The sequence below is a fragment of the Actinoplanes sp. GCM10030250 genome, assembly GCF_042666575.1.
Classification (GTDB): Bacteria; Actinomycetota; Actinomycetes; order Mycobacteriales; family Micromonosporaceae; genus Actinoplanes.
Genome location: NZ_JBHTDO010000001.1, coordinates 283422 through 340651, shown reverse-complemented (window position 1 = coordinate 340651; position 57230 = coordinate 283422). Strand labels below are relative to the sequence as shown.

Sequence of the window (57230 nt, the reverse complement as noted above, 5' to 3'; positions counted from 1 at the left end):
GGATGAACAGGCGCACCATCTTGGGGCTCAGGCGCCAGGAGAACGGCTTCGGCCCGTCGTCGATCGACTCGAGCCAGTCCAGCTCCTCCGCGTACTTGGTTTCGGCGGGGGCACGCAGCATGTCACTCATGGGGAAATGTCTCCTAGAAGGCGAGGAAGTTCTTGAGCTCGGTGACGAGCTTCTTGATACGGCCGGAGAGAACCGGGGTGCCCTGGTCCTTGAATCGCTGGCGGAACCACGGGTTGACGCTCTGCTGGCCGCCGCTGCTCACGGAGCCGACCGGGATGAAGCGGGCGCCGGAGCGGTGGATCGCGGCCATCCCGTCGAAGACCGCCTGCTCCTGCCACTCGTAGAAGTCGGAGATCCAGACGACGACGGTGTTGCGCGGGTCGGTGATCTTCGGCCGGGCCAGGTCGAGGGCGACGGTCCCGTCCGTACCGCCGCCGAGCTTGGTGCGCAGCAGGACCTCGAAGGGGTCGTGCACCCACGGGGTCAGGTCGAGTGCCCGTGTGTCGTACGCGACGAGGTGCACGTCCACCTTGGGCAGTCCGGTGAAGATGGAGGCGAGGATCGTGCAGTTGACCATCGCGTCGACCATGGAGCCGGACTGGTCCACCACCACGATCAGCTTGGCCGGGGTGATCCTTTTGGCGGTCTGCCGGTAGTAGAGCCGGTCGACGTAGAGCCGCTCGTCCTCGGGGTTCCAGTTGGGCAGGTTCTTCCAGATCGTGCGGTCGAGGTCGAGGTTGCGGAACACCCGTTTCGGCGGGATGGACCGGTCGATGGTGCCGGCACTGGCCTGCGCCACCTGGGTCCGCAGCACCTCGGCGACCTCGTCGACGAACCGGCGGATCAGCGCTTTCGCGTTGGCGAGCGCCACACCGTCCAGGTTGTCCTTGTCCCGCAGCAGCTGCTCGATCAGCGACATGCTGGGCGTTAGCTGCTTGGCGAGCCGGTTGTCGGCGAGCACCTCCCGCAGCCGCATCCGCTTGACCAGGTCACCCTCGATCCCGGCCAGCACCGGCCCGAGGTCGGCCGACAACCCGCTGCCCGGCCCGAGGTCGACGGAGAACCCGTTGCCCTGCCCGAGCCCGACACCACCCGCGGAGCCGGCACCCGTGCCGGTGCCGCTACCCGCCCCGGCGGCACCCGGGCTTCCCGAACCGGTGCCACCGACGCCGGCCGCCGCGGCCCGGCCACGCAGCTGACCGGGCGCGCAGCCGAGCGCACGTTCGAACCAGCCGGCGTCGGCCTGCCAGCGGGCCAGCTGCCCGGCGGTGACGTTGCCGGACCCGGTGGCGAAGACGTTGAGCAGCAACTTCGACACCAGCGCCGCCCGCCGAACCTCACCCTCCCGATCAACAGACGAATCCGACGCGGAAGCGGAATCCGCCGGCGAAGCGGAATCCGCCGGCGAAGCGGAATCCGCCGGCGAAGCGGAATCCATGACGGGAGCGGAAGCGGACCCACTCATCAACCCGTCGAACTCCGCCTCCAACTGCGGGAACCGCTGCACCACGGTGTCGATCGAAACCGCCGGATCAAGCAGCGCCGCGGGCAACCCCAGATCCCCGACGATCGCCATGCTCCCCGACTCCAGCGCCGCCTGCTCCTCCGGATCGAAGAGCCGGGCCAGCAACCGCCAGTACAGAACCTGCCGCCTGTTCTCCGCGGTGCTCATTTGCGCAGCAGCCTTCCCGCGCGCTCCCGCAGCACGTCGACAGCCGTCCCCGCTGTCGCCTCCGCCTTCGCCGCTTTCGCCTCGGTGGGGCCGAGTGCCCAGTCACCCGTGTGCACGGCGACCGGCTTGCGCTTCACCGTGGCCTGCACGGCGAGCGGCTGCACCGACCACCGCCCGTCCCAGCGCAGCAGCCCCAGGCACGCCGTCGAGCCGGCCACCAGCGCCGGAGTCAACGGCCCGGCCTCCGGAATCCGGTCCACCTCGACAGCGAGAGTGGCGCCGCCCAGGTCGAACGACTCGGCACCGGCCTGATAGCCCTCGAGCAGCACCGGTTCGGCGATCATCATCGGGTGCCTGTCCAGCGGCGGCGCGGACGGGACCGTAGCCGCATCGAGCAGGACCCGGGCCGTCGCGAACGGGTCCGCCGGCTCGCCCACCACGGCCCCGGCCTCGTCCCAGATCAGGTCGCCACCGGCAGTCAGCAGCATGCCTGTCACCTCGACGGACCGGTGCTCCGCCACCGCCGAGCGGAACACCTGGAACCCGGCGAGCATCCGCCACGCGGACGGCCCGCTGATCGTGTCCACCTTGGCAGCGGCCACGCTCGTACGCACCAGCCGCACGCCCGCGGAGGTCTCCAGCAGGCCGTGCGCCTGGGCTCGGAACACCGTCGGGTGCTCGTGCAGGTCGACCCCGAGGATCAGCAGCCTGCCGTCGACCGGGGCGCTTGCGGGCACCGGGAAGCCGTCCTGGGAGAGCAGCAGCGCGCGGGTCCAGAGGTCGGCCCAGCGGCGCACCGGAATCCGGTCGAGGGTGGCGACCGGCGCGGCGGCCCGCAGCTCGGCGGCGAACCCGTCGAGCAGCACGGCGAGGCGGCGGGACGGCGGATCGTCGAGCAGCGCCTGAACGGTCTGCGCGCCGCCACCGGCCAGCTCGTGGTCCACACCGCGCCAGCCGGCGATCGCCAGCTCACGCAGCCAGGAGCGGCTGCCCGCGGTCAGGTGGATCGCCTCAGCCGCGCCGGCCGGCGCGGGCCAGGCCTCGCGCACCCGGCCGAGCGCGGTGTCCACCCCGCCGAGCAGGGCGTCGTGGGCGGCACCGAGCAGCGCGACCCGGGCACCGGCGAGCACGGCCAGGTGCTCGTCGGTCACCGCCCCCGCGAGGATCTTGCCGATCGAGTCGTCGATCCGGTCGCCGAGAGGCGTCCCGGAGAGGGCCGCGGCCAGCGACTCGAGGGCCTCGGCCCGGTCGTCGTCGATGCGGGCGAGACCGTGGACCAGGGCGTCGTCAAGCCCGTCCACCAGGGTGAGAGCCTCGTCGAGGCCGGGCGGGAGGGCGCGCAACGCGTCGGCGAGCATCAGCGCACCGCCCCGGCAGCCGGGAACCACTGCAGCTCGGGCAGCGGGTCGGCGGTCGGCGGCACCTCGAGATAGGCCAGGTGGCGCAGGAAGCTGCTGAACACCTCGGCCGCCCGGCTGGGCGCGGTGGTGGGGTGCAGGCCGGCCCAGAGGTCCTCCTCGCCCTCGGCCAGCTCGGCCTTCAGGTAGCGGGCGACACGCTCCGATCCGTACTGAGCGACGGCGGCGTCGAGCAGCACGCGGATGTGGTTGCACGCATAGGAGCCGCTCAGGCCGCCGCACGGCCGGTTGTTGTTGGTGTTGCAACTGAGCCCGTGATCCCCCGTGGTGATCGACGAGACGTAGACCCGCGAAACGTCCGAACCGCTGGACACCACGCCTTGCAGGCGCCCCTCGGAGAGCTCGACGAAGGGCACCTTCGCCAGCTTCCTCGACCGCACGGGCGCGATCACCCGCGCCCCGCCGCGCCGCTCATGGGCGACGCCATCACTGGTCACAACCAGACCTCCTCACGAACAGGTGCGGTAGTTCTATCGGAGGGGTCCGACAAAAAAGTGCCGCCCGCCCACGCGTACGAAAAAGACCGCCTGCGGAAACAGCCTCGGCCCGCCTGGAGACCAGGCGGGCCGAGAATCTTCTCAGTTGGTGACCGGCTCACCCGGCACCGTGAACAGCGGTGCCCACGGGTCGTCCGGGCTGATCGGGTACTCCGTGGACGGAGCGTCCCCGGTCGTCGACCAGCGCGACTGGTACGGCAGCCCGTTGAACAGCACCCGATCGCCACGGGCGTACACGGTCTCCGGGTTCCACTGATCGGTCACCCCGGTAGCAATCGGGTTGGGCGGCGGCGCCGTCTCGTTCGGACCGACCGGCCCGATCACCGACCACGGATTCGGGCCGGCGGCGTCGCCCGCCGCGGTGGGGTCGGCACCCTGGCTCGCCCACTTCGCCTCGTAGACCACACCGTGCCAGACGACCTTGTAGCCCCGCACGTACTGGGCGGTCAGACGCCACACCGGGTACGGGCTGGTAGCCGGATCGTCAGCGGTGGCCGCCTGCGCCGGGATGACCACCGAGTCACGGCCGGAGTCGCCGACCGAACCGCCGGGCAGGCCGACGAAGACCTGCGAGAAGGCCAGCGCCTCCTGGGAGACACCGCTACAGGTGTTGGAGTGGACGACGACGTTGGTGAAGGTGCTGCGGCACGGTGCGTCCCGGTTGAGGGACCACATCGACACCCGGCCGAGGCCCTTGTCGACGGCGAACTCGGCGAGTCCCCGCGCGTCGGCGACGGAGAACCGCTCGGCGTCCACGTCGTTCTGGCCGATCATCGGGGTGGCGCCGATCCGGGACCAGACCTGCGGTGACGTCAGCTGGACGCCGAGACGCAGGTACAGGTCGGTCAGCTGCTTGTGGGTGGCGTTCAGCGCACGGGTGGAGAGCTCCAGCATGTCCGGGTCGGAGCCACTCTCCGTACCGTAATCCATTGTCATCACGTTGACGCCACGCAGCGAGACCCCGCCCTCCAGGGTGGTTCGCACCGCGGTCAGGCCGTCAGCGGTCAGGCCGTCCGGGCTCACCGGCAGGGTCAGCCACACGTCCAGCGTCTTGCCGGCCGCCTTCTGCTCGGCCTGGAGCTCCTTGAGCGCTGCCGCACGCCGCTTCAGCGACGGCTGGTCCGCGACGGCCGTACCCTCGATGTCGAGGTCCAGGGTCTCCAGCTCGTAACGCTTGACCAGCTGCCGGTAGGCGTCGGTCAGCCGCGCCTGGTCGGTGCAGGCCACCGCGAGCTCGGTGTTGATCAGCCCGCCGACGCTGAGCATGATGTCGCCGCCGGCCGCGCGCAGCTGGCTGATCCGGCGGTCCAGCTCCAGGGAGGCCGCTGCCTCGTCCGGGGTGTAGGCGCCGCCCCAGCTGGGCGCGCAGCCGTCCTGCGGGTCGGCGACGACGAAGGCGAGCGCCACGTCGTTGGCCGGGTTCACCGCCGGGTCCTGGAACTCGAAGGTCGGTGTCAGCGTGACGTCGACATACGGTACGGCCCACGACTTGGCGGTCGGGCCGGCCGTGTCCCGCAGGTGCGTGACCCCGGCGGTTCCGCCGGCGCCGACCGCTGCCACCACCAGGACCAGGAAGCCGAGCCGCAGCCACGACAGCTTCTGCGCCGGTGCCTCCGGTTCCTGCCAGTCAGGATCCGCCAACGGGTCGTCCATGGGGTCGTACTCCCGCGAGTTCTGCGGGTTGGCACGGTCGGTCAGCATGACGGCCTCTCGGTTGCGGGTCCTCTGGCCTTCCGAATCGGCAGGGACGCTGCCGACTGAAGGGTCCGCCGGAAACCTTCAAGCGAGGTCGTCCTCCCGCCGATGGTGACGGTTGATCGGACCGGCGACCAGGAGGGGCACAATTCATGCAGCGCAATCCGGGGGAGCCGCGGAAACCGGACGGTCCGCGCCAATGGGGGGCCGACCGGCGGTCCGAACCCCACCCTCTCGTGGCCCCGCCCATCTCCGAAGGCCGTATCGCCCGGGGACGGCTCGCCATCGTGCTGACCATCGCCGTCTGGGCCTGTTACATCGCCTACACGGTGTTCGAGCAGTTCATCGTCGGCCACGCGAGCAGCGCCCGGCTGGTGGTCGAGGCGATCGTCTACATGCTGGTGGTCACCGCGCTGATGGGCTCGGCGATGGCCTACCTGATCACCCGGATCGGCTTCTTCTACCGCAGCCGGGGACATCACCGGGCACCCCGGATCGCGCTGGACCCGTTCCTGGCCGGCGAGACCCCGTCGGTGACCGTCCTGGTGCCGTCGTACCAGGAGGACGCCCGGGTCATCCGGACCACGCTGCTCTCGGCGGCGCTCCAGGAGTACCCCGGCCTGCGAGTGGTCCTGCTGATCGACGACCCGCAGCACCCGCGTACCCGGGCCGCCCGGGACCTGCTCCTGTCCGCCCGGTCCCTGCCGGGTGAGATCGAGGCCGAGCTGGGTGTCCCGTTCACCCGGGTGCAGGCGGCGTACGACCGGTTCGAGGCCGCACTCGACGATCGTGACCGGCGCACCACCACGATCGAGGACATGCGTGACCTCGCCGGCGAGTACCGGTTCGCCGTCGGCTGGCTCTACGGCCTCGGCCACCGCCAGGAGATGACCGACCACACCGACACGTTCTTCGTCGAGCACATCGTCAACCGCCTCGCCGACGACCTGAGCACGATCGCCGAGGCCCTCGAGCGGGGCGCCGAGGAGAACGCCGCGCTGCCGGCCGGGCGTCTCGTCCAGCTGTACCGCCGCCTGCTGGCGATCTTCGACGCGACGATGACGAGCTTCGAGCGCAAGAGGTACGTCTCGCTGTCGAGCGAGCCGAACAAGGCGATGAACCTCAACAGCTACATCGGGTTGATGGGCGGCAGCTACCAGGAGGTCAGCACGCCGCTGGGTATCGCCCTGGTGTCGGCCGGCCCCGGCCGCGCCCAGCTGACCATCCCGAACCCCGACTACGTGCTGACCCTCGACGCCGACAGCGTGCTGCTGCCGGAGTACTGCCTGCGGCTGGTCCACCTGCTCGAGCAGGGTGCGCACGCCCAGGACGCGGTGGCGCAGACGCCGTACAGCGCGTTCCCCGGTGCGGCGACCCGTATCGAGCGCATCTCCGGCGCCACCACCGACATCCAGCACATCGTGCACCAGGGCATGACCCACTACGACGCGACGTTCTGGGTCGGCGCCAACGCCGTACTGCGCAAGAAGGCTCTCGACGACATCTGCGAGGTCGCCTACGAGGGTGACTGGGAGATCCGCCGTTACATCCAGGACCGGACCGTCATCGAGGACACCGAGTCGACGATCGACCTCGGTGTGCACGGGTGGACGCTCTACAACTACCCGGAGCGCCTGGCCTACAGCGCCACGCCGCCGGACTTCGGCTCGCTCTGCATTCAGCGTCAGCGCTGGGCCAACGGCGGCCTGCTCATCCTGTCGCGCCTGAAGGACCAGTTCCGGGCGAAGGCGGCGCGGGGACAGAAGAACCGGTTCGGCGAGCTCTTCCTGCGGGTCAACTACATGGCCTCCATCTTCTGGAGCAGCCTGTGCCTGGTGATCATGCTGGCGTACCCGTTCAACGCGGACCTGCTCAACCCGGTCCTGCTGCTGGTGTCGGTGCCGTACTTCCTGATGATGGCCGCCGACCTGAAGTACTGCGGGTACAAGCGGATCGACATCCTGCGGATCTACGGCTTCAACCTGATCCTGCTCCCGGTCAACCTCTCCGGCAGCTTCGCCTCGATCCTCCAGTTGCTGACCGGAGAAAAGAGCGCATTCAAGCGTACGCCAAAGGTGCGCAACCGAACGACTGCCGCAACCTCCTACCTCCTGGCCCCCCTCGCCCTGATCGCGCTCTGTGCCTACACCGCGGTCCGTGACATCCAGCTGCACCAGTGGGCCAACCTGGTCTTCGCCGGAATCAACCTGGTGCTCGCGTCGTACGCGATGATCGCCTACGTCGGCGTCGGCAACACCCTCGTCGACTTCTTCACCCACCTGCGGTCCTGGCTCTACCGCCCGGCGCAGCCGAAGAAGCGTGCTCGCGGCGCGGACAAGACCGCCTCGCAGCAGACCCGGACCGGTCATGCCGAGGGTCGCGCGCTCGCCTCGGCCGGCGTCATCGGCGACTGGGCGTCGGTACTGCACTACGGCCCGGATCGCGGCGCCGCCGGCCTCGTCGCCGTGCGTTCCACGCCGACCGCCCGCAGCACCCGCGGTCCGCAGACCGCACAGTCCCGGCCCAGCTCGTTCGAGGAGTTCACCTTCTTCACGGTCTTCCAGCCGATCTTCGACCTGGAGTCCGGTGAGGTCGCCGGATACGAGGCCCTGACCCGCTTCGCCGACGGCAGCAGCCCGCAGCGTGGCCTGGAGGCCGCGCAGGCACAGGGCCTGCACATCGACCTCGACGCCGCACTCATCCGCGCCGCCCTGGCCTCCGCCAACGCCCTCCCCGAGGGCACCTGGCTCTCCGTCAACGTCTCGCCCGACCTGCTGCGCCGTCCCCGCGAGCTGGAGCTCCTGCTCGCCGACACCACCCGCCCGATCGTCCTCGAGGTCTCCGACGCCGACCCCGCCGAACTGGCGGACCTGTCCGACCTCCCCGCCAACGTCCGGATCGCCGTCGACGACGCCGGCGCGGGCTACGACACCCTGGCCCGCATGGAGTCGCTGAAGCCGGGCTTCCTCAAGCTGGGCTCCGCCTCCCTGAACGGCATCGAGACCGAGAGCGCCCGGCGCGCCTCGATCCGCTCGCTGGTCGAGTTCGCCCGCGAGCACGACTGCACCCTCATCGCCGAGGGCATCGAGTCGGCCCAGCAACGGGACGCCCTGATCGAGTGCGGTGTACCGCTGGGGCAGGGCTTCTACCTGGGCCGCCCGGTCCCGGTAGAGCGGGCCCTCGCCGACGCCAGCCGCTGACAATGACATGACGCCCCGGTCCGCAGCGGACCGGGGCGTCATGCCGTGCTGGTTCAGCAGTAGAGGTTGCCGCCCGGGGTCACGCCCAGGATGCCGGCGAACCGGTTGTACGCGTCGATCCGGCTCTGCACCTGGCCGGGATTCCCGCCGTTGCACTCGAGCGAACCGTTGATGCTGCGGATCGTCTCACCGAAGCCGCGGCTGTTGACCATGGCGTCGTGCGGGGTCATCGTGCCCGGGCCACGCTGCGTCATCCAGTACCAGACCGCGGTCTGGTAGGCGACCGACGACTCGTTCTTGACCCGGTCCGGGTTGTTCAGCAGGTCGATGCCGAGCGCGTCACCGGCCGCCTTGTAGTTGAAGTTCCAGCTCAGCTGGATCGGACCGCGACCGTGGTACGCGCTCTGCCCGGCCGGGCACCCGTAGGACTGGCTGCGGTCGCAGTAGAGCGGCCAGTTCGCCTGGTTGATCTCCTCGACGTAGACCAGGCCGCCGGACTCGTGGTTGACGTTCGCCAGGAACGCCGCGGCCTCCTGCTTCTTGACCGTGTCGCTGCCGGTCTTGGTGAACGCCGGGAACTTCTTGATCGCGTCGATCAGGCCGGCGTACGAGTAGAACCCGATCCGGTTCGGGAACATCTGGTTGAACTGCGCCTCACTGACCGGGAACCCGCCGTTGCCGGTGGGCGGCGGCGGTGTGGTGGTGCCACCACCGGTGCAGGAGTACGGCGACCAGTACCAGGTGCTGATGACCGGGTCGTAGCCCGGGTTCTCGTTCGTGGCCCGGTAGTACTGCCCGTTGGTGTACCGCACGATCGAGCCGGCCGGGTAGAACTGCCCGGCGACCCAGTTCGGGTGGTTGCAGTTCGTGTTCGGCGGCGGGTTGGTGGTGGTGCCGCCGCCACAGGCGCCGTTGTCGCCCCACACACCGGAGCCTCCGGTACTGGGCGTCTCGCCCTGGGTCCACCACTTGGCGGTCCAGTTCCGGCCGTTGTACGAGGCACGCTGGCCGCCGGTGTAGACGGCCGAGTTGTTGTACGCGGCGACGCAGGCCTCAGCCGCGTTCGACGCCGTCATGGGCAGAATCGCCGCGGCCGCACCGGCCACAGCGACGCTGACTGCGGCCAAAATCGACAGGAGCCGTCTTTTGGGCATGGCTCACCTTCCGTACGTCGGGGACGTACTGGCGCGAGGGGGATGAGAGGTACATCGACTCAACTAGATGCCGCGACCTCGCGTCAAGGGTATCTGTAAAGAAACCTCAGAAATCATGGACCCCGCGGTCAGATGCTGGCGAGCGCCTCCGTCGGCGACAGCCGGGCGGCCCTCTAGGAGCGTTGCCGAAAGCATCCCTGGGCAGAGCCTTGTAGGCGTTTCCCGCCGCCGTCAGGGCAGCCGCGAACCGGTGTTGTTGAACGTCCAGTCCTGCCAGTACGGTGCCGGGCCGCCCGGGTTGGCCATGGCGGGGTCGATCGCACAATCCACGTCGGATCGAGGGGTCCACGCCGTGCTCAACCGGCTCAGCGGATCGGTGCGGAAGGGCAGGCTAACGGCCGTAGTGATAGCGGCAGGACATGATCTCGACCTGGTCCCGGGCCTCCACGACGCGGTACACCAGCCGATGCTCTTCGTTTATCCGTCGTGACGCCCAGCCCGACAGGTCGCCCCTGAGGAGTTCCGGCTTTCCGATGCCACCGTCCTCACCTCGCTGAATATCTTTGATGAGGGCATTGATCCGCTTAAGAATCTTGCGATCCTCTGACTGCCAGCCCACATACTCGTCCCACGCATCTGGATGCCAGACAAGCTTCACGCAGAGCCCTCAGCCTCAAGAGCGATCAGCTCGTGCTGGACCAGCTCACCCGATTCCATCTCGGCTCGCCGGCGGCGCAGCTCGCGTCCATTGACCCCCCGCGACAGGTACTCCGTTTCCCGCCACGCGTCATAGTCGCTTTTCAGCATGACGACCAGCGGCTCGTGCCCACTGCGGGTAACCACGAGATGTTCAGCGTCATTCTCGATGGCGTCGAACTCGTTCGCGAGGTTCGCCCGCAAGTCCGACGCAGTGATGACCTTCATAATTCCTCCAGAGTTGTACGTTATACTGTACAACGCCTCGGCCTCGCCGAACCACAGCAAGCCAGGCCCAGTGGGCCATACGTGGCAGAAACAGTGGGTCAAGCACCGCCCCCCGGACCACATAACTGCAGGTCGGACGACTCTGACACAAAAGCCGGATGCCCAAATCGGGCATCCGGCTTCATAAAGGTATTGGTGGGCGATACTGGGATCGAACCAGTGACCTCTTCCGTGTCAAGGAAGCGCGCTCCCGCTGCGCCAATCGCCCCGCAAATACGAGGTGGAGACGGGATTTGAACCCGTGTACACGGCTTTGCAGGCCGTTGCCTCGCCTCTCGGCCACTCCACCGAGCAGGCCGATGCATGCAGCTCGCAGCAGCCTCTCCGAGCGGACGACGGGATTCGAACCCGCGACCCTCACCTTGGCAAGGTGATGCGCTACCAGCTGCGCTACGTCCGCGTTACCCACCGGGTTTCCCCGGCAACGGATGAAACCTTAGCCGAGTCCCGCCACCGATGACAAAGCGGGGTCAGTCAGACTCGCCCAGGAGCCGGCGCACCTGGGCCACGAGTTCGGCCTGGAAGGCCGCCACGCTGCCGTCGACGACGCCGACGCGGTAGTCCGGACCGGTCTCCGGGTGGTCGGCGCGGACCTGGTCCTGATGGCCGGCCACGCCGTCGGCGTGGCCACTGTTGTACGCCTGAAACGATTCCTCGAGCACGCGCGACAATCTCGCACGTCCCGCGGTGCCCGGCGTATCACCCGTTAGGGCAGGTCACACGGTCCGCGGGTTGATAGCCGGTGCTCAAGCTCGGCACAGAGTCCGCATAAGTGGCGTACGCATGCAGGGCGGCGGTGTGCCCGACGGTTACCTGCCGGACGATTCCGACACCGGAACGGGCAGCGGAACAGGAACCGGCACCTGACGGTTGGGCCGAGTGGTGGTGCGTATCCGCAGTGGGCGGCGGGTACGCACCATTCCTACTTCTCCAGCCCCAGAGGGCCCACATCGGTCGCCAGACCCCGAATCCGCTCAACGGGGTCCGCCACCAGCCGCCGGGTGGACCGGTCGAGCAGCCCGACAACGCCGGTCACCCGTGCGATCGCCACGCCGTCCGTACGGATGTAGTCCTGCTCCACCCGGAACGTCTTGCCGTCTCCCCACAGGAACCGGCAGTCGACGTCCACCTCGTCACCGGCCCGCAGCTCCCTCAGGTAGCGGATCGTGGTCTCCAGCACCACCGGGCCCACTCCCGCACCCACAAGGACCTCCGGGGTCAGCCCCGCGGCCAGGAAACACTGCCAGCGGGCATGCTCGCCGTACTGCAGGTAGACGGCCTGATTGACGTGACCCTGGAGGTCGAGCTCGTACCCCCGCACCGCGATCCGCACCTGGAACAAGTCAGCCATCGTCCGATCCTGGCACGCGCGGGCCCCGCAGCCCGGCCTACTTCTCGGTCGGATGCCCGTCGGTAGGTTCCGCAACTGCCGGCGTCACGCCATCAGCCTTGGTGGCCGCATGAGAGACACTGTCCGCCGGGGCGGCGGCGTCCGTGTGGGCGGCGGCGTCAGCGTGCGAGGCAGTGTCCGCGTGGGAGGCAGTGTCCGCGTGGGAGGCAGTGTCCGGGTGCGCGGCAGCGTCCGCCTTCGGCTTGCGCATCTTGAGGACCATCGTCACGACAGCCACGATCAGACCGCCCACGATCAGACCGATGATCGCACTGGCCACCGTGTTGACGAGCCACCCCACGATGCCACCGAACGCGCCCGTGCCGTCGTGAGCCGCCTCCTCCATGTGGTGCACGAACTCGTAGAGCGGGTGGAACCCGAGCTCGTCCGTGCCGATCAGCAGGATGTGGCCGCCGACCCAGAGCATGGCAGCGGTACCGATGACGCTGAGGGCGGACAGCACCTTCGGCATGGCCTTCACCAGCCCGCGGCCGAAGCTCGCCGTACCCTTGTTCGGCAGCTGGGAGAGGCGGAGCCCGACGTCGTCCATCTTCACGATGAGGCCGACCGCGCCGTACACGAGCACCGTCATGACCACCGCTACGACGGCCAGGATCGCCAGACGGGACCAGAACGTCTCATTGGCCACCTCGTTCAGCGAGATGACCATGATCTCCGCCGACAGGATGAGGTCGGTCCGGATAGCGCCCGCCACGAGCGTCTTCTCGTCGACCCGCGCTTCGTCCCCGTCGCCGTGCGCGTCGTGGTGGGCGACCTTCTCCCACACCTTCTCCGCACCCTCGAAACAGAGGTACGCGCCACCGATCATGAGCAGCGGCGTCAGCAGGAACGGCAGGAACTCACTGAGCAGCAGGATCACCGGCAGAATGATCAGGAACTTGTTCCGCAGCGACCCGATCGCGATGCGCTTGACGATCGGCAACTCCCGCTCGGCCGCCAGCCCTCGCACATACTGCGGGGTGACCGCCGCGTCATCGATCACCACACCCGCGGCCTTCGCGCCGGCCTTGGCCGCGGCCACGCCCACGTCGTCCACCGACGCCGCGGCGGCACGAGCCAGCACCGCCACGTCATCCAGCAGGGCTGCCAGTCCAGCGCTCAAGAGAGTCCCTCTCCTCCAACATCCACCCAGCCGGTCCCAGCCCGGGGAGATCACGGTAACCGGACCCACCCATACCGACGAACCCGACGGTCCCCTTTCCTACCCTCCCGAAGCGAACCTTTAACGCCCCCGACAGGAAGCCAGGACGGGGAGAAAAGTCTGGAAGGAAGGGGTACGGGCTGAACGGCGCCGCTGCTAGGAGGCGAGCGGGAACTCGGCACGCATGCTCGTACCGGTGATCTTGATATCCAGCTCGCCTTCCAGGGCACTTGCCAGGCGATGCAGCAGAGGAAGCGTCGGCGTGACCGCGCCGCCCTCCAGCCGTGAGATCACCGTCTGCGTGGTACCGGCCCGGGCGGCAAGCTCAGCCTGGCTGATACCGAGGACCATCCGCCGGTCATAGACGGCCTGACCAAGGGCGATCCGGGTACCCGCCTCGACATACTCGGGGCTTTCCCGATGCTCGTCCGGAACAGTCCACTTGGTGTGGTAACCCTTCATCGCTCAACCCCTTCGCGGTCGTAGAGATGGGTCGCCGCCCGATGCTCTTTCTCACACACTTTCTGAGCGGCGATGGCGCGCTCGACCTCGCTCGCCTCCCGGCTGCGGGTCTTGCGGAAGACCGTCAGCAGCACGATCCGACGTTGCGGCGCGAGCCAGTAAGTGATCCGCCAGGCTGCCCGGCCCAGATGGAGGCGCAGCTCACGGACTCCGCCCCGCAGATGTTTACTGTAAGGCTCGCCGAGCGTGGTCGGTGAGGCGGCGAGCCTGTCCGCGTGGAATTCAACTGTCCGGTATGCGGGAATCGACAACGTGTCCAGCCACGTTCGAACCTCGGGTTCCAGCTCGACGTCGAACCGACCCATCATATACGCGAGCATATAGCGGATCGGCGGCCACTGCCAGCACGACGGCTGGGATCAGCCTGCGTAAACGCGAGTGCCCCGGTCCGCGAAAGCGCGGACCGGGGCACTCGTACTCGTTGCCGAACGTGGAGCGAATCAGCGGTTGCTGCTGATCCAGGTCTTCAGGGTGCCGAACGCGGGCTTCTCCGACCCGTTGACGCGGAGCAGGCCGAAAGCGTCCTCCCGGTTGGTGCCGCCGTTGTCGGTGAGCGTGTAGTAGAAGAGCGGGCCGTGGTGCGGCAGGGCGTTCCAGCGGTCGTACAGCTTGGGGATCACGGCTGCCTGGGCCGACTCGGTGATCGAGTAGGCGCCGGCCGTTGGCACGCCGGTCTCGGTGCCCCAGATCAGCTTGGTGGCGTCGCCGTTCGCGTCCATGACCTTGCGGATCTCGAAGGACTGGGCCATCTCGCCGACGTCCACGCGGTCGCTGTGCGGCCAGGGGTGCACGGCCACGCCATCGATCATCGACCGCAAGCCGCCGGCGTAGAGGGCGCGGTACCACGGCAGCGGCTCGAGGGCCTTCTCGCCGGGCTCGCTGGGGCCGGTGCCGCCGGAGATCACGTCGGCGTCCGGGTCGGCGCTCCTGATGCCGGCGGAGGTCGTCGACAGCAGGCTCAGGTACGCGGCCGGTGACGGCTGCGGGTTCCAGGAGCCGCCGAGGTTCGGCTCGTTCCAGATCTCGTACGCGGCGACCTTGCCCCGGTAGCGGGTGGCCGCCTCGACGGCGAACGCGCGGAACGTCGCCCGCCCGGCCTCGTCGACCGGGCCGTGGTTCCAGTCGGTGCCCGCCGGCCGGGCCCACGACGGAGTCGTACCGATGGCCAGCAGCACCTTCAGGCCGCGGTCCCGCGCGGCCTGAACCAACCGGTCGAGCCCGGACCATTTGATGGTGCCGCGCTCCGGTGACATCTCGGCGAACGCGGCGTCGAACCGGACCCAGCCGGCGCCCAGCGCTGTCGTACGGTCGAGCATGGATTCGGCAACGGCTGCCGGCTTGTACAGGATGCCGGACCCGGGGAAGGCCAGCCCGGCGACGGTCGACCCGGCCGGGACCGCCGAATCCTGTTCGGCCGCCCTCGCCGGCTGGAGACCCCCGGTCATCGCGGCGGCGGCGAGCACGAACGCGAAGGCCGGGGCGAGCCGGCGCGTTCGGGTACGCCGGTCATGAACCCGGGCAGTGGACGAGTGAAACAACGTTGCCTCCGTGGCGTTGCGGACGGTGCGGGCCGGGCGTACGTCTATCGGGTCAACAGGAAGGCGTGCCGTTCCCCGGGCCGCAGCTCACTGGCCACCCGCAGTCCGCACGACTCGAACAGCTCCACCAGGCGGTCGCGGGACCGGCGTACCCGGCGGATCCCCTTGCGCCAAGGCCGGGGCAGCACCGCGTCCGGCAGCCGGCTGACCGCGAGGTACGGCAGCGAGACCGCCCGGGTGTCGAACTGCACCCAGCACACGCCGCCCGGCGCGAGGCAGGAGCCGATCCGGGTGAAGTACTCGACGATGGCGCTCCAGTCGGCGATGTGCTGGAAGACGATGAGGCTGTACACGAAGTCGACCGGCCCCTGCGTGTCCCAGGGCTCGTGGGACAGGAAGCCGCGGACGTTGTCCCGCCCGGCCCGCTGCGCGTTGTCGGCCAGCTTGCGCAGCATCGTCGGCGCGATGTCCACGGCCAGCACCTCGGTGAACCGCTCGGACACCGGCATGGTCAGCCGCCCGACCCCGCAGCCGATCTCCAGCGCCCGGCCGCGCCCGGTCAGGCGTGGACCGGCCTCGGCGAGGATCTGCGCCGCGTCCTCCCGGCCGGATCGGTCGAAGAACGACCGGCCCTCCGCCGTGGTGAAATCAACGTCCGGCGCGGTGTAGATGTACCACTCCGCGTTTTCCCGGGCGAAGGTCTCCCAGCGATTTTCGAGCACCGCTTCCCCTTTGCAATCAGCAATCGGCCGGACCGCCCGTACGGCCGGTCCGGCCGTCCCAAGTTATCCGGGTACCCCGGCCGCCGTGACGGATTTCTCGAAAGGGTTACGGGCCCATTCCGTGAGCGGAACTCGCTTTTCAGCGTGTCAGTAGCCGACGAGTGACGCCGCCGAGCGGATGAACCACCCCTACGGTGAATAAATTAGACTCGCTTACCCATTTCGCAGCTATATCAACCTCTTTGCTCGACGCATGGTGTTCACTTCTCTGCGCATGGTCCAGATAAGCGCCTTGGAGCCAGGAAATGCACAAGCTGTCCACCTTGTCGATCGTTATCCCGGCTCTCAACGAGCAGGAGAACATCCCTCAGACCATGCGAGCGATACCAGTCGATCGACTCAACAAGATGGGCTTCGAAGTCGAAGTACTCGTAGTAGACAACGGTTCCGACGACAGCACCGCGGAACTGGCGCGAAAAAGTGGCGCGAAAGTCATCGTGCAACCGGTGCGCGGTTACGGCAACGCATACAAGGCCGGGTTCGCCAACTGCTCGGGTGATGTCATCGCGACCGGCGACGCAGACCTGACGTATCCCTTCTCGACGCTTCCAGACACCCTGAGCGTGCTGCTCCGCGATGAGCTGGACTTCCTGTCTACGGACCGCCTGGACTGCCTCACACCAGGCTCGATGAGCGCCTCTCACAAATGGGCGAACCACGCGCTGAGCATGATGTGCCGCACGCTTTTCCGGTCACCGTTCCGCGATTCCCAGTCAGGGATGTGGATCTTTCGCCGGCGCGTTCTCGACGGCCTGCGGATGCGCGCCGGCGGCATGGCCTTCTCCCAGGAACTCAAGCTCGAGGTGTTCCGCAGCGGCTACCGCTGCGGCGAGCTGCCGATCGACTACCTGCCCCGGGGCGGCCAGACCAAGATGCGCGGCCTGCGGGACGGCAGCATGGTCGCCTTCCACATGCTGGCCCACCGCCTGCGCACCTTCGGCCGGGTCGGCGGAATGCCGCCCGTCCCCGAGCTGGAGGCAGCCGAGCTGGAGGCAGCCGGACTGGAGGCAGCCGGGCTGGAGGCAGCCGGGCTGGAGGCAGCCGGGCTGGAAGCGGAGGGACTGCCGGCCGTTCCCGAGCGGAAAGCCGCCGGCGCCGCCTGGCAGGACGAAAAAGTTGCCGAGCGCGTGGTCGTGTGACGCGAGATATGGCGTGAAGTGCGTGTTCTGATCGTCTCGAGCTACTTCCCGCCGCACGTCGGCGGCGTCGAGGTGGTGGCCGAGCGCCAGGCCCGGCTGCTGGCCGCGGCGGGTCACCACGTGGTCGTGGCCACCGGCCGGCACGACCGGTCGCTTCCGGCCACGGAGATCCGCGACGGGTACGACCTGCGCCGGCTGCCGATGACCAACGTGATCGAGAGACGTTTCGGCATCCCCTACCCGGTGATCGGGCCGGGGGCCGTACGCGGCCTGCGCCGCCTGGTGACCGGCAGCGATCTCGTCCACCTGCACGACGTGCTCTACCAGCTGCCGCAGACCGCCGCCCTGCTGGCCACGGCGGCGGGCCGGCCCCTGTACCTGACCCAGCACGTGGGCGCGCGGGCACACGCCAACGGCCTGGTGAACCGGGTGGAACACCTGGTCGACCGGTACGCGGGCGCCTGGGTGAGGCCCCGGGTCAGCCGGTTCGTCTGCTACCACGCGCTGTCCGAGCAGCACCTGCGGTCGTCCGGAGTGCCGGCCGAGCGGATCGTCCGCGGCCGCATCGGTGTCGAGACCGACGTCTTCACCCCGGCCGGAGTGGCGCCGGGCGGCGAGCCGATCGTTCTCTTCGTCGGCCGGATCGCCGACAACAAGGGCTACCGGCACGTGCTGAACCTGGCCCGTCCGGGTCGGCAGATCGTGCTGGCCGGTCCGGGTCGCCCGGCTGAGCCGTTGCCGGCCGGCGTGACACACCTCGGCCCGCTGACCCGGGAGCAGCTCGTCGACCTCTACCGGGCGGCCGCCGTCTTCGTCCTGCCGTCCGAGGGGGAGACCTTCCCGCTCGCCGCGCAGGAGGCGATGGCCTGCGGTACGCCCGTGGTGCTGAGCGACGGGCCGGGCTACACGGGGTTCGACGTGGACCGCCGGCTGCTGCGGCTGGTCCCCCCGGAGGCGGCCGTGCTGGACCGGACCGTCGACGAGATCCTCGGCGACGCGGAGCTGCGCCGCCGGATGGGTGCCTACGCGCGGCACCTCGCGGTGACCCACTTCGACGCCGCGGCGGGCCGCCGCTCGTTGATCGACCTGTACGACCCCATCCACATCTCCGCGAAGGGAAGCCGGTGGACATCACCGTTGTGGTCCTGACCTACAACAGCGCCGCCACCCTCCGAGCGTGCCTCGACTCCCTGGTCGCCCAGGAGCACCAGCCGGCCGAGGTGCTGATCGTGGACGACGACTCCACCGACGCGTCCCGGGAGCTGGCCGGCGGGTACCTCGGCCGGTTGCCGATCCGGATCCTGCGCAACGGCAGCCACAACATCTCGCGCGGGCGCAACCTGGGCATCGCGGCGGCCGGCCACCCGGTGGTGGCCTTTCTCGACTCCGACGCGTGGGCGGAGCCGGGCTGGACCGCCGCGGTGCTCGCCGCGTTCGCCGCGGACACCGGCGCGGCGGTCGTCGGCGGCGCGGTGCTGGCCGACCACGCCGGGCAGCTGGCGGCCGCCATCGCGGTCAACGACGACACCGTGCGCCGCATCGCCGCCTCGGGAAACCTGCTTGTCGGTGGCTGCAACATGGCGGTGCACACCGGGCGCACCTCGGAGCTGTTCGACGAGCGCTGGGTGCACGCCGAGGACATCGAGTTCACCGGCCGGGTGGGCCGCTGGTCGGTCGCGCCGGCCGCCCGGGTGTGGCACGAGAGCCGCCCGACGGTCACCGGCTATTTCCGGCAGATGTATCGGTACGGGCTGTGGAAGGTTCGCTACACGCTGCACACCGGGGACGCCCGCCTCGTCGACTACTCACCGGCGGTGGCGATGATCGGCAGCGCCGCGCTGGCGTACGTCTCGCCCTGGCTCTTTCTGATCTATCCCGCGCTGTGCGTGGCCGAGACGGTCGTCGTGGCCCTGCTGGCCCGCCCGGCTCAGCGCCTGCTGCCGCTGATGCTGCTCGGCTGGCTGGTGAAGAACACCGGCTGGGGCCTGGGCGTGCTGCACGCTCTGCTCCAGCAGGTCACCGGCCGCTCGCGGATCCCGGCCGGGCCGCGCCCGCGGGTGGCGTGAGGTGGAGATCGTCCAGGTGGCAGGCCTGTTCCCGCCGCATCTCGGCGGCGAGGAACTGGTCGCCCAGCAGCTTGCGACCATGCAGGCCCGGCGGCACAACGTCACCGTCTACACCTCCGACATCGACGCCCGCACGATGCCGCGGCGGCAGCAGGACGGCCGGTTGCAGGTCTTCCGCGACCGCGCCTGGCGGGTGGGCAACACACCCGTGCTCCCCCGGCTGACCGGGCGCCTGCTGCGGCACGAGCCACGGCCGGACGTGGTGCACGTCCACGTCGGGCAGGCGCTGCTGCCGGAGATGGTGCGGTTCGGCGCCGGGTGGCGCGGCGTGCCGTACGTCGCCCACGTCCACCTCATGGTGCGTCCCTCCTCGACCGCCGGCAGGCTGTTGCTCCCGCTCTACCAGCGCACCCTGTACGCGCATTTCCTGCGCCGGGCGGCCCTGGTCATCTGCCTGACCGAGGCCATGCGCCGCACGGTCGTCGCCCGGTTCGGGCTTAATCCGGAGCGGGTGGCGGTGGTGCCCAATGGCGTCGACGGTGAGGTGTTCACGCCGGGCCCGTTCGCCGGCCGGGCGCCGCGTGAGCTGCTGATCGCCGGCCGGCTGACCGCCCAGAAGAACGTGGCCGCCGCGGTCGGGGCGATGGCCCACCTGCCCCGGGACGTGACGCTGCGTGTCGTCGGCGACGGCGAGGACGGGGCCGCGCTGCGGGCGCAGGTGGCCCGGCTCGGCCTGACCGGCGTGCGGTTCGAGGGGCGGCTCGCACCCGCGGAGCTGGCGGCCGCCTATCAGCGGGCGACGCTCGTACTGATGCCGTCCACTCATGAGGGCCAGCCGCTGGTGCTGCTCGAGGCGATGGCGACCGGCGCGCCGGTGGTCTGCTCGGCGCTGCCGGAGCTGGTGGAGACGGCCGGCGACGCCGCGTTGCCGGTCGAGGAGCCGACGCCGGCCGCGCTGGGCGCCGCGATCCGTGCGCTGCTGGACGATCCGGCCCGGCGGCGGCGCATGGCCGACGCCGCGCTCCGCCGTGCCGCGACCTATACCTGGCCGGCGGTCGCCTCGGCGGTCGACGAGCTGTACGACCGCGTCCGCGCGGGCCGCGGATGACCGCTGCGGCGGTGGGCGGGCGCGGTGGGGGCCGTGTCCCGTACCACCACCGTGACTTGCTGACCGTCGTGCTGCCGCCGACCGCTTTGATGATCACCAACGTGCTGGTGCTGACCGGTGCCGGCGGCCCGCGCGCGGCGATCGGGCTGCCGGTGGCCCTGATCCTGCCGGGCGCCCTGACCCTGCGGTTGCTGGGGATCTCCCGCCGCGGCTGGGAGTGGCTGCTGCACGCGGTGGCGTTCTCCCTCGTCGCGCTGATGGTCGCCGCCCTCCCGCTCGCCCTGATCGGTGGGCGGGCACTCAGCCCGGCCGGCTGCCTGGCCGCCCTGGACACGCTGATCCTGCTGCTCGCTGTCGCGGCAGTCCGGCGCCCGGCGCACCGCTTCGCCGACGGCCGGACCTGGCGTCTGCCCGGCCTGTCCGGCGCGGCGCCGATCGCCTGCGGTGCCGCGGCCGTGGCACTGGCGGTGGCCGGCGCGCGGCGGCTCAACGAGGGAGGCGGCCCGGCGCTCACCGAGATGGCGTTCGGCCTGGCGGCGGCGGCCCTGCTCGCGGCGGCCGGGTCCGCACGCCGGGGCCGGCCCGGTGCCGCGGCGGCCGGGTTGTACCTGGCGGCCCTCACGGTGCTGTTCGCCACCTCGTTGCGGGGCGCCGGTGTCTCGGGCCACGACATCAAGATCGAATACCGGGTTCTGGTGGACGTGCTCCGGCAGGATGCCTGGCGGCCCGGCGGGCCCTTCAGCGGCTTCAACTCCTGCCTGAGCCTGACCGTGCTGCCGGCGTTCCTGTCGCGGCTGCTGGGTGTGGCGGCCCTGGACGTCTACCGGGTCTGCTTCCAGACCGTCTTCGCGCTGGTACCGGTCGCGACCTTCCTCTACGCCCGGCGCCTGCTGCCGGCCGGCGGTGCGGTTCTGGCCGGCGGCGTCTTCGTGGCCTTCCCCGCGTTCGTCAACGACATGCCGATGATCAACCGGCAGGAGATCGCGCTGGTGTTCCTCTCGGTCGCGGCCCTGAACCTGCGGTGCACGCGGGACGGGTACCGGCGCCGGGCCACGGTCCTGGCCGTGATGGGCGCGGGTATGACGGTCTCCCACTACACGACCACCTACGTGGCCATCGCCCTGCTGGTCACGGCGTGGAGCATCCGCCGGGTGCGCCGCCGGTGGATCCCGCCCGGCAGGGCAGCCGGCTGGGGCCGCCCGGCTCTGGCGCTGGTGGCGATGGCCGTCGCCTGGGCGGTGCTGACCGGCAGCGCGCCGGCCTTCGCGGCCAGCCTCGGCGAGGCCGCCACCTCGGTCACCTCCGGCCGGAGTGCCCAGACCGGCGCGAACCAGTACGCCCCGGTCGCCGCCGGTCGCGCGGCGACCGACGAGGAGGTGTTCGCCCGGTACGTCGGCATGGTCCGCCGGAGCAGCAGCATCTATGCGGTGTCCGCGGCGCCGCCCGGATGCCGGGCGCGGGTCCAGCCGAGCGAGACGGCCCGGCTGACCGCCGCCGGGGCGACCATGGCGCGGCTGGGCGTCGAGCCGGGCGCGTTCAACCGTCAACTGCGGCTGCTGCTCTCGTCCGGGTTGTTCCAGGGCGGCGCGGTGCTGGGGTGCGCCCTGCTCTGGTGGTGGCTGTACCGCTCGCGCCGGCCGCGGCCGACAGCGGGTGTCCACGCCGAGCTGTCCGCCGCCGGCCTGGTCGTCCTGTCGGCACTGCTCGTCGCACCCCAACTCGGCGACAGCTACGGACTGCTCCGGCTCTACCAGCAGATCCTGCTGCCGTTCGCGCCGCTGATCATCCTCGCGCTCACCTGGCCGGCCACCCGCCTCACCGGCCGGGCCCGGGCCGCCGCCGGAGCGGCCGTCCACGTCGTGGTGCTCGGCTGCCTGCTCGCCATGGTCGGCCTGGTGCCGCAGCTCACCGGCGGGTACGTGCCGCAGCTGAACCTCAACAACACCGGCCCCTACTACCGCGCCGCGTACGCCTCGTCCTCCGACGTGGCGACCATGGCCTGGGTACGCCGAACCCTCCCCCGCGCCAGCTGGGTGGTGTCCGACGACCCCGGCACCTCCAACCTGCGCGCCATGACGGCACTGTTCCCGGAGGAGGGCCTGGTCCCCGGCGCCCTGCCGGCCGCCGCCAACCTCGTCCTGCTGTCGGTACACGGCAACGAGGCCGACGCCGTGACGCTCGCCGGCGACCGGGTGCTGAACTACCGCTTCCCCCTGCACTGCGTCACCGCGGGCCGGCCCCTGCTGTACGCGAACGGACCCAGCCGCGTCTACGGCCCCGAGGTGAACCCGTGACCATGACGGCGGACGAGGACACGACGCGGCTGGCGGTCGACGGCCCGCGGCGGATCCTGCACGTGATCAATCTGGGCACCTTGGCCGGCGGCGCCGAACGGCAGCTCGCCAACCTGGCCGGTCTGCAACGGGCGGCCGGCCACGAGGTGCGGGTGCTCTCCAGCGACCTGGACGGCGCCGGCGCCCGGTTCAGCGACATCACCTGGGAGCAACAGCGGCGCACCGGCCCGCTCGCCCGGCTCGCCGGTCAGCTGACCAACGCGGCGGCCCGGGACACGCTCGCGCGGGTCGTCGAGGATTGGCGGCCCGACGTCGTGCACCTGCACACCGTGGGCCTGCTGTCTCCGGCCGCGCTGGACGTGCTGGCCGGCACTCCGACGGTGCTGACCGTGCACGGGCCGGAGCTGTACGTCCGCACCACCGCGCGGTGGTGCCTGCCGGACCACTACTTCACGACGACGCCCGCCGGCCGCCGCCGGATCACCTGGCGGGGACGAGCGGCCATGCTTCTCGGCGCCGGTCTGCTGGGCCGCCGGTGGCGGCAACGGCTGCGGGTGGTGGACGTCTTCCTGGCGCCCAGCCGGTTCCTGGCCGACCAGCTGGCCCGCGACTTCGCACCGACCCGGGTGGCGCCGAACGGCCGGGCGGCAGCCCACCGCGGCGCGCGGAAACCCGGTTCCGGGACGGCGTCGCGGCTCCTGTTCGTCGGACGGCTCGAGCACTTCAAGGGAGTCGAGATCGCGATCGACGCCCTGGCCGTGGTGGCGCGCGACCACCCCGGCGTGACGTTGACGATCGTCGGCTCCGGGCCGGCCGAGGGGAAGCTGCGGCAGCAGATCGCTGAGCGAGGCCTCGCTGGACGCGTCGAGCTGGCCGGCTGGCTGGACCCCGCCGAGGTGGAGCGGGAACTGGCCGCGGCGGACGTGGTGATCGTCCCGTCACGGTGCCCGGAGGCGTTCGGGCTGGTCTGCCTGGAGGCGTTCGCGGCCGGTACACCGGTGATCGCCTCCGCCGTCGGTGGTCTGCCCGAGATCGTCCGCCACGAGGAGACCGGGCTGCTCGTGCCGCCCGGCGACGTGGCCGGGCTGGCGGCGGCCGTCGACCGGATGCTCAGCGATCACGGGTTGCGCCACCGGCTGGCCGAGGCCGGAGCCGGCCTGGCCGGCGAGTTCAGCCTGGAGGCGCACGCGCGGGCGGTGGGCGACGGATATCGCGAGGCCGTCGATCGGCATCGCGACCGTACGAGCTCGCCGGCCCCGTCGATCGTGCGGACCCTGACGGAGCGCTGCCGGACCGCCCTGGCCGACAGCCTGCTCCGCAACTCGATGCTGCTGCTGCTCGCCACGATCCAGCTGGCGGGGGGCGGCTTCCTCTTCTGGCAGCTCGTGGCGCACCTGTTCAGCCCGGCCGACGTCGGGCGGGCCAGCGCCGCGATCTCCGCCACGACCCTGATCGCCAACCTGGCACTGCTCGGCATGAACAACGCGGCGATCCGGTACCTGCCGCAGACGTCGGATCCCCGCCGGCTCGTCAACACCGGCCTGAGTGTGGTGGCAGGCGCGGCCCTGATCGGCGCAGGGGCCTATGCGCTGCTCCATACGGGTATGCCGAGCCTGACGGAATCGGGCCGGGTGGGCGAAGGGCTGGCGCTGATCGCGCTGACCACGCTCGGTGCCGTCAGCCTCTTCTACGACAACGTCTTCGTCGCCATGCGCCGCAGCGGCCAGGTGCTCATCCGGAACACCGTCGTCGTCACCGCCCGGCTGGCCGCTCCGCTGCTGCTCGTCAGCCTGGGCGGGCTCGGTGTCTTCGTCGCCTACTGGGCGGCCGCCGCGGTGGCGCTGCCGGTCTACCTGATCTCGCTGTGCCGGATGGGTCTGGCGCCGCGCTTCGCGGCCAGCCGCAGCAGGCTTCGGGAGATGTGGCGGTACGCGGCCGGCAACTACGTGGCCACCGCGATCCTGATCACTCCGGGGCTGCTGATGCCGGTGCTGGTCGCCGCCCGGCTGGGCCCGGTCAGCGCGGCTCACTACTACATCGCCTCCCTGGTCGCGAACGTGCTGCTGTTCGTGCCGCAGGCGCTCGGGCGCAGCCTGTTCGCCGAGTTGGCCCACGACCCCGCCGGCGCCCGGCAGCACGTCAAGCGAGTGCTGCGGCTGAGCGCCGTGACGCAGGTGCCGATGCTGGCCGTGATGGTTCTGCTCGGGCGCCCGCTGCTGGGCCTGTTCGGCGGCCCGTACACCGAGGGCTACCCGCTGCTGATCCTGGTCGCCTCGGCGGCGGCGCTGAGCTCCGTCGGCTACGTCGGCAGCACGTTGCTGCTGGCCACCGGACAGATCCGGCTGCTCTGCCTGCTGTCCGTCGGGGCCTACAGCACGTGCGTGGTCGCCGCCCTGATGCTGGCCGGCCGAGGCGTGAACGCCATCGGTGCCGCGCTGCTCGCCGGGGAGGTCCTGCTGGCGCTCGGCTACCTGCCGATCCTGGCGCGTGCCCTGCGCGACCCGGCGAACACACCGAAACCGAGAGAGGGGCTCACCGAGTGAGGCAGTCAGTCCGGCGGCGGGGCCGCCAGTTGCTGGCAGTGAGCGGCCGGCAGTGGCGTCGTGCGGTCACCGCCCGAGCGGAGCGAGCAGTCGGCGCGCTGGCCGACCGGTCCCTGATGGTGATCGCGCCCCACGCGGACGACGAGACCCTCGGCTGTGGCGCCCTGATCGCCCGGGCCCGGGCCCGCGGCGTTCCGGTGACCGTGGTGGTGGCCACCGACGGGCGGCACAGCACCGAGTCGTCGGTGCTGTCTCCGGACCAGCTGGCGGCGTTGCGCACCGCGGAACTGGCCGCGGCGTGCACCCGGCTCGGCGTGCCGGATCAGGACGTCCGGCAGCTCGGCTTCGCCGACACCACGCTGACGAGGAACGCCGCGCCTCTCACCGAGGCGATCGCCGCGTTGCACGCCGAGCGGCGTCCCGAGGTGGCCCTGGTCCCCGCGGTTCAGGATGACCATCCGGACCACCGTGCCGTGCATCACGCCACGCTGCGCGCCCTCGACGCGGCCGGGCACCGGTGCCTGGTGCTGGCGTACCCCGTCTGGGCCTGGCACTCCGGCCCGTGGTTCCTCGACACGCCCGCCGCCGAACGACCCGCACTGTGTGCGTGGGCGGTCCGGCAGGCGGTCCGGGGCGGCTGGTGGCGGGTGCCGTGCGGTCCGTACCTGCGGGACAAGGAGGCGGCGATCCGGGCCTACGCGAGCCAGACCACCAACCTGACCGGCGAGCCGTCGTGGAGCTACCTCGACGCCGACTTCCTGGCCGCGTTCCGCGAGCCGGAAGAGCTGTTCCTCCCGGTGCGCACGCCGGGACGCCGAAAACGGCGGTGACGGGCCGTGGCCCATCACCGCCGTCTCATCAGCTATCGGGTCATGCGTGACTTCAGTGCGGCGTACGCCAATTTGGCGCTGCCGTCCGCCCGGAGCACACCGAAGTGCTGCTCACGGTCGGTGCTCGACGTGCCGGAGTCGCGCGCGGAATACCAGAACAGCGGGCCGGCGAACGGCTTGGCGTACCAGGTGTCGAAGACGCTGTTGAGGTAGTCGACCTGCGTCTGCTCGCTCACCGAGGCGTCGCCGCCGGTGGGCATGCCGTACTCGGTCGCCCAGATCTTCTTGTCGCCGTCGCCCTGCGCCACCATGAGGTTGTACAGCTGCGCCGACACGTCGTTCACGTTGCGGCTGCTCCGGGCCAGGTCACCGCCGGAGTACGGGTGCCAGCCCATCGCGTCGAACTTGCCCTTGGCCCCGTTGGCGTACGCGTCCTTGATGAAGGTCGCCGGGTCCGTGCCGCCGGTCCACTCGGTCGGCGCCACGGAGCCGAACACGATCGTGATCTTCGCGCCGAGCTCGGCCTGAGCCTTGCGGAGACCGGTGACGCACGGCGTGAGGTAGCTCTTGGCGTACGTGGCGCCGCTGGTCGCCCAGCCCGGGTGCGGCAGGTTGATCTCGTTGCCGATCTCGTACTCGGTGACGCCCATCGGGATGTAGTGCTTGGCGGTCTGGTAGCAGTAGTTGGTCATCAGGCTGAGGTCACTGGGCATCCCGTAGTCGCCGACATTGCCGTTGGCCCAGCTCGGAACGGTGTGCAGGACGGCCAGGTAACGCATGTTGTTCGCCTTGGTGTCGGCGATCACCTGGTCGAAGTAGTTCCAGCGCCAGTCGCCCTTGATCGGCTCGAGGTAGGCCCAGCCCAGGTCGCTGCGGATCCAGGTCGAGTTCGCCGCGCCCATCGCGGCGTAGTCAGCGGCCCGGCGGGTGTTCCACGGCTGATTGGCACCGACGGCCACGCCACCGACGTACCGGCCGTTGGCAGCGGGCGCGGCGGGCGTCGTGGGCGCCGGCGTCGTGGTGGTCGGCTTGGGGGCCGGCGTCGTGGTGGTCGGCTTGGGTGCCGGCGTCGTGGTGGTGGGGGCCGGGGCGGTGGAGCCGCTGGTGGCCGCCGCGTAGTGGTTGGCCACCTGGCCGGCGGTCAGCGCGGAGCCGTAGAACGCCAGCCCGTCGACGCTGAGCTTGCCCGGGTTCACCGCCGAGCCGTTGAGGGCCTGCATGGCGCCGATCAGCAGCGGCCCTGTCTCGGTGTCGGTGCCGGCCAGCCCGGACAGCACCCCGGTGGTGTCCCGGGTGCCGTCGAAGTACCAGGTCCACCGCTTGGCGGCGCTGTCATAGGTGAACGCGAGGTGGTGGAAGCGGGCCGAGTCGAGGCCACGCGAGGTCAGCACGTCGGTGCCGTTGCGCTTGAACGCGACCTGGTGCTTGGCGTCGGAGGAGACCCACATCGCCGTGCCGTAGTGCTTCGCGTCGACGCGGCCGCGGTTGAAGATGGTCGGCCACCCGGTGGTCTGCGGCTCGCTCGGCAGCTTCGCCCAGACCTCGGCGGTGAAGGAGGCCGGCAGCCGCATCGAGGCCGAGTAGGGCACCTGAACCCGCTGACCGTTGCCGTCGAAGGCGACCGCCTTGCCGGCTGCGCCGTCCACCCCGAGCGTGCCACCGGCCATGGTGGACGCACCGGCGGTGCCGGTCAGGTCGCGAACGGGTCCGCTCGCCTCGTCCAGAGACCAGTACAGTCGCGGCTTGTCGGCCAGCACGGCGGCGTTGTAAGCGTCGGCAGTGGTGGACACCGCGGCGCTCACCGGTGCGGAAGCGAGCCCGCCGACAAGCGCGGTGCACGCGATGGTCGCCGATCCAGCAGCAGTGATCCAGGCACGGAAAGCCAAGACGAGGTCCCCTCGGGTCAGCTGCGACGAGTTCCGTTGTGGACGGCCGTGATGAGAGCCGTTCGTCGCGTTGCAAGACCTGTCGGCCTGGTCCCGAGGGCTGGAAGTGCGAAATGGTTGACGCTCCGGTGCCGAATGGTCACAAGGACCGATCAGCACCGGTACAGTTGCCGGCCGGCTGCCGTCCGGTGGCGTGCCGGGTGCAGCCGTGCCTGGATGCCGGGTTGACTGGATGCCGGGTTGAGAAGGTTCGTGGCAAAAACAGGGACGGGGCCCGGCAGCAAACGCTGCCGAGCCCCGTCCGTTACCGCCTAGTTCAACTAATGAGCACTACGCTTCCGGGGAGGCGTGGGCTTGGCGATCGGCTTGGGCACGGGCTTCGGCTTGGGCTTGGGCTTGACCGCGGCCGGCCGAGCGGCACAGCCGAGCATGGCCTGAGCGGCCTTGCGCACCGTTCCCACCGGCAGGACATCGTCGCAGGTGATGGTGCCCTCTTCGACATATCCATAGGTGGAGTAGGTCCCACTGCCCTGGTTCGAATACCTGGGCAGCCCTAAGCCGACGTTGCAGGTGGCCCGGGTGAAGGTCCCGCTGACGCGCCTGGTGCCCTTGTAGAGGCCGTAGTAGCCGGGCTTGTTGAACGACCACTTGACCGACGTCTCCTCGGTGTCGGTGGTCGCGTTCTCCGTCTGCACGGCGAATCCCGCCGAGCGACTCACCAGCCCGAACAGTGATTGCGACGCTTCCTCGTGACCGTTGATCGTGGTGCTGACGTTGTTCACCACGTTCAGGTTGTAAGTGTTCTCCGAGAGCGTGCCACGGGTGACATAGAAGCTGGTGAAGTGGGTCACTACCGGTGACACCTGCGCCGAGTCGACCCGGTAGACCTGCTTACCGATCTCACTGAGGGAGCATCCCCGCCCATTGGCCGGTAACGGATCAGATGCGTATGCACTTGATCCCACACCCACCGTCAGCCCCGCAACCATGACCATGGTGAGGGCGCTCAAACCGGCTCGACGGGGGCTAAATGTTCTGACCACTCTGGCTCTCCTGCTCGATGTGAATCAAATGGTTCGCCGCTCGTCAGCTCTCGCGACATCCGCAGAATTGTCCGGACCGGCTGCGTGACGGCCAAACGTCGCGCCTGCATTAAAGGGGGGCCGCAGACAACGAGTCAAAAATGCGAAATGCCCTCTGATCCGATCCGTGTCGGCGGGCACTTTCCGCAGACAGGTTACCGGGCCGCGTACAAAAGCTTTTGCCGCCCCTGATGGTGGGGGTGTCGTAAGCACGAACCCGCGATAATCACTCGAACGAGTGGCTGAATACAACGAGCGGATCGAGGCGGCAAGCGGGTTCCCGGTAACCACGGAGTCTTCACCGCGGGGCTGTCACCGGCTCGAGACAGCCGCCGCGGACGCTAGGCGCCATAGCCGCGACCGTCTACGATGGCGCACGGTCTATCTTCTGCCGCAGAAGGAACCCACATGGACAACGGGGTGCCCCAGGTCGCTTGGGCGGGCCGGCATTTCCAGGTCTTATTGACGCCCGTCACCTATCCGGATGGGACCGTCAAGACGCATGAACAGGTCCAGGCCCCCGACGTCGTGCGGGTCTACGGGGTGGCGGACGATGCGGTCCTGCTCATTCGGGAGTACCGGGCGGATGTGGGCCGGCGGGTCTATCGCGTCCCATCGGGCCGGGTCGAGGCCGGTGAGTCCGCAGAGGCGGCAGCCCGGCGTGAGTTCCGGGAAGAAGCGGGCCGCGAGGCGCTCGGCTGGGAATTACTCAAAGCCGCACGACCGGTCCTGAAGTTCAAATACACCGTCTGGCACTTCCTGGCGACCGATCTCAGTTTCGTCGGTCAGGACACTGAGCCCGGCGAAGACATCGAAGTCGTGCGAATGCCTCTCGACCAGGTGCCGGACATGGTGCTCGACGGTTTTGTCGAGGAAGACAGTATCGCCATGACGTTACTGCGGATCGCTCGCCGCTTCGGCAAACGGATTCCCGCGTGACCGACATTCTGGTCACCATTCCTGACTGCACGGACGGGCGTATGGCTGCGCTGCAACGACTCGTTCCGCTCGGTTTGACCGGCGTCCGCGTGATTGCCAAGAGCCGATCGACGACCGAGACCGTCGCCATGCTCGAACTGCTCGACGACCTGCGAACCCGCACCGGGTGGCCGCGGGTCCTCTGGCTGGATCTTCCCGGTGCCCGCCCGAGGGTCTCCGGACTACGGCCGGGGCTGGCGGACATCGCCACCTCGTCGACCGTGACAGCGTCGGACGGGTCCACCGTGGCCGACATCTACGTGGAAGACCCGGTCTTCTGGAAGATCGTTGCCCCGCACAGCGAGTTGTCCATCGCCGACAACACCATCCGGCTGAGGGTCGTCGGAGTGGCCGACCGGCACGCGACGTGCGAGGTGGTCCGGGGTGGCAGGGTCACGCCCGGCCGGTCGATCGCCGTCGCTGAGGCCGGCCCGGCCGGGCGCTTCGCCATCTCCCCGGCGGACGAGGCGCTCGTGCGGGACGTGTCGGTGCGGATGCCGGTCACGATCGTCCTCTCGTGGGTGTCCAGCGCCGCCCAGCTGCGACTCGCGAGTGAGAGGCTCGGGCCGGCCGTCCTGCTGCCCAAGCTGGAAGAGGACCTCGACGTCGAGGCGCTTCAGGGCATCCTCAGCGCGACCTCGGCGATCCTCATCGGTCGCGCTGATCTCGACGCCGGCCTCGGTGGGGACCGCACGCGGCAGACCGTCCAGAGGTATCTGGCTGCCGCTCGGCGTCAGGGGGTCACGGCGTACGTCGGCTCCCTCATCTTCGACTCGCTGGAGAACGGCGGCGCACCCAGTGCGGCTGACACGGCGGACGTCTCGGCTCTGCTGGACGTCGGCGTACGGACGTTTCTTCTCTCCGGTTCCGGAGATATGACCACTCTGGAGCGCAAGGTCAGCAACCTGGCCGCACTGGCGTCGGCGTTCCAGGACTGAGCATCCCCGCGCGGCTACCCCGCCGCCGCAGCGATCTTCCCCGTGCCGAGGAGCACACCTAGGCTGGGGACATCGACCGAAAGGAACGACCGGCACGGCGACCGGGCAGCGTAGGGGCCACCACTGCGAAGGTGCGGACGATGACGAGTTCACATGAGAGCCCCGAGCGCCTGCTCCAGCGGGCGGTCGGCAAGGTCGTCAACCGCGCGACGAACACGGTCGGCTCCTGCTTCGCCATCGACAGCGAGTTGGTGTTCACGAGCAGGCACGTGGTACGCGACGAGCCACGCCGGCTTGTTGTGTCCTTCCCGTTCTCCGGCGAGAGCCAGAACGCGGTTCTCGTCCATGAGGACGAGGAGCAGGATCTCGCGATCCTCCAGCTCTCCTCGCCGTCCGCCGCCTACGCAGTGCCGCTGTCCAGCGCCGGCCCGGACGCGCCGTTCGTGACGTTCGGCTACCGCCATGCCGATGACTTCGATGGCCTGTACTCCCGAGGTTCGATCCTCGGGCAGGTCACACGGGCGTCGGGCTCGCCGAAGCAGCTGCTTCAGCTCCAGTCGCCCTCGCTCGACCGGGGTATGAGCGGAGCCCCGATTCTCGTACAGGTCAACGGCACGTGGACGGCAGTCGGCATGGTCGCCGCGGTCTGGCAGTCGCCGAACTATCGCGACAGCGATTTGGCCTTCGGATTGCCGGGCACCCAGCTCATCAAAGCAGCCGCGACCGCCCTGGGACCGAGGCCGGAAGAGACCTACGACAAGCGCGTCCTGTGGGCGGTCTCCTATGTGCTCCAGGACAGATACGACGACGGTGCGTGGGGCCGATCCTTCATACCGAAGGAGGGCGTCTTCTCCACCGATGCGCGCGCGCCCGGCAGCCACAGCGGTAAACGGGCGCTGAGTGTGACCTCCTGGGCCGCGCTCGCCCTCTCTCGCGTCAGCGCTGGTTCGGCCGATGCGTTCGCCGCCGAAAGTCTGCCCTCGATCATGGCGTCGTACCTGGCCTCGTGCGGCGCGTTCGGGCAACTGCATCGCACGGTGTCCGCCACGCCGCTGGTGGAGCCCAACGACATAGAGATCGCGAACCCGCGCCACACCGGATCGGCGCTGTCCTACCTGATCGAGATCCAGGGAGCCTCGCGTGTGGTGGCCCGCGGACTTGAGTTCCTGGTGAAGACCGCGCACGCCGACGGCGGCTGGGGCGAGGCCATCGGTGGTGAGCCGAACACGCTGGCCACGGCGTACGTGATCGACGCCATGACGAAGTGCCTGCTCGCCTGGCCGTCGATCGAGTCGTTCTTCGATCATGGAACCGGCGAAAAGCTCAAATCCGACGCGGAGCAATGCGTCGACGAGGCCCTCGAATGGCTTGCCCGCCGCCAGCGGGACGACGGAACCTGGCTCTATCGGGGCGGCGAGCACGAGGACCCGTCGTACGCACCGGCGTACACCGCCTACGTGGTGGCCTTCGCACCCGAGGTACTGGCCCGATCCTCACGGGTTCGCCGCCGTTTCCTCCGATTCGTCGAAGAACAGGTCGAATCCAGGGGCGGTATTCCTCGTACCGTAGGCGGTGAAGAGCTCGCCACATCCAGCCTGATGGTGTCCTACGGGCTCCGGCGTACCGGCGTTCATGATCTTCAGCAGATTGCCGATGATCTTTCCGCCATCGGCGTGAAGCAGCTCGATGTGTCAGCGGGCACCGCCGGCACGATCGCCAGCGTCTTCTTCCTTCTCGACTACGCCGCTCGCAGCCAGGAGCCCGGCAGCGCGGTCACACGTGCCGCCACACGTTTGATCAACGCGTACCGCCTTGCCACACGCGACGCCAAGGACCGGGGCGAGGACGAGTACGTCGAGCTGTGGCGCGCCGCGGTTCAAGACCTCATTGAGACAAGTGACTGACGTGGCCCGGGCGCGGGAATGCTGGAGGTTCGAGGATGCCGGATACGCGACTGACGTCGCTTCGATGCCCACCGTTGAACATGCACGGTTTCGGTGCGGTGTCGGCTTACGGCTGGGGTACGAAGGCCCTGATCGAGGGCTTGGCCGGCGGGCACCACGCCGCGACATACGGATCACATCTCGGGCCCGGCACGGTCCCCTTCTGGATGGCACCAGTCCCGGCGCCGGGCGAGGACAACGGCGAACAGACACGATATGCCGAGGCGGTTCGGTACGTCGCGGACGAGGCGATAGAGAGTGCCCTGGAGTCGGGCTGGCGCCCCGGTCCCGCCGTGTGCGTCATCCTGACGAGCGCCCGCGGTGATCTCGAGGCCAGCAGCGATCTCCACCTCTCCGAGTCCGAGCTGTCTCTCCGGCGGCGTTACGTGCGCGCCTTGCCGTCGACCCTGCTCAGCAGTGTGGCTCAGCAGTACGGGTTCAACGGACCGTCGATGTTCCTCTCGGCCGCATGCGCCGGCGGCGTGACCGCACTCCATGTAGGCAGGTCGTTGCTGATGACGGGAGCGGCGACCGACGTCGTTGTCATCGGAGCGGACATCGGTGTCGATCACCCATCGGTGCACTCCCTGGCCGCCCTCGGGCCGTTGCAGCTGGACGAGCCGCCCGACCGGGTGTGCCGGCCCTTCGACGCGTCCTCGAAAGGCTTCTCCATCGGCGAGGGCGCCGGCGCTCTGGTGATGAGCCCTCGACCTTCGCAAGCGAGAACGCAGCTTCTCGCCACGGCGGCGGCCAACGACCATTACCACGCGACGTCGCTGCGACCGGATGCGTCAGTCGCCATCGCGGCCGCGTCGCGCGCGATCCAGGACGCCGGCCTCGATCGCCACGACGTGTCCGGGTATCTGGCTCATGGAAGCGGAACGCCGCAATGTTCACGCCTCGAATCAGACGTCCTTCGTGAGCTGCCGAACCTTCGCCGGGTGTCAGCGCTGAAGCCGCTGCTCGGGCATTGCCGAAGCGCGAGCCCCATACTCGAGATCGCTGCCCTGTCGGCCTCCGCCGTGGAGCATCTTCCGCCACCGGGTGGACTGCCCTCGACGCTGGACCAGCCGGACGGGGCCGAATCCGGCGTTCAGCACTGGCTGCACGCGGCGTTCGGCTTCGGTGGGAACATTTCGTTCGGCGTGCTGAGGCAAACACCAGCCGGCGATGCGACTCCGGCCGCCGCCGAGACCGCCGCACGCTGATGACGACACCCACGAGGGGTTCCGTCCCCGCCAGGTTCCTCATTCATCAGGGCGCGCAAGGACACCTGCACGAAATCCAGCGCGGGTCGCCGGTGTCGACCGAGCTTGCCGGTCGTGTTCTGCTGGTGCGAAGTTGGGATCCCTCTCAGGTCCTGAACTTCCGGGCAGCGGCCGCGGTGATCGTGCTCGCGAAGTCGGCGCGCTCACATGCGACGGTGGCCGCGCTTCATCTCTGCAAACCTAGCTGCGTCGTCGACCCGGACAGCTGGCCGGCCGTCTCACCGGCATGGGCGGAACTGCGACCCGAGGACGGAGAAGTACGTTGGACGACAGAGCGCAGGTAGCGAAGCGGTTCGTCTCCCTGCTGCGATCAGCCGGCAGCGGCAAGCTTCGCGACGGGCACTGGCCCATTTCCGCGTGGCAGGCCGTCCCCGGAGTGCGCGCAGCCCTGCGGCTCCTCGTCGATGTGGCGCGCAGCAGCCCGGCACCCCCTCGATTCGCCCTCCCCTGGGGCCCTACGGCTTTCCTCAACCTCTACTACTACGCGGCTCTGGCACTTCACGATGCGCCACCGGAGTCACCCGCGTTCGAGCTTGCCAACTCTTTCCTCGACGGCTTCGCATGCGGCCGCGGCGACCTGCTCGCGAACGAGGGCAGCATCAATTTCCGTGCCATGAATCCCGGCCTGGTCACCGAGTTCGCCGCCGGACCCTGGCACACCGACAGCACGCATCAGGTCTTCGATCTCTGCGCGCTCATGGCGGCCTCCGCGGAAAGCCGAGGTTGGCTGCTGCACCGCTTCTACAACGAGGTGCACGGCCCGTATCCCACCGAAACGGCCGGCCTGATTTTCGTACAGTCCTTCAACCTCGACAGCATTCTCTCCAATCCGGACGAACTATCCGCGAAGCGCTATCAGCATCTGTGTTTTCGGCTTCACGACGGATTGAACCTTGATTCGGCCGGGCTCGACTTCTGGGGCCATCTGGGGCGCGACCTCGGTTCTCTCGTACAGAGCGTCGCCGTCATCGAGACGACCGAGGCCGGCGTCACGCGGCTCCCCGCATCGCGAATCCAGGATATGAGCATGCGCCTGGAAGCCGAGATCGTCTCCCACGCGGCGCAGGTAAACACCATGACGGCGGAGCGTTTGTGTTCGGGCGTGGGTCGCCGCTTCCTCGAAGTGTGTCTCGCCGCGATGGATCATCCCGTGTCGCAGCGCCATGAAATCCTGTCGCAGCTCCCGGAGCAGATCCAGCCGAATCCCGCCTGGTCCGGTACCCGCGAGGAATTCCTGCGCCCCATCGAGAACCTCGCGACGCTCGCCTGAGGCCAAGACCTGGAATCCAGCGGACTCATACCGCCACGATGGTGTCCACCGGGCGGATGTCGCCTTCGCTGCCGAGAACCAGATGTCCCCGGTCCACGGTCGGCGGCAGCAGGCTCGCCGTCGTAGCGTCTCTGAGCCGGCGCGACCATCCCGAGTACATCGCGGCAGCCTGCCCGCCCACCAGGCGAAGCGCTGTCTGCGTCGCGGAGACCGCGAATCTCTCAGCCGCCGCACGCGCGACGAGCGTCGAACGCGGATCACTCCGGAACGTCGGGGACGTCGCTCGATCGAGCACCGCGGCACTCGTCTCCTGAAGCTCCAGGAGGCCGCCGAACATCCGCGCCTCCCTGTCCCCCCATCGCCCGTCTCCCGCGAGATCATCCCGGTCGGACTCGATCGCTTCCGTCGTCGCGACACCGATCCCGTGGAGAATCGCCGCGTAGCCGATCCCCCATAAATGCGTGGGCAACTGGCCGGCGATCGGCAGGACCGTGCTCTCCGGCACCACGGAGTCGATCAGCACGCCCCGTGAATCGGTGGCTCGCAGGCCGAGCATCTCGAACGGCTCACCTATGTCGAAGCCGTCCGAGCCGACGTTCAGAACCGCGGCGGAGACGGCTTGCCGAGCACGGTCGCCGACCAGCGAAAACGCCACATCTGCGTTCGCCACCCCGCTGCAGAAGTGTTTCCTGGCCCGGACCCGCACAGTCCCGGGCCCCGAGGGCTCCACCGTTGAACTGCGCACCGCCTGCCGGCGGTAGTGCATCCCTGGTTCGCTGTTCATCGAGCACAGGATCGGCGTCTCCTCACCACTCACGTCCGACAGGACACCACGGCTGCCGGCGGGAGTGACGACGTCGATGAAAGCCACCGCGCAGTGATGCATGTGCAGCACGAACGCCGTCGACGCGCAGCACTTCGCGATCTTCACGATCTGACCGACGTATTGGCTCGTGGACTCCCGCATCCAGAGCGGATCGTGGGCGAACAGCCCTTCCGCCTTCATCTCAGCGATGAATGGCCGGGCGAGAGCGCCCATCCGATCATGGTGGGGTGCAACGACCTGAACTCTGGCGAGGAAGGCGTCAGAAGCGGCGAACATCCTTACGCCCGCAACGGTCCACCCTCGAGCTGGCCCAGGACCTGCTCGATGAGTTTGGCGCGAACACCCGGCTCGACCGGAGCACCCGCGGGCAGACCGCTGGACGCGCTGTACCGACGGCTCCAGCCTCGATCACCGTTGGGTATGTGCACAAAACGCTCCTGGCGAGACTCCGGCCCTCTGATCACCAGCGTCAGCGCCGGCTCGAGCGCCTCGATCGAGTGGACATGCGACGGCCACAGCACATACGAGTTCCCGGGCAGTTCGACACGTGCGGACACCAGTGGCTCGGCCCCCACGGGCCGCTGCTCATACGTCACGTCCTCCTCGAACAGCAGGTGGCGAAGACGGCCGGTCAGCACGCGCGAGGCGAACACCCACCGGTGGCTGTGCCGGCTCCCCGGGGCTGCGGAGGGAAACACGTGCAACCGCAACGACGGACCGCCGTCAGACTCGGCCAGGACCACCTTGTAAAGGTTAGGGAACTGCTCGATCCGCTGCGAGCCGGACGCCACGAGGTCTCGAATTCGCTCAGGCTCCCGCGCAATACCCTCAAGAACGTCCGGCAGAACCGCGGTCAGTTCATTCGCGTCACGCCAATCCAGCCCGCTGATCCGTTCAATCGCCGAACTGACTGATGCCGAATTCACTGATGCCGAATTCACTGATGCTGAATTAGCTGAGGTCAATCCACTCGCCCACTTCTGGGAAAATAACTTCACCATCAAAGCTCGACGCTATCTCACGCTGCACCATGTGGTAATCGGACGGATCTGCGAGATGCTGCACAAAAATACGCTTGACACCCCACTGCGCCGCTAGCTCACCGACCTCACTCGCCACCGGAAACTTGAAACGCTGCGCGTCCTCGGCTTTGGAGGACGGACCCCATACAGACAAGACCACGGCGTCGATTCCGGTGAGCCGGGATTGGTGCGGCGCGAGTCCCGCAGCGGCGGTATCAGGGATGTAAGCGAGAGAGACCGGCCCCTGTGTCACGCGCGCGCCCCACGTTTCAACAGCGTGTTCCAGTTTCAACCACTCGTAGCTGGTCTCACCCAATGTGACGTCGCTGGTAACAACGTCGATGCGCCGAGGACCTGAACCCGCGAACAAAATCGGATAACCGCTGCGCGCGTAGTCGAGCATCGCGAGACGCTCGTGCGGGACCGCCCAATCCACTTTCTCCGGCCGACTGGCACTACCCAGAAGCCACGTCATGATGAAAGCCGGCACACCGCCACAATGATCCGCATGATCATGAGAAGCGAAGATGAGCCCGATATCGTCCGGGGTGAGGCCGAGGTTTTTCAACCCCTGCACCGCATATGGCCCGACGTCGATCAACGAATGCCGCTCACGGCCCTGAACCACAAGGCCCAACGACGTCACCCGCTCAGGGTCGACGTTCCGCGTACCGAGAAATGCAACCTTCAACTTTCCTCCAAGGCCCGATGCCGTGTCCACACTGACCAATTCACGTAGCCGTTGACCGCGAGTCGAACGTATCCGCCCGCCAATCCACACAAGAACTCGGCCCGGTTGCCGGCATCGCGCACAGAGGCACGCAACATGTTGCCAGGCTACGCCGTCCGGCAGCTCGCGCCACCCCTGCGTACCAACACAAAGGACACCAGCGGTCCGCGGCGCCCACCGAGTGTCGGCCTATCAGCAGCCACAGCCCCGCGACGGTGAAATCCGGTCCACGACCCAGTACAGCGGCAGGCGAGGGCATAATGAGCAACGTGTCAATTGTGCTGATACCCAGCTTGCTCGGTTCCCCTCGCCTTTACTCCGAGCAGCTCCCCGCGCTCTGGCAAACAGACCAAGTCACCGTCGCAGCGCATCAGCACGACGAAAGCATGACCGCGATCGCCAGCCGGATCCTCGCAACGGCCCCGAGCCGCTTCGCCCTGGCCGGCCTATCCATGGGCGGCTATGTCGCGTTCGAAATCATGCGCCAGGCCCCCGAGCGGATCACCCACCTGGCCCTGATGGACACCAGCGCACGCCCGGACACACCCGAGCAGAGCCAACGCCGCCGCGACCAGATCGCACTCGCCAAGAACGGCCAGTTCAGCGACGTGGTCGACCAGCTGTCGCAGCTATGGGTGGGCGAAACTCACCCCAACCGTGCCCCGCTACGACAACTGATCGCCCAGATGGCCTCCGAGACGGGCCCCGACGCTTTCGCCCGCCAGCAACAGGCCATCATCAACCGCACCGACTCCCGCCCCGGCCTGGCCGCGATAACCTGCCCCACCCTGGTCCTCGTCGGCAGCGACGACGAACTCACCCCGCAGGCCCACGCAGTCGAGATGTCGAGCGGAATACCCAACTCTCAGCTGGTCGTAGTACCCGACTGCGGCCACCTCTCCGCCATCGAACAGCCCCAAGCCGTAACCCAGGCCCTGCTCCAGCTACTCCAGCACTAGGCACTCGACGCGTCCCTCCGGCTGCTCCGGCCCGTCGGCAGGTACCTTGGACGGCAGATGCTTTCGGGACCGCAGAGGGGGCACAGGTGAGCGCTCAAGCCTTCGGCGCGAGGATGCCGACGCACGTGACCCTGGACGACGTCGCGAATATGGCAGCCGCCGACGAGAACCACCGGTACGAGCTGAGTCCTGAGGGAGTGCTGTCGATCATGCCCCCCGCAGACCCTGAACATGCGCTGTTGGTGATGCGCATAATTCTCTGGCTCGCCAGCCATGGCTACGAAGCCGAACAGATCGCTGCCGACTGCGGCATCGACGTCGGCGGTGGCCGCGTACCGGACCTGACAGTGTGGGCGAAAGGCATGCCGCCGCGTCGTGCCCGGTCGAGCTACGCCGGCACGTCCGGGCTTCTCCTCGCTGTCGAAGTGGTCTCCAGCGGGTCCGAGATCGTTGACCGGATCACGAAGAAGGCCGAATACGCGAAGGCCGGCATCCCGCGATACTGGATCGTTGAGCGTGATGGTGGAGCGACCGTGCACCGGAACGTCCTGAACGAATCCGCGGAGTACGAGCCTGACCCGGCAGGGCCTCAACCGCTCACCTGGCTCCTGTCCTCAGCCCCTGATATTGAGTGAATCCACTGCCAGGGTGACGATCTGCCGGGCTCCGGCTGGGCGTCAGTGCCGCCTCGACCGCCGCGAGGCAGCACTGGGAGCCAGCTGATCGCCGGGCGGGCCGAGAAAACGACAATCCCCCATCCGCGACTCAGCGGACAGGGGATGCAAAGAATTACCGTGGGCGATACTGGGATCGAACCAGTGACCTCTTCCGTGTCAAGGAAGCGCGCTCCCGCTGCGCCAATCGCCCCTCACTGCACTTCCGAAAAAGGAAGCTTGCGAGGTGGAGACGGGATTTGAACCCGTGTACACGGCTTTGCAGGCCGTTGCCTCGCCTCTCGGCCACTCCACCGAGGTGGCCCCGGTGTGGCAGGCCGCTCCGAGCGGACGACGGGATTCGAACCCGCGACCCTCACCTTGGCAAGGTGATGCGCTACCAGCTGCGCTACGTCCGCGTTGCACACCGCCCGGTTTCCCCGGCGACGCAGGAAACATTAGCCGGTCGCCGGTGCCCACGCCAAACCGGGGTACCCCGGCGTGTCGTGAGCAGCGAGGATGGGCGGATGGAGATCCGGCAGATCACGGCGGCCGAAAGGCCGGAGACGATGTTCCCGCTTCAGGCGTACGCGTTCACGCCTTCGCCCTGGTCAGCGGAGGAGTCGGAGGCGTACCGGCGCCGGATGCGGTTCTTCGGGACGGCGGTGAACCTGATCGCCGAGGAGGACGGCGTGGCGCTCGCGGGGGTGGCGTCGCTGCGGATGCGGCAGAACGTGCGGGGGCTGGTGCACGACATGGCGGGTGTGGCGTCGGTCGCCTCGCATCCGTCGGCTCGGCGGCGCGGGCTGGTTCGCAAGCTGCTGACCCGGTTGCTGCGGCAGGTCAAGGACGAGGGGTGCGCGGTGAGCGCCCTGTATCCGTTCCGGCCGAGTTTCTACGCCAAGTTCGGGTTCGTCGGGATTCCGCGCCGGCGAACGACGACGTTCGCCCCGGAGGGGCTTTCCGAGCTGCTGCGGCGGGACCTGCCGGGTTCGGTCGAGCGCCTGCCCATGTCTGAGGGCTTTTCGGCGTACGAAGGGCTGGCGCAAACCCTGCTGGACAGCCGCCACGGCTTCTCGGTCTTCGACGACGTGCGTGCCGCCGAGTATCGCGAGGACCCCGTGTGGCTGGCGGTGGCCCGGTCCGGTGATGAGGTGGTGGGTGCCCTGCGCTACCGGATCGACGGGCACGGCGGAACCCTGTCCGGGTCGGATCTGCTCACCACGGGGCCGCTGGGCCGGGCGCTGCTGCTGCAGTTCCTGGGCCGGCACGTTGATCAAGTCGCCCGGATCACGCTGACCGTCGGCACCGACGATGTGCCCGAGTTGTGGGGCACCGACCTGTCCGCGGTCACCGAGGGCAAGGTCGACTATCCGCGGGACAACGCCCCGATGGCGCGCGTGCTGGACGTGCCCGCGCTTACCGGGAGCCGGGTCGGCACCGGCGCGGTGACCGTCGAGGTTGTCGACGACGAGCTGATCGGCGGTGTCTGGAGCCTGGGCGCCGACGACGGGCAGCTCACGGTCACCGCCGGCGGCACCCCGTCGGCGACGCTGACGGTGGCCGGCTTCAGCGGCCTGGTCTACGGCGTCCTCGACCCGATCGAGGTCCTGACCCGTGGGCTCGGCGATGTCACCCCGGACGCGGTGACCCCGTTGAGCGAGCTCTTCCCCCGCCGGATGCCCTACCTGTTCGCCGACTTCTGACGCTTTCAGGAGGCGACGGGAAGATGTGAGATTCAGGAGGCGACGGGCGCGACGGGAAGACCCGGGGAGGTGAAGGCCCGTCCGTCGTCGGTCACCGCGGCGGACTCGTACCCCTCGTCGACCCGCTTGGCGAGCCACCCGAGTCCGTTCTCTCCCATGGCGAGCGCCGCTGTCGCGTACGCGTCGGCCAGTGCCAGATCCGGGCCGACCACCGTGACCGACCGCAGGCCGCTCGCGGCCTTCCCGGTGCGCGGGTCGAAGACGTGCGCGCCCCGCTCGTAGGTCCCGGACGTCGCCACCGCACCGTCGGACAGCTCCAGCACCCAGCTCAGCTTGTCGGCCTCCCACGGATGCCGGACTCCGACCCGCCAGGGCCGCCCACCAGGTCCGGAGCCGCGCATGCGGATGTCACCGCCGGCGCTCAGGAAGTGCCGGCTCGACCCGGCTTCGACGAGTCGCTGCGAGGCCACCTCGACCGACCAGCCCTTGACATATCCGGACGGGTCGAGCGGCCCACCGGCGTACGCGTCGAAGTAGCCGTCGGTGTCCCGCCACAGGTCGGCGCACCGGTCCAGAACCAGGCGGAGGTCCGCCGAGCAGTCCTCCAGCCGCAACGAGCCGTTCCGCAGGCGGCACACCTCGCTGTCGTCCTTGTACGTACTGAAGCGGGCGTCCACCTCGTGCAGCCAGGCGCAGGTGGCGGAGACCAGCTCACCGAGCCGCGAATCGGGTAGCTCGTCGGCCAGTTCGATGCTGACGACCGTACCCATGACCTGCTCGACGTGGCGCACGAACCTGGACCCTACGCGCCTGCCTTGTCCAGCGCGGCCTGGAGGGACTCGACATACGACTGGCTGGTGAAGGTCGCACCGCTGACGGCGTCCACGTCGGCGCTCTGCGCCGCCAGCGTGGCCTCGTTGAGCTTCTTCACCGCGTTCGGGTTGATGGTGCCGCTGAAGTCCTTCGTCGGGTACGTGGCGTCGGCCGCGCTGACCTTGCCACCGCTGACCTTGATGGTGACCTGGACGGTGCCGTACGGGTTCGTCGCCGCCTTGCCCTTGTAGGTGCCGGCCTTGAGACCAGCTTCCTCCTCGGCGGGCTCCTCTTCCTTCTTCTTGTCCTTGGACGGGGCCGAGCTCTTCTTGTCGGACGGCTTCTTGGTCTCCGAAGCGTCCGGCTTGGGTTCGTCGGCCTGCTCCTGCTCCTGCTCCTGCGCGACCGGTGCGGTGGCGACCGGTGCGTCCGGCGGCTGCACGCTCAGGCGGACCCCCAGGATCAGGGCCGCACCGGTGAGGGTGCCGACAGCTGCTGCGGTACTACGTCGCATCGGGGGAACTCCCAGGTCGTAGAGGGACGAGTGATCAGAACTCGAAGGGGTCCAGGTGGAGCTGGCTGTCCGGCACGTCGAGCTGGCGCAGCGTGCCGACCGCCGCGTTCACCAGCCCGGGAGGGCCGCACAGGTAGACGTCGCGCCGGTTGACGTCCGGCACCAGGCCACGCAGGCCGTCAGGGGTGAACAGCCGGGCCGGGCCGGGATCGGTACGGGACCCCACGATGTAGCGCACCCAGGCGTCCCGCTGCTCGGCCAGTTCCTCCAGCTCGGCGCGGAAGACCAGCTCGTCGGGGCGGCTCGCCCGGTAGATCACGATGGTGTCGGCGGGCATGTCCTCGAGCAGGGCCCGGATCGGCGCGATGCCGCTGCCACCGGCGATGAGCAGGGCCCGCCGCCGGGTACGCCGCTGCGCCGTGAACGTCCCGAACGGTCCCTCCGCCCAGACCGGGGTGCCGGGCAGCATCGCCGCCAGTTTCCGGGTGTGCCCACCGGCGATCGTCACGGTCAGGCGCAGCCACTGCTGGTTCGGGGCGGCGGAGAGAGAGAACGGGTGCGACTGCCACCAGCCGTTCGCGGTCAGGAAGCGCCACCGCATGAACTGGCCGGCCTGCGCGGGCAGCTTGTCGAGCCGCTTGCCGTCGATGTAGATCGAGAACGTGTTGGCGCCCTCACCGACCACCTCGGCGACGGTGAACCGGTGCCGGGCGTTCAGCCAGAGCGGCTCGATCACGCGGCCCCAGATCAGCGCGGCCAGGGTCAGAGCGCCGAGAGCGGGCCAGAAGACCTTGGCGAACTTGCCGGTCATGTCGGCGCCGACGGCCATCTGGTGGCCGTACCCGAGGAGCAGCACGCCGTAGCTGGTCAGGTGGATCAGGTGCCACAGCTCGTACGGCAGCAGGTTGCGCATGAACCGGATCGAGACGAGCGCGATCAGGACCAGCATGCCGGTCGCCACCGCCGCGCTGATCATCTCCGGGAACGTGGTGATCACGGTCCAGGCCTGGTCGACGACGCCGGTGTCGGCGGTGAGCGCGTAGCCGTACGAGATGAAGACGATGTGCGCGACGACCGCGGCGAGCAGCGAGGTGCCCAGCCAGCGGTGCCAGATCAGGAGGTCGCGGGAGCCGACCCACTCCTCCAGCCAGGAGACCCGGCTCATCATCAGCAGCTGGATGAAGAGTAGGTAGCCGCCGATCAGGCCGGTGATCCGGCCGGCGGCCAGCATCGTCGAGGTGGTGTCGCTGACCGCGCCGGCCTGGGTGTTGAAGAGCCAGAGGGCGATGCTGGTGGCCAGGCCGGAGAAGAACAGCAGGACGGTGAGGAGGCGGTTGCCGCTCGTCGCCTCGGCCGGCGGCCGGTCGTCCTCCGGGATCGGCACGCCCGCGCCGGCCTGCCAGCCGCTCGGGTCGGTGTGCGACTCGACAGCGATGTCGCCGCGACGGTAGGGGTCGGCCGGCTCGAACGCCGCGTGCTGCCCGGAGGCGTTCGACCAGGACGGCTGCGGCGGGTTGTCCCAGGACGGCGGCGGGGACGGGTTGTCCCAGCTGGGACCCGAGTCGGAGCGCAGATCAGCGAAGTAGCCGTCATCGTCGGGCAGCTCTCGCTGGTCCTGGAAGGCCGGAATGGCCATCGTCCTCACCTGCTCAGCAGTCGTCTCACGGCGTCTGCCACCCCTGCGGCTGACGTGACGGCCCGGTCGCCGGAAAAGGCCGTCAGGATTGGGTACGCGCACGACGGCCGGTTGGCTCAACCGGATCCGGAAAATTCCGAGCTACGGGATCGGGATAGGTTTCCCGGGTGCGTTCCGAAGATGTGGTCACCGTGGTCGGCGTCGGCGCCGGCGGGTGGCAGGACCTTTCCGGTACGGGCAGACGAGCGCTCGATGCCGCAGAAGTGATCTTCGGCAGCGCCCGCCAGCTCGCACTGTTACCGGATTCGATCTCCGCACGGCGGGTGCCCTGGCCGTCCCCGCTGGTCCCGGCGCTGCCCGGCCTCCTCTCCGCCGAACGCGGCCGCGCGACAAGCGTCCTGGCCAGCGGCGATCCGATGTTCCACGGGATCGGCACCACGCTGGTCCGGCTGCTCGGCGCGGACCGGGTGCGGGTGCTGCCGCACCCGTCGTCGGTGTCGCTGGCAGCGGCCCGGATGGGCTGGGACCTGGCCTCGGCGGACGTGGTGACCTTGGTCACCGCACCGGTGGAGACGCTGGTCAGGTGGCTGAACCCGGGCCGGCGGATCCTGATCCTCTCGGCCGGTGCGCAGACACCGGCGGCGGTCGCGGACCTGCTGGCGGCCCGCGGTTACGGGTCGTCGGAGATGACCGTTCTGGAACAGCTGGGCGGTCCGGGCGAGCGGGTGGTCACGGGCACGGCGGACGGGTGGGTGGCCCCGGCGGGCGATCCGCTCAACGTGATCGCGGTGCACTGCGGCGGCGGGCCGCCGGCTCCGCTGGTGGCCGGGCTTCCCGATGAGGCGTACGCCTCCGACGGTCAATTGACCAAGCGAGAGGTACGGGCTGTCACGCTCGCCGCCCTCGCACCCGTACCCGGCCGCCTGCTCTGGGACGTCGGTGCCGGCTCGGGCAGCATCGGCATCGAGTGGATGCGCAGCCATCCGTCGTGCCAGGCGATCGCCGTCGAGTCGTCCGCGGAACGGGTCGCCACCGTCACGGCGAACGCGGCGGCCCTGGGCGTACCCGGACTGCGAGTGGTACACGGCCGGGCCCCGGAGGCCCTCGACGGCCTGCCGGCACCGGACACGATCTTCCTTGGGGGCGGTTTGACACGCGACGGAGTCCTGGACCGCTGCCTCGCGGCGCTGCGCCCCGGCGGCCGGCTGGTCGCGAACGCGGTCACCGTCGAATCGGAGGCGGTGGTCGCCGCGGCCCACGCGAAACTCGGCGGCGAACTGACCCGGATCTCCGTGCAGCGCGGGTCACCGGTGGGCGGCTTCACCGGCTGGCGCCCGTTCATGCCGGTCACGATCTGGTCGGTGATTCCGCGATGACCGTTCATTTCATCGGCGCCGGGCCGGGGGCCGCGGACCTCATCACGCTGCGCGGCCACCGGCTGATCGCCACGTCCGCTGTCTGCCTGTACGCGGGCAGCCTCGTACCCCCTGAACTGCTCGACGCCTGCCCGCCCGGCGCCCGGCGCGTGGACACCGCCAACCTGAACCTGGACCAGATCATCGCCGAGATGATCACCGCACACCAAGCCGGTCATGACGTGGCCCGCCTGCACTCCGGCGACCCGTCAGTCTTCAGCGCTGTCGCCGAACAGATGCGCCGGCTCGACGCCGCCTCGGTGCCCTACGACGTGACACCCGGCGTACCGGCGTTCGCGGCGGCGGCCGCCTCCCTGGGCCGGGAGTTCACGGTACCGGGGGTGGCGCAGACGATCATCTTGACGCGCACCGCGGAACGGGCCACAGCGATGCCGCCGGGTGAGGATCTGGCGACGCTGAGTGCCAGCCGGGGCACGATGGTGCTCCATCTGGCGGTCCAGCGGATCGAGGCGGTGGTGGCCGAGCTGGTGGGTAACTACGGGGCGGATTGCCCGGTCGCGGTGGTGGCGCGGGCCAGCCGGCCGGACGAGTTGATCGTGCGCGGCACCCTGGGCGACATCGCGGTGCGGGTGAAAGAGGCGGGCATCAAACGGACTGCCGTGATCGTGGTGGGTGCGGCTCTGACTGCCGCTCACTTCCCCGACAGCCATCTCTATTCCACGGACCGCTGCCGGCCCGACTCATCTTCGGCTTCTTCGGCTTCGCCGGACCGCTGCCGGTCGTGAGGGTGCTGCTGCTCGGCGGGACGGCGGAGGCTCGTCAGCTGGCGGGACTTCTCGTGGCTGACGGGCACACCGTGATCACCTCGCTGGCGGGGCGGACCAGCACGCCGCTGCTGCCGCCCGGCGAGGTGCGGATCGGCGGGTTCGGCGGGGTGGACGGGCTCGTCGCGTATCTGCGTGACTCTCGCGTGGACGTGCTGGTGGACGCGACCCACCCGTTCGCGGCGACGATGACCGAGCACGCGGTTGCGGCGGGGAGGGCTTCTGGCGTACCCCTGAAGATCTTGCGAAGGCCCGGCTGGACCGCCGGTCCGGGCGACGAGTGGCACCGCGTCGCGTCACTCACCGCGGCCGCGACGCTGCTACCCCGGCTGGGTCGGAGGGTCTTCCTGACCACTGGCCGCCAAGGTATCGCGGCCTTCGCCCACCTGGACGAATGCTGGTTCCTGGCCCGCTCGGTCGAACCGCCTGGCACACCCGCCCCGCGCCATCTGTCGGTGCTGCTCGACCGCGGTCCGTTCACGATGGACGCTGAGCGGCGGTTGATGCTGGACCACCGCATCGACGTACTCCTCACCAAGGACAGCGGCGGCTCCGACGCCAAACTGGCCGCCGCCCGCGCCCTGACCCTCCCCGTCCTCATGATCAACCGCCCTCCCCCACCTCCGGTCCCGCTCTTCCCCACCCCCTACGCCATAGCCCTCGCCCTCCGCTGACCCAGCTGGCCCCCAGCGCCGCCTCGGCTCGCTCGACACACCGCTCACAGCCAGCCGGAACGCTCAGCTGGGCGTCAGCGGTGCCTCCCGGCCGTTTCCACACCCCTCACAGCCAGCCCGGACGCACAGCTGGCCGTCAGCGGTGCCTCCCGGCCGTTTCCACACCCCTCACCGCCAGCCGGGACGCTCAGCTGGGCGTCAGCGGTGCCTCCCGGCCGTTTCCACACCCCTCACCGCCAGCCGGGACGCTCAGCTGGCCGTCAGCGGTGCCTCCCGGCCGTTTCCACACCCCTCACCGCCAGCCGGGACGCTCAGCTGGCCGTCAGCGGGGCCTCCCGGCCGTTTCCACACCCCTCACAACCAGCCGGGACGCACAGCTGGCCGTCAGCGGGGCCTCCCGGCCGTTTCCACACCCCTCACAACCAGCCCGGTCGCTCAGCTGGCCGTCAGCGGGGCCTCCCGGCCGTTTCCACACCCCTCACAACCAGCCGGGACGCTCAGCTGGGCGTCAGCGGGGCCTCCCGGCCGTTTCCACACCCCTCACCGCCAGCCGGGTGGATGGGCTGAAAGTTGACACTGGTGGGGGTCTGCTGAGCGGGGGTATCGGTGCGAGGCTCGGGGGATGCCGGGTCGTGCGCTGCATGCCGAGATCGAAGCCGTGCGTGCGCTGGTGGCGGATGGGCTGGCGGAGGTCAGCGCGGCGGCGGGTGATCTTGAGCAGTTCTGGATTCGGTCGGCTTGCCTGCGGCTTGCGGCTGTTGATGCCGCGCTGGTTGAGGCGGCGGGTCGCATAACGGTGTCTGTGCAGGTCGCAGTGGGGACGGTTGTGTCGTTCGGCGTGGTATCAGGTGTTGCCGCGCTGGGGCAGGTGGCAGGGCTGGGTTCAGGTGCGGTCGTCGTTCTGGCCGGTGTGGTGCTGGGGGTGCTGGTCGGCACGGCTCCGATGGTTGGTCACCGTGTTCGGGTTGCTGTGGGGCGCCGGCGGTTGGCGCGCGCCGGGAGGGTGGGGGGCGCCGAGCCGGTCGGGGCCGGGGATGCCCACATCGGACTTCTTGTTGTGCCGGAGTCGCTGGAGCGAGCCCGGATTCGGCTGGTCTCCGCGACGTTGCGGGAGGTCGGTTCGGGGAGTTGGCGGGTGCCGCAACTGCGCCTGGCCGCCCGGACGGATCCGGTGCGCCGGCTGGCTCATGCTGACCTTCTGCTCTGTCAGGCGATCGATTGCCTGGAGCGATACCTGGACGATCTCGCCAAGGGCTGGCCGTGAGCCGCGAGGGACAGCGGGAGGGCCGGCCGTGAGCCGCAAGGGACAGCGGGAGGGCCGGCCGTGAGCCGTGAGGGACAGCGGGAGGGGTGGCGTGAGGCGGGACGATCCGTTTGCGGGTGGGGTGGGGCGGCGGCTCGTGCGTATCGATCGGGAGCTGGCGGCGGCGGTTCTGGATGCGCAGGTCCGGGACTGGGTGGCGGAGCGGCCGGACCGGGTCGGGTTCGCTCGGCTGGGGCAGGCGCGGCACGAGGTGTACACGGCTGCCCGGCGATATCGGGCGGCGCGGCTGCGGCTGGAGACCCCGTTGGTGATCGCGTGCGGGGTGATCGTGTGCGGGGTGATCGTGTGGCTGGCTCTGTCCGTGCGGGCTGTGGGTCCGCTGCTGCTCGGTGGTGCGGCCGTCGGAGGGTTCTGGGCTGCGGTCGCGACCGGGGCGGGGATCCGGTGGGTTCGGCGGAGGCGGGCGCGGAACGCTTGGGTGGGGCCGGCGCCGATTGACGATCCGTACCTCTATGCCGGGTTGCGGCGCCGGATCGAGGCCTGTGCCGCCGCCGCCCGTGCTGATCGGTCGTACCTGAGGCGGCCGGCCGCCGCCGATCTCGAGTATGCGCTGGACTGGCTCGCCGCCGCCCAGGACGAACTGCCGGGCCGGACCTGACCGAACCGCGGCGGTCAGGTCTTGGCTTTGAACGTGCTCCGGTAGGCCTGCGGGGTGGTGCTGAGCCGCTGAGTGAAGTGGTGTCGCAGCGTCTGCGCGCTGCCGAACCCGGCCCGGCCCGCGATGGCGTCGACGCCGAGGTCGGTCTCCTCCAGCAGGCGGCGGGCCAGCAGGACGCGCTGGCCGGTCAGCCAGTCGTGCGGGGTGGCGCCGGTCTCGGCACGGAAGCGGCGGGCAAAGGTACGCGGGGCCATGTGGACGGCATCGGACATGCTTTCCACGGTGTGCTCCTGGTCGAGGCGTTCCAGCAGGTCGTTGAGCAGGGGCTGGAGGGTTTCGCAGGAGACCGACGACGAGATGGGGCGCTCGATGTACTGCGCCTGGCCGCCGTCGCGGTGCGGCGGCACCACCATCCGGCGGGCGATCGTGGCGGCGACCTCGGAACCCTGCTCCTCGCGGATCAGGTGCAGTCCACAGTCGATCGCCGCGGCGGTGCCGGCGCTGGTGACGATGTTGTCGTCGACGACGTAGAGGACGCCGGGGTCGACCTTGGCGTTCGGGTAGCGGCGGGCGAGTTCGTCGCTGTGCCGCCAGTGGGTGGTGCAGCGCCGGTCGTCGAGCAGGCCGGCCTCGCCGAGGGCGAACGCGCCGGTGCAGACGCTCATCACCCAGGCGCCGCGGGCCTGGGCGCGGCGCAGCACGTCGAGCACCTGGGGCGAGACCACGCGGATGTCGTTGGGCACGACCGCGACCAGGTCGGCGGTCTCGGCCGCTGACAGGTCGTGGCTGGGTGCGATGTCAAAACCCGAATGACTGCGTACGGGTGCGCGGTCCACACTGCACACGGAGAACTCGTATCCCGGCAGTCCCTCCGCGGTGCGGTCGTAACCGAACAGCTCACAGAGGACGCCCAGCTCGAAGACCGCCACCTCGGGCATGGCGATCACTGCCACACTTCGCAACATACGGCCACCCTATCCGAGGTTGGCAGTTTCTTGAAGATGTATGGCATCTCTGCCACTGTTCGACGGGCTGCCACAGCGCGAAGCTTGATGCATGGGAATCACACTGGTTGTCTTCTTCGTCCTGCTATTTCTCGCTTCGGTCGCCGGCCTGACCTCGGACTCCCGGGACAGCGCCGACTGGAAGCCCACCCAGGACGGGCGCCGGGCCGCTTGACCCGGCACCCGCCCCGCACGCCGATCACTCCACCCGAGTTGGCAGGTCACGGGCGTATGGGGCACCGGGGGTGACATTCACCCTCTCACGTTTGGCACAGTGGACTGATGCTGACCGACGTGGACCTGCCCGCGCCCGGACTGCTCTGGACCCGCTGGGCGGCGCTGGGCGCCACCCTCACCGGCATCGGCCACGCCCACGTGTGGTCGATCGACGATCATGGGGCGCGGCGCGACGACCGCGATGAGAGCTGGGCGCGTTTCGCTCTGCTCGAAGGGCGCCGTGCCGTGCTGTACGGCGGGCGCGGCCACGACAGCACCACCTCCGATTCCCCGCCCGACCCGCTCACCGGTGCGCCCGACTGGCTGCCCTGGGCGGAGCTGGCCCCGCTGGCGGAGGCGGGCCGCCTCGGCTTCGTGATCTGGCACGAGAACGGCCGCTGGTCGCGGGTGCGTTACCGGGACGGGTTCAGCGACGGCATGACGACCCTGCTCGCCCCGCTGCTCGGCACGGAGAACACCGTCACCGCCCTGGCCGCGGTTGTCACCGGCCCGGGGCGCCTTCAGTTGTCCGGTCCGGCCCAGCGCGACGAGGTGCTGGAGGCGAGCGAACGGCTCCTGCTCGCCGCGATCCGTACCGAGATCTCGCCCGCCCACTTCGAGGAGCTCCTGGGCCGCCTGACCGATCCGGTTCTGGACAGCGCCGCGGCGATGGCGGTTGCCGTCCGCGGTGGCCTCACTCCGGGCACCCGGGCGCCGCGGATCGCCGCCGGGCAGCGGCCGCCGATGCGCCGGGTTCGCCGCCTCAGCCAGGGTGAACACGACCGGCTGGTGTGGGGTGCCATGCAGGAGGCCGGCGAGCTGCGCCGGCCGGCCCCGCCGGTCACCGAGGAGCTGGAGAGCCTGATCGGCTGGCTCCGGGAGCGGGCGCCGGGCGGTGACGGGCGGTGCACGCTGCTCGCCTATGCGGATGCCACCAGCGTCAGTTCGCAGCCGGGCGAGCACCCACCGGGCGACCGGGCGGGTGAGGAACGGTATGCGGCGTTCCGCCGGCTGACCGAAATGGTTCGGGCGGTGCGCCGGGCCGAGTCCGACCCGCGCTACGGACGCTGGCTCTATCTGCGGATCGAGACCAGCGAGACCGGGGTGCGCATCGAGCGGCGCTACGACTCCTGGCCGTCGTGGTGGCACGACGACGGGGTGTCCGGCCCGTGGCGCACCAACCTCCAGGAGGAGATGGACGGCCGAGGCCCGGCCTGGCGCCCAACCTGGGTCGCACTCCTCGACCCCGAGACCGCCTACCGCCCGATCGCGTGAATCCACCCCGGCGTGAGCATTCCGCCGGCGCGCAAACAAGCCCGGCGTGAGATCAGCGGGCCTTGCCGGCGCGCAGCAGGTCGAGGGATTTGGCAAGCCGCCGGGCACGGGTCTCGTCGGTCTTGGCCGAGGTGAGCTGGTCCGCGTGCCATCGCTGATTGCTGAACGACATCGTGTCCCAGAACGCCTTCACCGCAGGCTCTTCGGCGAGCGCCACTGCAAGATCATCAGGCACTTCTATCGTACGCGGAGCGGCATCCAACTCGACCTGGACGTCGTACTCCTCGCCGCCCTCGATCCCGGCCGCCGCACGCCGCTCGGCACTCACACCGAGCCAGTAATCGCCGCCCATCCGCGCGATCGACGACCGGAACTCGTACCCGTTGACCCGGACGAGGACCTTGGGCCGCCCGCCACCACCGAGACCGTCGACGATCTCGTCCGCCACCTGGAAGCCGGTGGTGTTCCCACCGGTCCGCTGCAATTCCGCCCGGAACTCCATGCGAGCCAGACTAGGACAGCCCGGCCTCGAAGCGGGAGCGGTCGAGGAAGGTCAGTTGAGCCCGCTTGTGACCGAGATCGATCTGGTCGCCGAGCGTGTAGCCCTCCCGCTGGAGCCGGCTGATCATGCGTTCGTTGCGGACGTCCGGTTCGGCGACGATGCGCAGGTGGGCGGGGTCGGCGAAGAGGTGCCGCATCAGGGCGGGAAAGACCGTGCTCGTCAGGTGCGGCAGGTCGCGGTCGCCGGCGTCGAGCAACAGGTGCATGCCGAAGTCGCCGGGGCGCACGTCGTAGCACTCGCCGACCGGATCGTGCACCGGCTCGTAGGTCTGGAAGATGCCGATCGGCGCGTCGTCGAGCATCAGCAGGTACGCGTGATGCGTCTCCAGGCCGTCGACGAACGCATAGACCTCCGCGATCTCCTCGACGGTGTGCGAGCCCATCCCCCAGAACTGGTTGCGCGGCTTGACCACCCAGCCGTGCACCAGCTCGGCGTGCGCCGCCGGGTCGAGCGGAATCATGATCAGCTCGCCCAGCCCGGCGAGCTTCTCGGAAAAGACGATCACAGGTCCTCCATGGGAAAAACGGTGAGGCGGTCCCAGTCGGTGACCAGCGGGACGAGCGATCCGGCCACCCAGTGCGGCAACTGGTCCAAAAAGTGCGGCGACTCCGGCGAGTCCACCGCGCCGAACGGGACGACCCAGCGGCTGCGCTGCCGGTCCGCGAGGTCCCAGACGTACCGGGCGACCGGCCCGCGCCAGCAGAGATCGCTGACCCCGGGGATGCTCGACGTGTTCAGCACGCAGTCGGCCGATCCGGAGAGCGGCGTCCGGGGGAAGTCCACGAACAGGCCGGGCAGCAGCAGCGGGTGCAGCAGGTGCCGGTCACCCCACGGCGCGGCGGGCACCGATGACGGCGGCACCACCTCGACGGGGTCCAGGCCGAGGCCGAGCAGTACCCCGTCCAGCGCGATCCCGATGCGGCCGCGCGGATCGGTCCACGGCGCGAACATCGGGTCGTACCCGGACTCCCCGAAGAGCGGTGCGAGCGCGGGATGCTCCCACAGCGCCCGCGCCACCGCGCTACGCCAGGCAGCCGCCTGCCCGGCCTCCGCCGACGAGGCCTCGAACGCGGTGTCCATGTGGATGAACTCGGGCTCGGTGCCGTCGTCGAGTAGGTGCCGGATCCGGCGGGCCCGGGCGGGCGGGGCGAAGTCGATACCGTGCGCCTCGGTGTCGGGCCGCCGGTCGTTGGCGTTGACAACCGACGCCACGCCGTTGGCGTTGACGGCCGTCGCCACGCCGTTGGCGTTGACGGCCGTCGCCACGCCGGTGGCGTTGGCGTTGGCGTTGGCGACCGTCGCCACGTCGAACCGGGCCGTCGGCGCCCACTCCGGCTTCCACTGGTGGGCGGGTTCCCAGGCGGGCACCGGGACCCAGCGATTTCGGTCGTCGCGGACCGGAACACGGCCCGCCGTCAGCTGCACCACGCGGCCGGTGGTGTCGGCGACAAGAACGCTGTTGACCGGTTCCACCCATCCGGAGAGTGCGTCCGCGACGTCGTCCACGGTGGACGATCGCAGCAGGGGCAACAGGGCGTCGAAACCCAGATCGGCGGCGGCGCGGGCCGGCGTGCGCAAGCTGAGGTTCCCGTCGACGATCGGGCCGCGCGGTGTCTCCGAGATGTCCACGAGGATCGAGTCGGCGTCGCGTACAGAAACGGTCTCTTGAAGGGTGACGACCGGCTCCCAGCCGGCCGCGCCCCGGGCCTCGACCCCGGCCGGGCCCGCGCGCAGTTCCTCGAGATAGAGATCTTGGTAGTCGGCCATCGCGTTGGTGACGGCCCAGGCCACCGACCCGGCGTGACCGAAATGCTGCACGCCCGGAACCCCCGGGAAGGTCAGCCCGGCCACGTCGAACTCCGGGCAGGCCAGGCGAATCTGCTGGTAGACGCCGGGTAGCTCGAGGAGCCGGTGCGGATCGCCGGCGATCTGACCGGGCACGGCCCACGCGTTGCTGCCCGAGGAGACCGGTCCTTCGACGGCGAACCAGGGCAGCGCGTGTGCGCCGAGCGTGCGTTCGACGTGAGCGCGCCACAGTTTGTTGGGAAAGGTCCCGAAGAGGATGTGTTGCACCTGGAAGACGCCGAGCGACGACCAGGGGTGCCAGTCGATCCCGCCGGCCCGGACCCCGTCGGCGTAGGCCTCCAGCCAGCGCTTTGTCTCCGGCAGGCAGGTGGCGAAGCAGCGCCGGGCGGTGTCGTCGAGCCGGACCTTGCGCGCGAACCGGTCCCAGCCCACCTCGTCCGCGCCGGCGATCTCAGCGAGCCGGCCCTCGGAGCGGCGCCGCTCCACCTCGATCTGCCGCCCGCGATCAACAGCGGTCACCCGCCCCTGCAGATATGCCAGCTCATCGATCGAGCCGGCCCGCAGGTGCGGGATACCGTGATCGTCGCGGTGGACCTTCATCGGGCGATGGGGTTGTCCAGCTCGCCCGCGAAGATCAGCGAGCTGGCCTGGTCGGCGATGTCCACCATCTGCAGGGTGTTGCGCAGTTGGAGCCGATTCAGGCAGGAGTGCTTGAAGGCCGGGCGCAGCAGGTCGAGCCGGCCGGACAGCGCGGGATGATCCTTGGCGTGCTCGCGGACGCAGTCGCCGGTCAGCGACCAGAACTCCGGCCAGGAGAGCAGCCCGTCCGCGTCGAGGATGCCGGCCAGGTGGCGCAGGAACCCGTCGAACACGTCGGTGAAGATCGCCAGTTCCTTGATCTCGTCGCTGACCTCGACCCGGATCCGCTCCACCTCGGGCGGCAGCGGCTGGTCGTTCATCACCGCGACCTCCTCGCCGATGTCCTTCATGAACACCCGGCGGGGCACGTGGTTCTCGAGTACCAGGATCAAGTTCTCACCGTGCGGCATGAAGGCCAGATCGTGCCGCAGCAGGCAGTGCACGATCGGCCGCAGGTAGGCGCGCAGATAGGTCGCCACCCAGTCGGCCGCCGCCATGCCGGAGGCCTGGATCAGTGCGGAGACCAGGGCGTTTCCGTCCCGGTCGCGATGCAGCAGGCAGGCCATCGTGGCCACCCGCTCGCCGTCGGCCAGTCGCGGCACGGGACTCTCACGCCAGAGAGCGGCAAGCATTTTCGTGTACGCCGACGGCGTGCCCGTCCGGTGATAGGCATCACCGACGAACCCGGTCGACGCGAGTTCCCGCAGCACATGGAATCCGCAGGACCGGAGCTCCTCGTCATTCTCCACGACCGACGCGACCCAGTCGTTGATCGGCGGGGTGGCCCGCATGTACTTCGGCGACAACCCGCGCATGAAACCCATGTTCTGCACGGCGATCGCGGTCTTCACGTAGTGCCGTTCGGGCCGGTCGATGTTGAAGAACGTGCGAATCGACTGCTGTGCCCGATAACGGTCAGGGCCGGCATCGAGCGGCACGATCGCGCGGCGGGCGACGTCGGCGGCGAACGTGACGGTCAGCTTGTGCTCCCACTGCCACGGGTGCACCGGAAGGTAGCGGTAGTCGGCGGGCGCCAGACGCCGTCCCCGCAGCTGCTGCTCGAAATGATCAAGCAGGTCCGCCCCCAGCTCGGCGGCGTAGTGCTCCCGCTCATCGCCCCCGGCCACGAAGATGCTCTCGTCCTTCAGGATCGCCACCCAGCGCAGGCGGACCGGGCTGCCCGCTTCCGGTGCGAACTGCGAGTGATCACGAAGTCCGAAACCGATCCGGCCGTTGTTGGCCACGAAGCCCGGATGCCCCTCGGTCATCGCCGCCTCGATCGTCTGGAAGCCGGCGTGCACCAACTCGTCGGCGGTCTCCCGGCGATGGGTGAACTTCCAGGCGGTGCCGGCCAGCGTCGCGGAGATCTCCTCGAGGTACGTCCCGAGCAGCTTCTCCGGAATCCCCAGTGTCTCCCGGAGCCCGGCGATGAAGTCGAGCGCGTCGAGCGGCCCCTCCAGCGAGTCCGGGTCGACGACCCAGTGCTCCAGCTCGTACCGCTGCGCCTTGAAGGTGTTCTCACCGAAGCGATAGCGATCGCCGCCGAGCGCGAGCGGGCTGATCAGGCGCTCGTGACTGAATTCGGCTATCGCTTTCGCGATCAGCCGGCGGTGGGCGTAGGTGATCGCTTCCGGCCGCAGGTGGGGGACGCTCATCTCGTACGCGGTGCGCGTGCAGAAGCTGAGCCGGGCCACCTTGTCGTGCAGTTGGACGTGCCGCTGCTCGACGAAGCCGACCTCGGCGTTCTTCCGTGCGATCGCCTCGTTGCGGACGTCCGGCTCGACGACGACCCGCTCCACCCGCGAGTCGGTGAAGCAGAGGTCCATCACCGCCCGCATCACCGCGGAGGTCAGCCCGGAACGCTTGCGGGTCGGCGGGGCGACGAGCACGTGCATGCCCAGGTCGCCGGGTTGCACGTCGTAGTGCTGGGCCAGCTCGCTGTGCGCCGGGTCGTAGGTTTCGGCCAGGAAGAGCGGAGAGCCGTCGTCGTCGTACCCCAGCCAGGCTTGGTGGTGTGGATTGTCGGCGATGGCCTGATATTCCTCGCGCACCTTCTCCCGCGTCGCACCCTGCAAGCCCCAGAAGTGCGAGCGCGGGTGGGTCACCCACGCGTGCAGAAGGTCCAGGTCACGTTCAAGATCGAGGGGTACGGCTCTCACGATTTCACCAATGCCTTGGGGATGTCGGCCTTGGGGGCGCCGAACTGCTGGAAGGCGATCGACTCCTCGACCCGGTAGACCTCGCGCCCGGTGATGCCCTTGAGGATCACCGAGTTGCGGTAGGGGCCCATGCCGAGGTCGGGGGCGGTGAGGCTGTGCGTGTGCTCCTCGGCGTTCTGCACGAACACCTCGCCCCCGTTGACATCGACCGTGTAGTCGACGGCGACGTCGAAGCGGCCGCGGGCGTCCCAGTTGATCCGGTCGCGGACCGGGTCCAGGAAGGACGGCACCCGGGGTGCGTATCCGGTGGACAGGATCAGGCCCTGGGTCGAGGCGGTGAACGAGCGGCCCTGCTCGGTGTGGTGCAGCGCGAGCGTGTAGCGCTTCTCCGCCTCGTCCCAGATCACGCCCTCCAGCTCGGTGCCGGTGAGCAGCGTGGTGGGCACCTCGCCGTGCAGGCTCTTCGCGTACAAGGTGTCGTAGATGGTGTCGACCAGGTCGCCGCTGATTCCCTTGTAGAGGTTGCGCTGCTCGCGGCCGAGCCG

General features: G+C 69.4%; 53 protein-coding genes and 6 tRNA genes (2 of these 59 cut by a window edge). 23 read left to right on the top strand and 36 right to left on the bottom strand.

Features of this window, described 5'->3' with window-relative positions:
• The 5 genes from ACFQV6_RS01605 to ACFQV6_RS01585 all read right to left on the bottom strand — a co-directional run.
• On the bottom strand, positions 1-130 hold the beginning of the coding sequence (locus tag ACFQV6_RS01605; protein WP_378025451.1) for an AAA family ATPase. 983 nt of this gene lie to the left of the window's left edge; the window shows 130 of its 1113 coding nt (coding positions 1-130); the start codon lies at positions 128-130; its stop codon lies off the left edge, out of view.
• A 13-nt stretch (positions 131-143) separates the two neighbouring features.
• A complete protein-coding gene (locus ACFQV6_RS01600) occupies positions 144-1682 on the bottom strand; it encodes a VWA domain-containing protein (protein ID WP_378025450.1) in 1539 nt (512 codons plus the stop codon).
• Positions 1679-3040, bottom strand: a complete 1362-nt coding sequence (locus tag ACFQV6_RS01595; RefSeq protein ID WP_378025449.1) for a hypothetical protein — start codon at positions 3038-3040, stop codon at positions 1679-1681. Before ACFQV6_RS01595 ends, ACFQV6_RS01600 begins: the two co-directional genes overlap by 4 nt.
• Positions 3040-3537: a hypothetical protein gene (locus ACFQV6_RS01590; RefSeq protein WP_378025448.1), complete on the bottom strand. Its 498-nt coding sequence runs from the start codon at positions 3535-3537 to the stop codon at positions 3040-3042. The genes ACFQV6_RS01595 and ACFQV6_RS01590 overlap by 1 nt, the downstream gene beginning before the upstream one ends.
• A gap of 141 nt (positions 3538-3678) precedes the next feature.
• On the bottom strand, positions 3679-5298 hold the full coding sequence (locus ACFQV6_RS01585) for a chitinase (RefSeq protein WP_378025447.1): 1620 nt from the start codon (positions 5296-5298) through the stop codon (positions 3679-3681).
• A 230-nt stretch (positions 5299-5528) separates the two neighbouring features.
• Between ACFQV6_RS01585 and ACFQV6_RS01580 the strand changes: the two genes are divergently transcribed.
• A complete protein-coding gene (locus tag ACFQV6_RS01580) occupies positions 5529-8492 on the top strand; it encodes an EAL domain-containing protein (RefSeq protein WP_378025446.1) in 2964 nt (987 codons plus the stop codon).
• A gap of 53 nt (positions 8493-8545) precedes the next feature.
• Here the strand turns inward: ACFQV6_RS01580 and ACFQV6_RS01575 are convergent, their stop codons facing one another.
• From ACFQV6_RS01575 to ACFQV6_RS01510, 14 genes are all read right to left on the bottom strand, one after another.
• Positions 8546-9646, bottom strand: coding sequence for a glycoside hydrolase family 19 protein (locus tag ACFQV6_RS01575; RefSeq protein WP_378025445.1), 1101 nt, complete (start codon positions 9644-9646; stop codon positions 8546-8548).
• 231 nt (positions 9647-9877) lie between these two features.
• Positions 9878-10006, bottom strand: coding sequence for a hypothetical protein (locus ACFQV6_RS01570; protein ID WP_378025444.1), 129 nt, complete (start codon positions 10004-10006; stop codon positions 9878-9880).
• A 31-nt stretch (positions 10007-10037) separates the two neighbouring features.
• Positions 10038-10304: a Txe/YoeB family addiction module toxin gene (locus ACFQV6_RS01565; protein ID WP_378025443.1), complete on the bottom strand. Its 267-nt coding sequence runs from the start codon at positions 10302-10304 to the stop codon at positions 10038-10040.
• The gene (locus ACFQV6_RS01560) at positions 10301-10570 is read right to left on the bottom strand and encodes a type II toxin-antitoxin system Phd/YefM family antitoxin (protein WP_378025442.1); all 270 of its coding nucleotides are present in this window, start codon (positions 10568-10570) and stop codon (positions 10301-10303) included. Before ACFQV6_RS01560 ends, ACFQV6_RS01565 begins: the two co-directional genes overlap by 4 nt.
• A 193-nt stretch (positions 10571-10763) precedes the next feature.
• Positions 10764-10838 (bottom strand) — tRNA-Val (locus ACFQV6_RS01555).
• A 10-nt stretch (positions 10839-10848) separates the two neighbouring features.
• Positions 10849-10919: transfer RNA gene (locus tag ACFQV6_RS01550), tRNA-Cys, on the bottom strand.
• Positions 10920-10957: 38 nt separating this feature from the next.
• A tRNA-Gly gene (locus ACFQV6_RS01545) sits at positions 10958-11030 on the bottom strand.
• Positions 11031-11100: 70 nt separating this feature from the next.
• A complete protein-coding gene (locus tag ACFQV6_RS01540) occupies positions 11101-11292 on the bottom strand; it encodes a hypothetical protein (RefSeq protein WP_378025441.1) in 192 nt (63 codons plus the stop codon).
• Between the two features lie 260 nt (positions 11293-11552).
• Positions 11553-11981 carry an acyl-CoA thioesterase gene (locus tag ACFQV6_RS01535; protein ID WP_378025440.1) on the bottom strand — a complete coding sequence of 143 codons (429 nt, stop codon included), beginning with the start codon at positions 11979-11981 and terminating at the stop codon, positions 11553-11555.
• A 37-nt stretch (positions 11982-12018) separates the two neighbouring features.
• Positions 12019-13143 (bottom strand): DUF808 domain-containing protein, encoded by a 1125-nt coding sequence (locus ACFQV6_RS01530; protein WP_378025439.1) that lies wholly within the window; start codon positions 13141-13143, stop codon positions 12019-12021.
• Positions 13144-13338: 195 nt separating this feature from the next.
• The gene (locus ACFQV6_RS01525; protein ID WP_378025438.1) at positions 13339-13644 is read right to left on the bottom strand and encodes a helix-turn-helix domain-containing protein; all 306 of its coding nucleotides are present in this window, start codon (positions 13642-13644) and stop codon (positions 13339-13341) included.
• Complete coding sequence (locus ACFQV6_RS01520) at positions 13641-14012, bottom strand: type II toxin-antitoxin system RelE/ParE family toxin (RefSeq protein WP_378025437.1); 372 nt, start codon at positions 14010-14012, stop codon at positions 13641-13643. The genes ACFQV6_RS01525 and ACFQV6_RS01520 overlap by 4 nt, the downstream gene beginning before the upstream one ends.
• Positions 14013-14144: 132 nt before the next feature.
• A complete protein-coding gene (locus ACFQV6_RS01515; RefSeq protein ID WP_378025436.1) occupies positions 14145-15242 on the bottom strand; it encodes a cellulase family glycosylhydrolase in 1098 nt (365 codons plus the stop codon).
• A 44-nt stretch (positions 15243-15286) separates the two neighbouring features.
• Entirely contained in the window at positions 15287-15964 is a 678-nt protein-coding gene (locus ACFQV6_RS01510; RefSeq protein ID WP_378025435.1) for a class I SAM-dependent methyltransferase, read from the bottom strand.
• Positions 15965-16269: 305 nt separating this feature from the next.
• Here ACFQV6_RS01510 and ACFQV6_RS01505 point away from each other — a divergent pair, with 305 nt between their 5' ends.
• From ACFQV6_RS01505 to ACFQV6_RS01475, 7 genes are read left to right on the top strand one after another with little or no spacing between them, the layout of a single operon-like run.
• Entirely contained in the window at positions 16270-17163 is an 894-nt protein-coding gene (locus ACFQV6_RS01505) for a glycosyltransferase family 2 protein (protein ID WP_378025434.1), read from the top strand.
• Positions 17164-17181: 18 nt separating this feature from the next.
• Entirely contained in the window at positions 17182-18312 is a 1131-nt protein-coding gene (locus ACFQV6_RS01500; protein ID WP_378025433.1) for a glycosyltransferase family 4 protein, read from the top strand.
• A complete protein-coding gene (locus ACFQV6_RS01495; RefSeq protein WP_378025432.1) occupies positions 18288-19229 on the top strand; it encodes a glycosyltransferase family 2 protein in 942 nt (313 codons plus the stop codon). Before ACFQV6_RS01500 ends, ACFQV6_RS01495 begins: the two co-directional genes overlap by 25 nt.
• A gap of 1 nt (position 19230) precedes the next feature.
• Positions 19231-20337, top strand: coding sequence for a glycosyltransferase family 4 protein (locus ACFQV6_RS01490; RefSeq protein ID WP_378025431.1), 1107 nt, complete (start codon positions 19231-19233; stop codon positions 20335-20337).
• A 56-nt stretch (positions 20338-20393) separates the two neighbouring features.
• Positions 20394-22631, top strand: coding sequence for a hypothetical protein (locus ACFQV6_RS01485; RefSeq protein WP_378025430.1), 2238 nt, complete (start codon positions 20394-20396; stop codon positions 22629-22631).
• Between the two features lie 2 nt (positions 22632-22633).
• Entirely contained in the window at positions 22634-25174 is a 2541-nt protein-coding gene (locus ACFQV6_RS01480; RefSeq protein WP_378025765.1) for a glycosyltransferase, read from the top strand.
• Positions 25171-26004 (top strand): PIG-L deacetylase family protein, encoded by an 834-nt coding sequence (locus ACFQV6_RS01475; RefSeq protein ID WP_378025429.1) that lies wholly within the window; start codon positions 25171-25173, stop codon positions 26002-26004. The genes ACFQV6_RS01480 and ACFQV6_RS01475 overlap by 4 nt, the downstream gene beginning before the upstream one ends.
• A gap of 32 nt (positions 26005-26036) precedes the next feature.
• Here the strand turns inward: ACFQV6_RS01475 and ACFQV6_RS01470 are convergent, their stop codons facing one another.
• Together ACFQV6_RS01470 and ACFQV6_RS01465 are read right to left on the bottom strand one after the other, a co-directional pair.
• Positions 26037-27890, bottom strand: coding sequence for a cellulase family glycosylhydrolase (locus ACFQV6_RS01470; protein ID WP_378025428.1), 1854 nt, complete (start codon positions 27888-27890; stop codon positions 26037-26039).
• A gap of 320 nt (positions 27891-28210) precedes the next feature.
• The gene (locus tag ACFQV6_RS01465) at positions 28211-28753 is read right to left on the bottom strand and encodes a hypothetical protein (RefSeq protein WP_378025427.1); all 543 of its coding nucleotides are present in this window, start codon (positions 28751-28753) and stop codon (positions 28211-28213) included.
• Between the two features lie 627 nt (positions 28754-29380).
• Between ACFQV6_RS01465 and ACFQV6_RS01460 the strand changes: the two genes are divergently transcribed.
• The 5 genes from ACFQV6_RS01460 (at position 29381) to ACFQV6_RS01440 (ending at position 35369) form a co-directional block, all read left to right on the top strand.
• Complete coding sequence (locus ACFQV6_RS01460; protein ID WP_378025426.1) at positions 29381-29911, top strand: NUDIX domain-containing protein; 531 nt, start codon at positions 29381-29383, stop codon at positions 29909-29911.
• On the top strand, positions 29908-30888 hold the full coding sequence (locus tag ACFQV6_RS01455) for a pyruvate kinase (protein ID WP_378025425.1): 981 nt from the start codon (positions 29908-29910) through the stop codon (positions 30886-30888). Before ACFQV6_RS01460 ends, ACFQV6_RS01455 begins: the two co-directional genes overlap by 4 nt.
• A 140-nt stretch (positions 30889-31028) precedes the next feature.
• Positions 31029-32792: a trypsin-like peptidase domain-containing protein gene (locus tag ACFQV6_RS01450; RefSeq protein ID WP_378025424.1), complete on the top strand. Its 1764-nt coding sequence runs from the start codon at positions 31029-31031 to the stop codon at positions 32790-32792.
• 35 nt (positions 32793-32827) lie between these two features.
• The gene (locus ACFQV6_RS01445) at positions 32828-34039 is read left to right on the top strand and encodes a beta-ketoacyl synthase N-terminal-like domain-containing protein (protein ID WP_378025423.1); all 1212 of its coding nucleotides are present in this window, start codon (positions 32828-32830) and stop codon (positions 34037-34039) included.
• A 322-nt stretch (positions 34040-34361) separates the two neighbouring features.
• Positions 34362-35369: a hypothetical protein gene (locus tag ACFQV6_RS01440; protein WP_378025422.1), complete on the top strand. Its 1008-nt coding sequence runs from the start codon at positions 34362-34364 to the stop codon at positions 35367-35369.
• Between the two features lie 25 nt (positions 35370-35394).
• Here ACFQV6_RS01440 and ACFQV6_RS01435 read toward each other — a convergent pair whose 3' ends face one another.
• From ACFQV6_RS01435 to ACFQV6_RS01425, 3 genes are all read right to left on the bottom strand, one after another.
• Entirely contained in the window at positions 35395-36408 is a 1014-nt protein-coding gene (locus ACFQV6_RS01435) for a hypothetical protein (RefSeq protein ID WP_378025421.1), read from the bottom strand.
• A gap of 65 nt (positions 36409-36473) precedes the next feature.
• The gene (locus tag ACFQV6_RS01430; protein WP_378025420.1) at positions 36474-37136 is read right to left on the bottom strand and encodes a hypothetical protein; all 663 of its coding nucleotides are present in this window, start codon (positions 37134-37136) and stop codon (positions 36474-36476) included.
• Between the two features lie 10 nt (positions 37137-37146).
• Positions 37147-37863, bottom strand: coding sequence for an MBL fold metallo-hydrolase (locus ACFQV6_RS01425; RefSeq protein WP_378025419.1), 717 nt, complete (start codon positions 37861-37863; stop codon positions 37147-37149).
• A gap of 344 nt (positions 37864-38207) precedes the next feature.
• Between ACFQV6_RS01425 and ACFQV6_RS01420 the strand changes: the two genes are divergently transcribed.
• Together ACFQV6_RS01420 and ACFQV6_RS01415 are read left to right on the top strand one after the other, a co-directional pair.
• Positions 38208-38906, top strand: coding sequence for an alpha/beta fold hydrolase (locus ACFQV6_RS01420; RefSeq protein WP_378025418.1), 699 nt, complete (start codon positions 38208-38210; stop codon positions 38904-38906).
• Positions 38907-39031: 125 nt separating this feature from the next.
• Complete coding sequence (locus ACFQV6_RS01415; RefSeq protein ID WP_378025417.1) at positions 39032-39541, top strand: Uma2 family endonuclease; 510 nt, start codon at positions 39032-39034, stop codon at positions 39539-39541.
• A gap of 160 nt (positions 39542-39701) precedes the next feature.
• Here the strand turns inward: ACFQV6_RS01415 and ACFQV6_RS01410 are convergent.
• From ACFQV6_RS01410 to ACFQV6_RS01400, 3 genes are all read right to left on the bottom strand, one after another.
• Positions 39702-39773: transfer RNA gene (locus tag ACFQV6_RS01410), tRNA-Val, on the bottom strand.
• Positions 39774-39804: 31 nt separating this feature from the next.
• Positions 39805-39875 (bottom strand) — tRNA-Cys (locus ACFQV6_RS01405).
• A 30-nt stretch (positions 39876-39905) separates the two neighbouring features.
• Positions 39906-39978, bottom strand: a tRNA-Gly gene (locus ACFQV6_RS01400).
• A 108-nt stretch (positions 39979-40086) separates the two neighbouring features.
• Here ACFQV6_RS01400 and eis point away from each other — a divergent pair.
• Positions 40087-41265 (top strand): enhanced intracellular survival protein Eis, encoded by a 1179-nt coding sequence (eis, locus tag ACFQV6_RS01395; RefSeq protein WP_378025416.1) that lies wholly within the window; start codon positions 40087-40089, stop codon positions 41263-41265.
• 32 nt (positions 41266-41297) lie between these two features.
• On the opposite strand, the gene ACFQV6_RS01390 is transcribed toward eis, so the two are convergent.
• From ACFQV6_RS01390 to ACFQV6_RS01380, 3 genes are read right to left on the bottom strand one after another with little or no spacing between them, the layout of a single operon-like run.
• Positions 41298-42035: an FAD:protein FMN transferase gene (locus ACFQV6_RS01390; protein WP_378025764.1), complete on the bottom strand. Its 738-nt coding sequence runs from the start codon at positions 42033-42035 to the stop codon at positions 41298-41300.
• 32 nt (positions 42036-42067) lie between these two features.
• A complete protein-coding gene (locus ACFQV6_RS01385; RefSeq protein ID WP_378025415.1) occupies positions 42068-42592 on the bottom strand; it encodes an FMN-binding protein in 525 nt (174 codons plus the stop codon).
• 34 nt (positions 42593-42626) lie between these two features.
• On the bottom strand, positions 42627-44228 hold the full coding sequence (locus tag ACFQV6_RS01380) for a ferric reductase-like transmembrane domain-containing protein (RefSeq protein WP_378025414.1): 1602 nt from the start codon (positions 44226-44228) through the stop codon (positions 42627-42629).
• A gap of 167 nt (positions 44229-44395) precedes the next feature.
• Here ACFQV6_RS01380 and cbiE point away from each other — a divergent pair, with 167 nt between their 5' ends.
• The 5 genes from cbiE (at position 44396) to ACFQV6_RS01355 (ending at position 49024) form a co-directional block, all read left to right on the top strand.
• On the top strand, positions 44396-45604 hold the full coding sequence (gene cbiE / locus ACFQV6_RS01375) for a precorrin-6y C5,15-methyltransferase (decarboxylating) subunit CbiE (RefSeq protein WP_378025413.1): 1209 nt from the start codon (positions 44396-44398) through the stop codon (positions 45602-45604).
• Positions 45601-46389, top strand: a complete 789-nt coding sequence (gene cobM, locus ACFQV6_RS01370; protein ID WP_378025412.1) for a precorrin-4 C(11)-methyltransferase — start codon at positions 45601-45603, stop codon at positions 46387-46389. The genes cbiE and cobM overlap by 4 nt, the downstream gene beginning before the upstream one ends.
• Complete coding sequence (locus ACFQV6_RS01365) at positions 46386-47102, top strand: cobalt-precorrin-6A reductase (protein WP_378025411.1); 717 nt, start codon at positions 46386-46388, stop codon at positions 47100-47102. Before cobM ends, ACFQV6_RS01365 begins: the two co-directional genes overlap by 4 nt.
• 622 nt (positions 47103-47724) lie before the next feature.
• Complete coding sequence (locus tag ACFQV6_RS01360; protein WP_378025410.1) at positions 47725-48366, top strand: hypothetical protein; 642 nt, start codon at positions 47725-47727, stop codon at positions 48364-48366.
• Positions 48367-48502: 136 nt separating this feature from the next.
• A complete protein-coding gene (locus ACFQV6_RS01355; RefSeq protein WP_378025409.1) occupies positions 48503-49024 on the top strand; it encodes a hypothetical protein in 522 nt (173 codons plus the stop codon).
• Positions 49025-49038: 14 nt separating this feature from the next.
• Here the strand turns inward: ACFQV6_RS01355 and ACFQV6_RS01350 are convergent, their stop codons facing one another.
• On the bottom strand, positions 49039-49989 hold the full coding sequence (locus ACFQV6_RS01350; protein ID WP_378025408.1) for a GlxA family transcriptional regulator: 951 nt from the start codon (positions 49987-49989) through the stop codon (positions 49039-49041).
• Positions 49990-50080: 91 nt separating this feature from the next.
• Here ACFQV6_RS01350 and ACFQV6_RS01345 point away from each other — a divergent pair, with 91 nt between their 5' ends.
• Together ACFQV6_RS01345 and ACFQV6_RS01340 are read left to right on the top strand one after the other, a co-directional pair.
• Positions 50081-50203: a hypothetical protein gene (locus tag ACFQV6_RS01345; RefSeq protein WP_378025407.1), complete on the top strand. Its 123-nt coding sequence runs from the start codon at positions 50081-50083 to the stop codon at positions 50201-50203.
• 107 nt (positions 50204-50310) lie between these two features.
• Entirely contained in the window at positions 50311-51519 is a 1209-nt protein-coding gene (locus ACFQV6_RS01340) for a hypothetical protein (protein ID WP_378025406.1), read from the top strand.
• Positions 51520-51571: 52 nt separating this feature from the next.
• Here the strand turns inward: ACFQV6_RS01340 and ACFQV6_RS01335 are convergent, their stop codons facing one another.
• The 5 genes in view from ACFQV6_RS01335 to ACFQV6_RS01315 are tightly spaced (at most 10 nt apart) and all read right to left on the bottom strand, a layout consistent with a single transcriptional unit that may run on beyond the window.
• A complete protein-coding gene (locus tag ACFQV6_RS01335) occupies positions 51572-52021 on the bottom strand; it encodes a YdeI/OmpD-associated family protein (protein WP_378025405.1) in 450 nt (149 codons plus the stop codon).
• A 10-nt stretch (positions 52022-52031) separates the two neighbouring features.
• Complete coding sequence (locus ACFQV6_RS01330) at positions 52032-52583, bottom strand: GNAT family N-acetyltransferase (protein WP_378025763.1); 552 nt, start codon at positions 52581-52583, stop codon at positions 52032-52034.
• Positions 52583-54487, bottom strand: coding sequence for a penicillin acylase family protein (locus ACFQV6_RS01325; RefSeq protein ID WP_378025404.1), 1905 nt, complete (start codon positions 54485-54487; stop codon positions 52583-52585). The genes ACFQV6_RS01330 and ACFQV6_RS01325 overlap by 1 nt, the downstream gene beginning before the upstream one ends.
• Entirely contained in the window at positions 54484-56685 is a 2202-nt protein-coding gene (locus tag ACFQV6_RS01320) for a GNAT family N-acetyltransferase (protein ID WP_378025403.1), read from the bottom strand. Before ACFQV6_RS01320 ends, ACFQV6_RS01325 begins: the two co-directional genes overlap by 4 nt.
• Positions 56682-57230: the end of a lysine N(6)-hydroxylase/L-ornithine N(5)-oxygenase family protein gene (locus tag ACFQV6_RS01315; protein WP_378025402.1), read on the bottom strand. It continues 738 nt past the right edge of the window; only the last 549 of its 1287 coding nucleotides appear in the window; the start codon falls outside the window, past its right edge; it ends in the stop codon at positions 56682-56684. Before ACFQV6_RS01315 ends, ACFQV6_RS01320 begins: the two co-directional genes overlap by 4 nt.

Bases quoted from the DNA above. Each gene is read 5' to 3' on its own strand.
- ACFQV6_RS01525 (WP_378025438.1), bottom strand. From the start codon at position 13,644: ATGAAGGGTTACCACACCAAGTGGACTGTTCCGGACGAGCATCGGGAA.
- ACFQV6_RS01585 (WP_378025447.1), bottom strand. From the start codon at position 5,298: ATGCTGACCGACCGTGCCAACCCGCAGAACTCGCGGGAGTACGACCCC.
- ACFQV6_RS01480 (WP_378025765.1), top strand. From the start codon at position 22,634: ATGACGGCGGACGAGGACACGACGCGGCTGGCGGTCGACGGCCCGCGG.
- cobM (WP_378025412.1), top strand. From the start codon at position 45,601: ATGACCGTTCATTTCATCGGCGCCGGGCCGGGGGCCGCGGACCTCATC.
- ACFQV6_RS01435 (WP_378025421.1), bottom strand. From the start codon at position 36,408: ATGGGCGCTCTCGCCCGGCCATTCATCGCTGAGATGAAGGCGGAAGGG.
- ACFQV6_RS01420 (WP_378025418.1), top strand. From the start codon at position 38,208: ATGAGCAACGTGTCAATTGTGCTGATACCCAGCTTGCTCGGTTCCCCT.
- ACFQV6_RS01595 (WP_378025449.1), bottom strand. From the start codon at position 3,040: ATGCTCGCCGACGCGTTGCGCGCCCTCCCGCCCGGCCTCGACGAGGCT.
- ACFQV6_RS01560 (WP_378025442.1), bottom strand. From the start codon at position 10,570: ATGAAGGTCATCACTGCGTCGGACTTGCGGGCGAACCTCGCGAACGAG.
- ACFQV6_RS01335 (WP_378025405.1), bottom strand. From the start codon at position 52,021: ATGGAGTTCCGGGCGGAATTGCAGCGGACCGGTGGGAACACCACCGGC.
- ACFQV6_RS01575 (WP_378025445.1), bottom strand. From the start codon at position 9,646: ATGCCCAAAAGACGGCTCCTGTCGATTTTGGCCGCAGTCAGCGTCGCT.
- ACFQV6_RS01345 (WP_378025407.1), top strand. From the start codon at position 50,081: ATGGGAATCACACTGGTTGTCTTCTTCGTCCTGCTATTTCTCGCTTCG.
- ACFQV6_RS01340 (WP_378025406.1), top strand. From the start codon at position 50,311: ATGCTGACCGACGTGGACCTGCCCGCGCCCGGACTGCTCTGGACCCGC.
- ACFQV6_RS01380 (WP_378025414.1), bottom strand. From the start codon at position 44,228: ATGGCCATTCCGGCCTTCCAGGACCAGCGAGAGCTGCCCGACGATGAC.
- ACFQV6_RS01385 (WP_378025415.1), bottom strand. From the start codon at position 42,592: ATGCGACGTAGTACCGCAGCAGCTGTCGGCACCCTCACCGGTGCGGCC.
- ACFQV6_RS01520 (WP_378025437.1), bottom strand. From the start codon at position 14,012: ATGATGGGTCGGTTCGACGTCGAGCTGGAACCCGAGGTTCGAACGTGG.
- ACFQV6_RS01390 (WP_378025764.1), bottom strand. From the start codon at position 42,035: ATGGGTACGGTCGTCAGCATCGAACTGGCCGACGAGCTACCCGATTCG.
- ACFQV6_RS01600 (WP_378025450.1), bottom strand. From the start codon at position 1,682: ATGAGCACCGCGGAGAACAGGCGGCAGGTTCTGTACTGGCGGTTGCTG.
- ACFQV6_RS01325 (WP_378025404.1), bottom strand. From the start codon at position 54,487: ATGAAGGTCCACCGCGACGATCACGGTATCCCGCACCTGCGGGCCGGC.
- ACFQV6_RS01450 (WP_378025424.1), top strand. From the start codon at position 31,029: ATGACGAGTTCACATGAGAGCCCCGAGCGCCTGCTCCAGCGGGCGGTC.
- eis (WP_378025416.1), top strand. From the start codon at position 40,087: ATGGAGATCCGGCAGATCACGGCGGCCGAAAGGCCGGAGACGATGTTC.
- ACFQV6_RS01445 (WP_378025423.1), top strand. From the start codon at position 32,828: ATGCCGGATACGCGACTGACGTCGCTTCGATGCCCACCGTTGAACATG.
- ACFQV6_RS01535 (WP_378025440.1), bottom strand. From the start codon at position 11,981: ATGGCTGACTTGTTCCAGGTGCGGATCGCGGTGCGGGGGTACGAGCTC.
- ACFQV6_RS01460 (WP_378025426.1), top strand. From the start codon at position 29,381: ATGGACAACGGGGTGCCCCAGGTCGCTTGGGCGGGCCGGCATTTCCAG.
- ACFQV6_RS01360 (WP_378025410.1), top strand. From the start codon at position 47,725: ATGCCGGGTCGTGCGCTGCATGCCGAGATCGAAGCCGTGCGTGCGCTG.
- ACFQV6_RS01505 (WP_378025434.1), top strand. From the start codon at position 16,270: ATGCACAAGCTGTCCACCTTGTCGATCGTTATCCCGGCTCTCAACGAG.
- ACFQV6_RS01350 (WP_378025408.1), bottom strand. From the start codon at position 49,989: ATGTTGCGAAGTGTGGCAGTGATCGCCATGCCCGAGGTGGCGGTCTTC.